The sequence below is a fragment of the Janibacter alkaliphilus genome, from assembly GCF_013408565.1.
Classification (GTDB): Bacteria; Actinomycetota; Actinomycetes; order Actinomycetales; family Dermatophilaceae; genus Janibacter; species Janibacter alkaliphilus.
Map to the genome: position 1 here is coordinate 227,260 of NZ_JACBZX010000001.1, position 55,611 is coordinate 282,870.

The 55,611-nt window shown below is 73.3% G+C and carries 54 protein-coding genes (2 of these 54 cut by a window edge); 27 read left to right on the plus strand and 27 right to left on the minus strand.

Going from position 1 to position 55,611, the window contains the following annotated elements; all coding sequences use genetic code 11:
• The 8 genes from BJY28_RS01035 to BJY28_RS01070 all read left to right on the plus strand — a co-directional run.
• On the plus strand, positions 1-447 hold the 3' end of the coding sequence (locus BJY28_RS01035) for an NAD-dependent epimerase/dehydratase family protein (RefSeq protein WP_179461363.1). The gene continues 555 nt to the left of window position 1, outside the view; only the last 447 of its 1,002 coding nucleotides appear in the window; its start codon lies beyond the left edge, outside the window; the stop codon is at positions 445-447.
• Positions 448-671: 224 nt separating this feature from the next.
• Positions 672-1,859 (plus strand): glycosyltransferase family 2 protein, encoded by a 1,188-nt coding sequence (locus tag BJY28_RS01040; RefSeq protein ID WP_218875124.1) that lies wholly within the window; start codon positions 672-674, stop codon positions 1,857-1,859.
• Positions 1,856-3,343 (plus strand): polysaccharide deacetylase family protein, encoded by a 1,488-nt coding sequence (locus BJY28_RS01045; RefSeq protein ID WP_179461365.1) that lies wholly within the window; start codon positions 1,856-1,858, stop codon positions 3,341-3,343. Before BJY28_RS01040 ends, BJY28_RS01045 begins: the two co-directional genes overlap by 4 nt.
• 208 nt (positions 3,344-3,551) lie before the next feature.
• On the plus strand, positions 3,552-4,178 hold the full coding sequence (locus BJY28_RS01050; RefSeq protein WP_179461366.1) for a hypothetical protein: 627 nt from the start codon (positions 3,552-3,554) through the stop codon (positions 4,176-4,178).
• 29 nt (positions 4,179-4,207) lie between these two features.
• Positions 4,208-5,158, plus strand: coding sequence for a non-homologous end-joining DNA ligase (gene ligD / locus BJY28_RS01055; RefSeq protein WP_179461367.1), 951 nt, complete (start codon positions 4,208-4,210; stop codon positions 5,156-5,158).
• Between the two features lie 132 nt (positions 5,159-5,290).
• Positions 5,291-6,574, plus strand: coding sequence for a DUF3500 domain-containing protein (locus tag BJY28_RS01060; RefSeq protein WP_246313318.1), 1,284 nt, complete (start codon positions 5,291-5,293; stop codon positions 6,572-6,574).
• A gap of 82 nt (positions 6,575-6,656) precedes the next feature.
• Positions 6,657-7,514, plus strand: a complete 858-nt coding sequence (locus BJY28_RS01065) for a uracil-DNA glycosylase (protein WP_343036894.1) — start codon at positions 6,657-6,659, stop codon at positions 7,512-7,514.
• Positions 7,515-7,550: 36 nt separating this feature from the next.
• Positions 7,551-8,573 carry a quinone oxidoreductase family protein gene (locus BJY28_RS01070; protein WP_179461368.1) on the plus strand — a complete coding sequence of 341 codons (1,023 nt, stop codon included), beginning with the start codon at positions 7,551-7,553 and terminating at the stop codon, positions 8,571-8,573.
• 121 nt (positions 8,574-8,694) lie between these two features.
• On the opposite strand, the gene BJY28_RS01075 is transcribed toward BJY28_RS01070, so the two are convergent.
• The 3 genes from BJY28_RS01075 to BJY28_RS01085 are packed head-to-tail and all read right to left on the minus strand — an operon-like array spanning position 8,695 to position 10,992.
• Complete coding sequence (locus tag BJY28_RS01075) at positions 8,695-9,039, minus strand: hypothetical protein (protein ID WP_179461369.1); 345 nt, start codon at positions 9,037-9,039, stop codon at positions 8,695-8,697.
• A gap of 22 nt (positions 9,040-9,061) precedes the next feature.
• On the minus strand, positions 9,062-9,796 hold the full coding sequence (locus tag BJY28_RS01080; RefSeq protein ID WP_179461370.1) for an NUDIX domain-containing protein: 735 nt from the start codon (positions 9,794-9,796) through the stop codon (positions 9,062-9,064).
• Positions 9,797-9,834: 38 nt separating this feature from the next.
• Positions 9,835-10,992, minus strand: a complete 1,158-nt coding sequence (locus BJY28_RS01085) for a glycosyltransferase family 4 protein (RefSeq protein ID WP_343036896.1) — start codon at positions 10,990-10,992, stop codon at positions 9,835-9,837.
• A 55-nt stretch (positions 10,993-11,047) separates the two neighbouring features.
• Here BJY28_RS01085 and BJY28_RS01090 point away from each other — a divergent pair, with 55 nt between their 5' ends.
• Both BJY28_RS01090 and BJY28_RS01095 read left to right on the plus strand, forming a co-directional pair.
• Positions 11,048-11,911, plus strand: a complete 864-nt coding sequence (locus BJY28_RS01090) for a PIG-L deacetylase family protein (protein ID WP_179461371.1) — start codon at positions 11,048-11,050, stop codon at positions 11,909-11,911.
• Entirely contained in the window at positions 11,908-13,008 is a 1,101-nt protein-coding gene (locus BJY28_RS01095; RefSeq protein ID WP_343036897.1) for a lysylphosphatidylglycerol synthase transmembrane domain-containing protein, read from the plus strand. The genes BJY28_RS01090 and BJY28_RS01095 overlap by 4 nt, the downstream gene beginning before the upstream one ends.
• Here the strand turns inward: BJY28_RS01095 and BJY28_RS01100 are convergent.
• Complete coding sequence (locus tag BJY28_RS01100; protein WP_343037154.1) at positions 12,984-13,763, minus strand: type 1 glutamine amidotransferase; 780 nt, start codon at positions 13,761-13,763, stop codon at positions 12,984-12,986. The two genes, BJY28_RS01095 and BJY28_RS01100, sit on opposite strands and share 25 nt — an antisense overlap.
• Positions 13,764-13,768: 5 nt before the next feature.
• Positions 13,769-15,100 carry a MurT ligase domain-containing protein gene (locus BJY28_RS01105; RefSeq protein WP_179461372.1) on the minus strand — a complete coding sequence of 444 codons (1,332 nt, stop codon included), beginning with the start codon at positions 15,098-15,100 and terminating at the stop codon, positions 13,769-13,771.
• Between the two features lie 161 nt (positions 15,101-15,261).
• Here BJY28_RS01105 and BJY28_RS01110 point away from each other — a divergent pair, with 161 nt between their 5' ends.
• The gene (locus BJY28_RS01110) at positions 15,262-15,684 is read left to right on the plus strand and encodes a hypothetical protein (RefSeq protein ID WP_179461373.1); all 423 of its coding nucleotides are present in this window, start codon (positions 15,262-15,264) and stop codon (positions 15,682-15,684) included.
• Positions 15,685-15,706: 22 nt separating this feature from the next.
• On the opposite strand, the gene BJY28_RS01115 is transcribed toward BJY28_RS01110, so the two are convergent.
• A complete protein-coding gene (locus BJY28_RS01115; protein ID WP_343036898.1) occupies positions 15,707-16,399 on the minus strand; it encodes a lysophospholipid acyltransferase family protein in 693 nt (230 codons plus the stop codon).
• Between the two features lie 99 nt (positions 16,400-16,498).
• On the opposite strand from BJY28_RS01115, the gene BJY28_RS01120 reads away from it, so the two are divergent.
• Positions 16,499-16,939 carry a hypothetical protein gene (locus BJY28_RS01120; protein WP_179461374.1) on the plus strand — a complete coding sequence of 147 codons (441 nt, stop codon included), beginning with the start codon at positions 16,499-16,501 and terminating at the stop codon, positions 16,937-16,939.
• Positions 16,940-17,256: 317 nt separating this feature from the next.
• Here the strand turns inward: BJY28_RS01120 and guaA are convergent, their stop codons facing one another.
• From guaA to BJY28_RS01140, 4 genes are read right to left on the minus strand one after another with little or no spacing between them, the layout of a single operon-like run.
• Positions 17,257-18,834 carry a glutamine-hydrolyzing GMP synthase gene (guaA, locus tag BJY28_RS01125; protein WP_179461375.1) on the minus strand — a complete coding sequence of 526 codons (1,578 nt, stop codon included), beginning with the start codon at positions 18,832-18,834 and terminating at the stop codon, positions 17,257-17,259.
• 30 nt (positions 18,835-18,864) lie between these two features.
• Positions 18,865-19,668, minus strand: coding sequence for an NAD-dependent epimerase/dehydratase family protein (locus BJY28_RS01130; protein WP_179461376.1), 804 nt, complete (start codon positions 19,666-19,668; stop codon positions 18,865-18,867).
• A 37-nt stretch (positions 19,669-19,705) separates the two neighbouring features.
• Positions 19,706-20,071: a DUF3817 domain-containing protein gene (locus BJY28_RS01135; protein WP_179461377.1), complete on the minus strand. Its 366-nt coding sequence runs from the start codon at positions 20,069-20,071 to the stop codon at positions 19,706-19,708.
• Positions 20,068-20,844 carry an SURF1 family cytochrome oxidase biogenesis protein gene (locus BJY28_RS01140; protein ID WP_179461378.1) on the minus strand — a complete coding sequence of 259 codons (777 nt, stop codon included), beginning with the start codon at positions 20,842-20,844 and terminating at the stop codon, positions 20,068-20,070. Before BJY28_RS01140 ends, BJY28_RS01135 begins: the two co-directional genes overlap by 4 nt.
• Before the next feature lie 183 nt (positions 20,845-21,027).
• Between BJY28_RS01140 and BJY28_RS01145 the strand changes: the two genes are divergently transcribed.
• On the plus strand, positions 21,028-21,426 hold the full coding sequence (locus BJY28_RS01145) for a VOC family protein (RefSeq protein WP_179461379.1): 399 nt from the start codon (positions 21,028-21,030) through the stop codon (positions 21,424-21,426).
• Positions 21,427-21,459: 33 nt separating this feature from the next.
• Here BJY28_RS01145 and BJY28_RS01150 read toward each other — a convergent pair whose 3' ends face one another.
• From BJY28_RS01150 to BJY28_RS01160, 3 genes are all read right to left on the minus strand, one after another.
• Entirely contained in the window at positions 21,460-23,352 is a 1,893-nt protein-coding gene (locus BJY28_RS01150) for an FAD-dependent oxidoreductase (RefSeq protein WP_179461380.1), read from the minus strand.
• On the minus strand, positions 23,349-24,941 hold the full coding sequence (locus tag BJY28_RS01155) for a succinic semialdehyde dehydrogenase (RefSeq protein WP_179461381.1): 1,593 nt from the start codon (positions 24,939-24,941) through the stop codon (positions 23,349-23,351). Before BJY28_RS01155 ends, BJY28_RS01150 begins: the two co-directional genes overlap by 4 nt.
• A gap of 347 nt (positions 24,942-25,288) precedes the next feature.
• Positions 25,289-26,410, minus strand: a complete 1,122-nt coding sequence (locus BJY28_RS01160; protein WP_179461382.1) for a GuaB3 family IMP dehydrogenase-related protein — start codon at positions 26,408-26,410, stop codon at positions 25,289-25,291.
• A 175-nt stretch (positions 26,411-26,585) separates the two neighbouring features.
• Between BJY28_RS01160 and BJY28_RS01165 the strand changes: the two genes are divergently transcribed.
• The gene (locus tag BJY28_RS01165; RefSeq protein ID WP_343036899.1) at positions 26,586-28,253 is read left to right on the plus strand and encodes a DHA2 family efflux MFS transporter permease subunit; all 1,668 of its coding nucleotides are present in this window, start codon (positions 26,586-26,588) and stop codon (positions 28,251-28,253) included.
• A gap of 114 nt (positions 28,254-28,367) precedes the next feature.
• The gene (locus BJY28_RS01170) at positions 28,368-28,694 is read left to right on the plus strand and encodes an antitoxin (protein ID WP_179461384.1); all 327 of its coding nucleotides are present in this window, start codon (positions 28,368-28,370) and stop codon (positions 28,692-28,694) included.
• Between the two features lie 147 nt (positions 28,695-28,841).
• Here BJY28_RS01170 and BJY28_RS01175 read toward each other — a convergent pair whose 3' ends face one another.
• Entirely contained in the window at positions 28,842-29,861 is a 1,020-nt protein-coding gene (locus BJY28_RS01175; RefSeq protein ID WP_179461385.1) for a dipeptidase, read from the minus strand.
• A gap of 26 nt (positions 29,862-29,887) precedes the next feature.
• On the opposite strand from BJY28_RS01175, the gene BJY28_RS01180 reads away from it, so the two are divergent.
• Complete coding sequence (locus BJY28_RS01180; protein WP_179461386.1) at positions 29,888-30,940, plus strand: P1 family peptidase; 1,053 nt, start codon at positions 29,888-29,890, stop codon at positions 30,938-30,940.
• A gap of 4 nt (positions 30,941-30,944) precedes the next feature.
• Here BJY28_RS01180 and BJY28_RS01185 read toward each other — a convergent pair whose 3' ends face one another.
• Both BJY28_RS01185 and guaB read right to left on the minus strand, forming a co-directional pair.
• Positions 30,945-31,964 carry a hypothetical protein gene (locus BJY28_RS01185; RefSeq protein WP_179461387.1) on the minus strand — a complete coding sequence of 340 codons (1,020 nt, stop codon included), beginning with the start codon at positions 31,962-31,964 and terminating at the stop codon, positions 30,945-30,947.
• A gap of 35 nt (positions 31,965-31,999) precedes the next feature.
• Positions 32,000-33,541 carry an IMP dehydrogenase gene (gene guaB / locus BJY28_RS01190; protein ID WP_179461388.1) on the minus strand — a complete coding sequence of 514 codons (1,542 nt, stop codon included), beginning with the start codon at positions 33,539-33,541 and terminating at the stop codon, positions 32,000-32,002.
• 238 nt (positions 33,542-33,779) lie between these two features.
• Here guaB and BJY28_RS01195 point away from each other — a divergent pair, with 238 nt between their 5' ends.
• Both BJY28_RS01195 and BJY28_RS01200 read left to right on the plus strand, forming a co-directional pair.
• Complete coding sequence (locus BJY28_RS01195; protein ID WP_179461389.1) at positions 33,780-34,082, plus strand: WhiB family transcriptional regulator; 303 nt, start codon at positions 33,780-33,782, stop codon at positions 34,080-34,082.
• A 171-nt stretch (positions 34,083-34,253) separates the two neighbouring features.
• A complete protein-coding gene (locus BJY28_RS01200; RefSeq protein ID WP_179461390.1) occupies positions 34,254-34,499 on the plus strand; it encodes an RNA-binding S4 domain-containing protein in 246 nt (81 codons plus the stop codon).
• A gap of 4 nt (positions 34,500-34,503) precedes the next feature.
• Here BJY28_RS01200 and BJY28_RS01205 read toward each other — a convergent pair whose 3' ends face one another.
• On the minus strand, positions 34,504-36,345 hold the full coding sequence (locus BJY28_RS01205) for an NAD(P)/FAD-dependent oxidoreductase (protein WP_179461391.1): 1,842 nt from the start codon (positions 36,343-36,345) through the stop codon (positions 34,504-34,506).
• Positions 36,346-36,497: 152 nt separating this feature from the next.
• Between BJY28_RS01205 and BJY28_RS01210 the strand changes: the two genes are divergently transcribed.
• On the plus strand, positions 36,498-37,691 hold the full coding sequence (locus BJY28_RS01210) for a GAF domain-containing protein (RefSeq protein WP_179461392.1): 1,194 nt from the start codon (positions 36,498-36,500) through the stop codon (positions 37,689-37,691).
• A gap of 3 nt (positions 37,692-37,694) precedes the next feature.
• Here the strand turns inward: BJY28_RS01210 and BJY28_RS01215 are convergent, their stop codons facing one another.
• Positions 37,695-38,390, minus strand: a complete 696-nt coding sequence (locus BJY28_RS01215) for an aspartate/glutamate racemase family protein (RefSeq protein WP_179461393.1) — start codon at positions 38,388-38,390, stop codon at positions 37,695-37,697.
• Between the two features lie 96 nt (positions 38,391-38,486).
• On the opposite strand from BJY28_RS01215, the gene serA reads away from it, so the two are divergent.
• Positions 38,487-39,689, plus strand: coding sequence for a phosphoglycerate dehydrogenase (serA, locus tag BJY28_RS01220; protein WP_179461394.1), 1,203 nt, complete (start codon positions 38,487-38,489; stop codon positions 39,687-39,689).
• 44 nt (positions 39,690-39,733) lie between these two features.
• Here serA and BJY28_RS01225 read toward each other — a convergent pair whose 3' ends face one another.
• On the minus strand, positions 39,734-40,639 hold the full coding sequence (locus BJY28_RS01225; RefSeq protein ID WP_179461395.1) for an EamA family transporter: 906 nt from the start codon (positions 40,637-40,639) through the stop codon (positions 39,734-39,736).
• A 73-nt stretch (positions 40,640-40,712) separates the two neighbouring features.
• Here BJY28_RS01225 and BJY28_RS01230 point away from each other — a divergent pair, with 73 nt between their 5' ends.
• Positions 40,713-41,603: a LysR family transcriptional regulator gene (locus BJY28_RS01230; protein WP_179461396.1), complete on the plus strand. Its 891-nt coding sequence runs from the start codon at positions 40,713-40,715 to the stop codon at positions 41,601-41,603.
• Between the two features lie 81 nt (positions 41,604-41,684).
• Here BJY28_RS01230 and groL read toward each other — a convergent pair whose 3' ends face one another.
• A complete protein-coding gene (gene groL / locus BJY28_RS01235) occupies positions 41,685-43,292 on the minus strand; it encodes a chaperonin GroEL (RefSeq protein WP_179461397.1) in 1,608 nt (535 codons plus the stop codon).
• 152 nt (positions 43,293-43,444) lie between these two features.
• On the minus strand, positions 43,445-43,741 hold the full coding sequence (groES, locus tag BJY28_RS01240; protein ID WP_179461398.1) for a co-chaperone GroES: 297 nt from the start codon (positions 43,739-43,741) through the stop codon (positions 43,445-43,447).
• 344 nt (positions 43,742-44,085) lie between these two features.
• Between groES and BJY28_RS01245 the strand changes: the two genes are divergently transcribed.
• The 4 genes from BJY28_RS01245 to BJY28_RS01260 are packed head-to-tail and all read left to right on the plus strand — an operon-like array spanning position 44,086 to position 47,601.
• Positions 44,086-45,117, plus strand: a complete 1,032-nt coding sequence (locus tag BJY28_RS01245) for a Bug family tripartite tricarboxylate transporter substrate binding protein (protein WP_179461399.1) — start codon at positions 44,086-44,088, stop codon at positions 45,115-45,117.
• Positions 45,118-45,172: 55 nt separating this feature from the next.
• Positions 45,173-45,550 carry a universal stress protein gene (locus BJY28_RS01250; protein ID WP_179461400.1) on the plus strand — a complete coding sequence of 126 codons (378 nt, stop codon included), beginning with the start codon at positions 45,173-45,175 and terminating at the stop codon, positions 45,548-45,550.
• Positions 45,547-46,092, plus strand: a complete 546-nt coding sequence (locus tag BJY28_RS01255; protein ID WP_343036901.1) for a tripartite tricarboxylate transporter TctB family protein — start codon at positions 45,547-45,549, stop codon at positions 46,090-46,092. Before BJY28_RS01250 ends, BJY28_RS01255 begins: the two co-directional genes overlap by 4 nt.
• Before the next feature lie 3 nt (positions 46,093-46,095).
• On the plus strand, positions 46,096-47,601 hold the full coding sequence (locus BJY28_RS01260) for a tripartite tricarboxylate transporter permease (RefSeq protein WP_179461401.1): 1,506 nt from the start codon (positions 46,096-46,098) through the stop codon (positions 47,599-47,601).
• Positions 47,602-47,615: 14 nt separating this feature from the next.
• On the opposite strand, the gene BJY28_RS01265 is transcribed toward BJY28_RS01260, so the two are convergent.
• Positions 47,616-48,116, minus strand: coding sequence for a hypothetical protein (locus BJY28_RS01265; protein WP_179461402.1), 501 nt, complete (start codon positions 48,114-48,116; stop codon positions 47,616-47,618).
• A gap of 424 nt (positions 48,117-48,540) precedes the next feature.
• Between BJY28_RS01265 and BJY28_RS01270 the strand changes: the two genes are divergently transcribed.
• Positions 48,541-49,794, plus strand: coding sequence for a THUMP-like domain-containing protein (locus BJY28_RS01270; RefSeq protein ID WP_179461403.1), 1,254 nt, complete (start codon positions 48,541-48,543; stop codon positions 49,792-49,794).
• A 57-nt stretch (positions 49,795-49,851) separates the two neighbouring features.
• Positions 49,852-51,093: a glycoside hydrolase family 3 protein gene (locus BJY28_RS01275; protein ID WP_179461404.1), complete on the plus strand. Its 1,242-nt coding sequence runs from the start codon at positions 49,852-49,854 to the stop codon at positions 51,091-51,093.
• 105 nt (positions 51,094-51,198) lie between these two features.
• Here BJY28_RS01275 and BJY28_RS01280 read toward each other — a convergent pair whose 3' ends face one another.
• The 5 genes from BJY28_RS01280 to rimI form a co-directional block, all read right to left on the minus strand.
• Positions 51,199-52,122, minus strand: coding sequence for a glycine betaine ABC transporter substrate-binding protein (locus tag BJY28_RS01280; RefSeq protein ID WP_179461405.1), 924 nt, complete (start codon positions 52,120-52,122; stop codon positions 51,199-51,201).
• Positions 52,123-52,169: 47 nt separating this feature from the next.
• Positions 52,170-53,057, minus strand: coding sequence for an ABC transporter permease (locus BJY28_RS01285; RefSeq protein ID WP_179461406.1), 888 nt, complete (start codon positions 53,055-53,057; stop codon positions 52,170-52,172).
• A complete protein-coding gene (locus tag BJY28_RS01290; protein WP_179461407.1) occupies positions 53,057-54,220 on the minus strand; it encodes a quaternary amine ABC transporter ATP-binding protein in 1,164 nt (387 codons plus the stop codon). Before BJY28_RS01290 ends, BJY28_RS01285 begins: the two co-directional genes overlap by 1 nt.
• A gap of 241 nt (positions 54,221-54,461) precedes the next feature.
• Positions 54,462-55,541 carry a tRNA (adenosine(37)-N6)-threonylcarbamoyltransferase complex transferase subunit TsaD gene (gene tsaD, locus BJY28_RS01295; RefSeq protein ID WP_179461408.1) on the minus strand — a complete coding sequence of 360 codons (1,080 nt, stop codon included), beginning with the start codon at positions 55,539-55,541 and terminating at the stop codon, positions 54,462-54,464.
• Positions 55,538-55,611, minus strand: the 3' portion of a protein-coding gene (gene rimI, locus BJY28_RS01300; protein WP_343036902.1) for a ribosomal protein S18-alanine N-acetyltransferase. 436 nt of this gene lie beyond the right edge of the window; only the last 74 of its 510 coding nucleotides appear in the window; its start codon lies off the right edge, out of view; it ends in the stop codon at positions 55,538-55,540. Before rimI ends, tsaD begins: the two co-directional genes overlap by 4 nt.

Here is a 55,611-nt window from a genome sequence, read left to right on the forward strand (position 1 = left end):
CGGCAGGCCGGCCGCTACGGGATGGTGGTGCCCCGCTTCGTCCGTCAGGCCCTCACCGGCGAGCCGCTGACGGTGTACGGCACCGGGCAGCAGACCCGCTGCTTCGGGCACGTGCACGACATGGTGCCGATGATCGCCACCCTCGCCCAGACCCCGGCCGCGCTGGGCAGCGTCTACAACATCGGCAACCCCGAGCAGATCTCCATCACCGGCCTGGCCGAGCGGGTCATCGCCCGCACCGGGTCCTCCAGCGACATCACCTACGTCGACTACCAGTCGGCCTACGGCCCCGGGTACGAGGACATGGAGCGCCGCGTCCCGGACTGCACCCGGCTGACGGAGCTCACCGGCTTCCGCCCCCGCCACGACCTCGACGACATCATCGACGACGTCGCCGCGCACATCTCCGGACGCCGGTCCGTCCCGGCCGACCGCGTCCCTGCCTGAGCGGCCCCATGATCTGGGTGGTCGTCCTCCTCGTCGTGGGGGTGAACCTGATCTTCTGGGGAAGCATCGGGCTCCTCCGCCTCGTCGACGACGTCCTCCTCCCAGGCCCGGACCGTCGCTTCCCCCAGGGAGATGGTCGGCACCGGGGGACCCCCCTCCGCTCCTCCCTCCCCCCGGCCGGCGGAGGGGGGTCCACTGTCCGCACGGACCAGCTGGCGGTGCTCATGCCCGCGCACAACGAGGAGATGGTGATCGGCGCCAGCCTGGCGGCCATCACCGAGCTCGTCCCGGCGTCCCAGGTGCACGTGGTCTCGGACTACTCGAGCGACGCCACCGTCCAGATCGCCACCGACGCGGGCGTGCACGTCTTCGAGACCCCGACGAACGTGGGCAAGGCCGGGGCCCTGTCCTACGCGCTGCGCGAAGGGGGTCTGCTGGACCGGTACGAGGCGGTGATGATCCTCGACGCCGACACCCAGCTGCACCCGCGCTACTTCGAGCGGGCGCTGCCGATGCTGGCCGACCCCGAGGTGGTCGCCGTGGCCGGCTGCGCGCACACCCGCTGGCAGCGCGCGATGGGTCCGGTCGGCGAGGTGATCGTCTCCCACCGGCAGCGGGTCTACGCGCTGACCCAGTGGCTGCTGAAGTACGGGCAGACCTGGCGCGCGATCAGCGCCACCCACATCGTCCCCGGCTTCGCCAGCATCTACCGCACCCGGGCGCTGCGGGAGATCGCCATCGACGCGCCGGGCCTGGTCATCGAGGACTTCAACATGACCTTCGAGATCTACGCCAAGGATCTCGGCCAGATCGCCTTCCACCCCGGCGCCATCGCCTACACCCAGGACCCAGACACCTACCGCGACTACGTCAAGCAGATGAAGCGCTGGTGCCTGGGGCTGTGGCAGACGATCCGGCGGCACCGCCCGCGCAAGCTCGTCTTCGGGCTCTCGCTGACCGCGATGATCACCGAGCTGGTCACCAGCAGCATCGCCTTCGTCCTGCTGCCGCTGGTCGCCCTGCTCATCGCCGCGCACACCCTCGTCCCCGAGGTGGCGGCGGTCCCGCTGCTCGGTGACGTCAGCGGGGCGCTGGCCGGTGAGCTCTCGCTGCTCACCCTGGCGATGGTCGTCTTCCTGCCCGACTACGCCCTCACCGTCGCGGTGGCCATCGCCGAGCGCCGGCCCCGGTACCTGCTCGTCGGGCTGCTCTTCATCCCGATGCGGGTCACCGACGCGGTGATCGCCCTGGGCGCGCTGCCGCGCGCGTGGCTGACCCGCTCCACCGGCACGTGGACGAGCCCGACCCGACGCGCGGTCGAGCCCTCGTCCGGCTCCGGCGCCGCCGACTCCCGCACCACCACCGACTCCCGCACCGAGACCGCCGTCAGCACGAGAGGGGCCACGACATGAGCACGAGAGGGACCGCGCGGCGAGCGCCGCGAGGCTGGCGTCTGCTGGTCACGCTCGCCACGACCGCCCTGATCTGCGGGCTGCTCGGCGCCCCGGCCACCCAGGCCGCGCCGAGCACCACCGCCGCACCCCAGGCCCGGCAGGGCACGGCCGCGGCGGCGACGCCCTCGGCGGTGAGCGTCGTCGAGGAGGCGGCCGCCCGCCCGGTGCCGCGTCCGTCGCGACGGACCGTCGTCTCGCTGTCCTTCGACGACGGCATCGCCGACCAGCAGGTGGGCGCCGACATCCTCGAGGCGGCCGGGATCGCCGGCACCTTCTACGTCACCACCGCCTGGATCGACAAGCCCGGCTTCCTCTCCCGGACCCAGCTGCAGGAGCTCTCGGCCGCGGGACACGAGATCGGCGGGCACACCGTCACCCACCGCGACCTGGCCCAGATCCCGCGCTCGGAGGTCAAGCGCCAGGTCTGCAACGGGCGCAAGGCCCTGCAGGACTGGGGCTTCTCGCCGACGAGCCTGGCCTACCCCTTCGCCTCCAGCACCGCGGTGGCCGAGGAGGTCGCCCTGGAGTGCGGCTACGACACCGCCCGCGGCCTCGGCGACCTGCGCGGCCCGGCGTCCTGCATCGGGTGCCCCTGGGGCGAGACCCTGCCCCCCGGCGACGCCGCCTACCTGGCCGCGCCCGAGCAGGTGAACAGCTCGTGGACGCTCTCCCAGCTCAAGCGGCAGGTGACCCAGGCGCGCAAGACCGGCGGCGGCTGGGTGATCCTCACCTTCCACAACGTCTGCTCGGACCCGGGGTCGGCCGGCTGCCCGGCGAGCCAGTCGATCACCCCGCAGACGCTGACCGCCTTCGCCACCTGGCTGCGCAGCTACACCGCGAACCCGACCAACCAGACCACCACGGCACCGGTCGGGGACACCTACGAGGCCAGCGTCGGGGTGCGCTACCCCGGCTACCAGGACGCCGTGGCCGAGCCGGCTCCGCCACCGGCTCCGGTCGGGCAGAACGCGCTGAGCAACGCCTCGCTGGAGCAGCTCGAGGGCCAGGTCCCGGACTGCTTCGAGCGGGCCGGGTACGGCGACAACACCGCCAGCTGGAGCCTGGCCCCGGGTCGGACCGGTGAGGTGGCGCAGCAGCTGACGGTCAGCGGCTACCAGTCCGGCGACGCCAAGCTCATGCCCGAGATGGACCTGGGCACCTGCTCACCGTCGGTCGTGCCGGGCCGGACCTACGACCTGAGCACCTGGTACACCTCCACCGGGATCACCCAGTACGCGCTCTACTACCGCACCACCACCGACGAGTGGCGCTACTGGACCTCCAGCCCGTGGTTCGCCACCGCGACGGACTGGACCGAGGCGACGTGGACGACGCCGCCGGTGCCCCAGGACGCGACCGCCGTCTCCTTCGGTCTCGCGCTCATCGCCGACGGGACGCTGGTGACCGACGACTACGGGATGACTGATCCGGGAGGGGAGTAGGACGGGCGCAGGGCGGCCACCGGCACCGCTGGTGGCCGCCCTGCTGGCCATGCTGCTCGCCGCTGCCTGCTCCGCCGGGTCGGACCCGGGCCCCGCCCCGGCGCAGCCGAGCACGGATCGGGCCGGGACGGCGCGATCGGGCCCGGACCAGCCGGGTAGGGACCCATCGGGTCCGGCGCGGCCGGGCCCGTGGCACACCCAGATCCCGGTGACCACCTTCTGGGTGGGCGAGCTCTTCGACCCCGGCGCCTCCGACGGCAGCCAGCGGATCTCGACCTACGACAACGACTGGGTGAGCAGCTACGGCGGGTGCGACGGCGTGGTCACCGAGGCCGGGATCTGCGAGACCGAGCGCCGGTACGCCGACGAAGGGTGGTTCCCCCGGCGGATGGAGCCGCGGCAGAACCCCTTCTACCTCGACGTGCCCTACGACGACGTGCACGACGAGACCGGCTTCGCCCGGCGCTGCGCGGTGATCCCGTGGGCCGACCCCGGCCGCGGTGGCCGCTGCGACGACCGGGACCACTCGTACCTGAAGAACGTCTGGCTGGAGCTCGTCGGCCCCTCGGGCCGGGAGTGCTACGGGCAGGTCCAGGACGCCGGGCCCGGGGAGTACGACGACGCCCGCTACGTCTTCGGGGACGACGACGCCCGCCCGGCCAACCAGCGCTACGGCGGCGCCGGCATGGACGTCTCCCCCGCGCTCAACGGCTGCCTGGGACTGTCTTCCCTCGACGGCACCGGCGACCTCGTCCGCTGGCGGTTCGTGCCGGCCGACGACGTGCCCGACGGGCCGTGGCGGGTGATCGTCACGACCTCGCCGGTGGCGCGCTGACCGGGGCCGGTGACCCTAGGCTGGGGGGCATGGCCGAGCACGGGGAGCCGATCGAGCTCGAGGTGGCCGGACGGACGGTGCGCCTGTCCAGCCCGGAGCGGGTGTACTTCCCGCAGACCGGCGCGACCAAGGCCGACCTGGCCCGCTACTACCTGTCCGTGGGCGACGGGATCGTCCGGGCGCTGCGGGAGCGACCGACGATGCTGCACCGCTTCCCCAAGGGGCTGGACGGACCGAAGGTGCACCAGAAGCGGCTGCCGAAGGGGGCACCGGACTGGGTGCAGACCGTGCGCCTGGACTTCCCTCGGTACGGGTTGCACGCCGACGAGCTGTGCGTCACCGAGCTGGGGTCGGTGATCTGGGCCGTGCAGATGTCCACGGTCGAGCTGCACCCCTGGAACGTGCGCCGCGACGACGTCGACCGCCCCGACGAGTGGCGGATCGACCTCGATCCCGGGGACACCTGCGAGCTGGCGACCGTCCGCCGGGTCGCCGGGGTGGTCCACGAGGTGCTCGACGAGCTCGGCGTCGTCGGCTACCCCAAGACCTCCGGCGGCTCGGGGCTGCACGTCTACGTGCGGATCGAGCCGCGCTGGGAGTTCGCCGACGTCCGCCGGGCGGCGCTGGCCTTCGCCCGCGAGGTCGAGCGACGGGCCCCGTCCCTGGCGACCACCACGTGGTGGCGCAAGGACCGCGACCCGGCGGCCGTCTTCGTCGACTACAACCAGAACGCCCGGGACCACACCCTGGCGGCCGCCTACTCGGTGCGCGGCGACCCGCGCGGCACGGTCTCCACGCCGATCACCTGGGCCGAGGTGGCCGACGTCGAGCCCGGGAAGCTGACCATGTCCACCGTGCCGGCCCGCTTCGCGGCCCTCGGCGACCTGCACGCCGACATCGACACGGTGGCCCACGACCTCACCCCCCTCCTCACCTGGGCAGACCGCGACGACCACGACGGGGACACCCCAACCCCCTAGGCAGCTGCAGACGCTGCGCATGCAAGCGCAGGAGGCGTGTCTACGGTGAGCGTCTGAGGCGACGATCGGTTCACAGACGGCGCACAGCAGGGCCCGCCGGGCGGCACAGCGGCCCGCCCCAGGATCGTCCGCATGATGACTCCCCGAGCCGCCCGCCGCACCCTCGCCCACCACGCCGCGCCCCGCCCCGGCGCTGCTCGACGCGCCGGAGCCGGGCTGGCCGCGGCCGCCGTGCTGGCCGTCGCCGCCTGCGGCGCCGACACCTCGACCGCGACCACCGGGGCTAGCACCACCGGGTCGAGCACCACCAGCAGCGCGACCGCGAGCGCCGCGGCGAGCAGCGCCGCGACGGACGGCTCATCCTCGACGAGCGACTCCGGGTCGACCAGCGAGACCATCTCGGCCACCTCCGAGGCTGCCCAGGCCTTCCTCGAGACGCTCACCGACGAGCAGCGCGAGGCCGTGCTCTACGACTACGACGACGAGACGAAGACGACCTCGTGGTCCAACTTCCCGGTGACCTTCGTCGAGCGCGCCGGTCTCAACCTCAGCGACCTGACGGAGGAGCAGCAGGCCGCCGCGCTGGAGGTCCTCGAGGGGCTGCTCAGCGAGGAGGCCTACGAGACCGTCTCGAACATCATGGCCGGCGACGCGTACCTCCTCGAGGAGAGCAGCACCACCGAGGACTCGCTCGGCCAGTACTACATCGCCTTCTTCGGCGAGCCGTCCGACACCGACGCCTGGGAGGTGCAGTTCGGCGGGCACCACCTGGGGATCAACGCGACCCTGCAGGGTGACGAGGAGGCGATCACCTTCGCCCCCACCCACCTGGGCGCCCAGCCGGTCACCTGGACCGCCGAGGACGGCACCGAGATGGAGTCGCTCACCGGGATGTACGAGGACGCCTTCGCCTTCTACGACAGCCTCACCGAGGAGCAGCGCACCGCCCTCTACCAGGGCTCCGAGGTGTCCGCGATGGAGTGCGAGCCGGGCGGCACCTGCGACTACCCGACCGGCACCGGCCTGTCCGGTGCGGACCTCGACGACGAGCAGAAGCAGCTGCTGCTGGACTCCCTGGCCAACTGGGTGGGGATGTCCGACGCCGAGACCACCGAGGCCGCCCTGGCCGAGATCGAGGCCACCCTCGACGAGACCTACGTCAGCTGGTCCGGGGCCACCGAGTACGACACGAGCACCGGCGACGGCATCTACGTCCAGGTCTCCGGCCCGGACGTCTACGTCGAGATGGCCAGCCAGAACGGATCGGCCGGCGCCGACGTCGACGGCGTCACCACCGCGGGCTGGGGCCACCTGCACACCATCTACCGCGACCCGGGCAACGACTACGCCGGCAGCGTCGAGCAGCAGGAGAGCGCCGGGATGGGCGGGGGCATGGGCGGCGGCCCCAACGGCTGACCCCGCGGACGATGCTGGCCGGTGGCGGCGGTCGCACGCCGCCACCGGCCACCGGTTGCGCCGAAGGGGGCAAGATGGCGCCGTGCCCACCGACCCCCTGCCCACCGGCCCGCCGGACCCCGGCGACGCGCTGCCGCACCCGGTGACCGGGGCCCCCTTCGCCTCCCCGGTCCCGCCGGGCACGGGCTGGCCGGACGACCCCGCCGGACCGGGCACCCCGGTCGCCCACGACGCCGACGAGGTGGCGCGGCTGGCCTCCGGCGCCGACCCGGACGAGCTGGCCGCCCGGATCTCGGTGTGCCGGGCCTGCGAGCGCCTCGTGGCCTGGCGCGAGCAGGTGGCCACGCAGAAGCGGGCGGCCTTCGCCGACCAGCCCTACTGGGGCCGACCGGTGCCGGCGCTCGGCCCGGCGGACGCCCCGGTGCTCGTCGTCGGGCTCGCCCCGGCGGCGCACGGTGCGAACCGGACCGGGCGCAACTTCACCGGCGACCGCTCCGGCGACTGGCTGTACGCCGCGCTGCACCGCGGCGGCTTCGCCACCCAGGCCGGCTCGACGCACGCCGGTGACGGCCTGGAGCTGGTGGGCGCCCGCATCGTCGCCCCGGTGCGCTGCGCTCCCCCGCAGAACAAGCCCACCACCGCCGAGAAGGCGACCTGCGCACCGTGGCTGGACCGGGACCTGGCGATCAGCGAGCCGCACCTGCGCTCGATCATGTGCCTCGGCTCGATCGGCTGGGACGCCACCGTCGCGGCGGTCCGGCACGCCGGCTGGCAGGTGCCCCGACCCAAGCCACGCTTCGGCCACGGAGCCCGCGCGACCCTGGTGACGCCGACCGGCCGACAGGTCGACCTCGTCGGCTGCTACCACGTCAGCCAGCAGAACACCTTCACCGGCCGGCTCACCGAGGCGATGCTGGACGAGGTCGTCGCCTCGCTGTGACCCCGCTCCCGGCGCCCCGCTCCTAGGGTGGCGGTCATGAGCGAGACCGAGACCCCGGAAGCCCTCACCAGCACGCAGCCGGCCCTCGTGGTCACCCGACCGGGTGGGCGCGAGGTGCTGCAGGTCCAGGACCGGCCGGTGCCGGAACCCGGCCCGGGCGAGGTGCTCGTCGAGGTGGCCGCCGCCGGGGTGAACTTCATCGACGTCTACCAGCGCGAAGGGGTCTACCCGATGGAGACCCCCTTCGTCCTCGGCAAGGAGGGGGCCGGCACGGTGCGGGTGCTCGGTGACGGCGTCGAAGGGGTCTCCCCCGGTGACCGGGTCGCCTGGGCGATGACCCAGGGCACCACCGCCGGGTGGGCGACGCTGCCTGCGGGCAGCCTGGTGCCGGTGCCGGACGAGGTCGAGCTGGAGACCGCCGCGGCCGCGATGCTGCAGGGGATGACCGCGCACTTCCTGGTCACAGACTGCGCCCCGATCGGCGAGGGATCGGTGGCGCTGGTGCACGCCGCCGCCGGCGGTGTCGGGCAGCTGCTCGTGCAGATGGTCGTCGCCCGTGGCGGGCACGTCGTGGCCACCGCCGGCAGCGAGGAGAAGTGCGCGATCGCCCGCTCCCGCGGGGCGGCCGAGACCATCGACTACACCGCGGAGGACGACCTCGAGGGGGCGATCGCCGAGGCGGCCGCACGGCTCGGGGCGCCCGACGGCGTGGACGTCGCCTACGACGGGGTGGGGGCGGCCACCTTCGACGCCTCGCTGGCGGCCCTGCGTCCGCGCGGGGTCCTCGTGCTCTTCGGCGGAGCCAGCGGTCAGGTGCCGCCCTTCGACATCCAGCGCCTCAACGCCGGCGGCTCGCTCTACCTCACCCGACCGACCCTGGCGCACTACATCGCGCGCCGCGAGGAGCTGCTGCGCCGCGGGCAGGAGGTGCTCGCCGCGGTGGCCTCCGGTGAGCTCGACGTGGCCGTCGACGGGCGCTACCCGATGACAGAGGCGGCCGAGGCCTACGCCGCGCTGGAGGGTCGCACCAGCACCGGGAAGCTGCTGCTCGTGCCGTGACCCCGCAGACGCCTAGCTTCGTGCCAGACGCTGCGCATGCATGCGCAGCGTCTGCAGTCGCCTAGGGAGTTGCGGGTCTCGGGGCGGGCGTGTCCGGGGGTGGGGTCAGCGCCAGGGGCGGTCAGTGCCAGGTGAAGGCGACCACGGCGTTGACGACGGTGAGGAAGGCACAGACCAGGGCCAGCGTCCGCCCGTCGGCACCACGCCGGTCGCGGCCGTTGCCGATCTCGGCGGTGGCGACGACGGCGAGGGCGAGCAGCAGCTTCACGCCGACCTTGAGATGGTTCAGCTCGCCGAGATCGCCCATCTCGATGACCGCCACCAGCGCCAGACCCACGAGCAGCTGGACGCGGGCTCCCCACACCTGCACCAGGTGGCCGGTGCGGGCCGGCACGAAGGCGCCGGCGACGATGGCGAGCATCGCCAGCATGTGCAGGATGTAGAGGGCCAGACGCAGAGTATCCATGACCACGCAGCCTACGGATCTCCTACGGGCGCACCGCAGTCGGGCCGGTGGCCCGGTCCCAGCCGATCCGGGTCAGCGCCCGCTGCACGGTCGGCACGATCGGGTAGTCCGGGATCTCCTCACGGCTGACCCACCGCGCCCGGGCGGTCGACCCGCCGACGTCGTGCACCACGGGCTCGCGCACCTGCGCGACCTGGGCGCGGTAGATCAGTCGCACCGCGTGGAAGTCCTCCAGCCGCCCGCCCGGGGAGCGCCCCACCCAGTGCCGGGTCTCGACGTCCGCCAGCCGCGCCCGCACCACGTCGTGACCGGTCTCCTCCCAGATCTCCCGCACCAGGCCGTCGTGCGGCTGCTCGCCCGGGTCGAGCCCACCGCCGGGCAGGTTCCACGAGCCGGCCGCACCGGAGACACGCTCGGACAGCTCGGTCAGCAGCAGCCGACGATCACCGATGACGACCCCGTAGCAGGCAACCCGCTGGTAGGGCACCGGGCGCTCGCCGTCCGCACCCGCACCGGACGACGGCTGCTCCGCAGGCTCCGGCAGCGCGGCCACCGCCTGCCCACGCTCGGCCTGCACGCGGATCTGCACCACCTCGTCGGTTCGCACCGCGTCCAGCAGCGCGACGAGGTACCAGCCGGCGGCCGCGAGACGAGCCTCCGGGTCCGCACCGTGCGGCAGCGTCAGCACCTCGAGGGTGGCGCCGTCCGGAGCGACCACGACCAGCTCGACACCGCTCGTCACATCGCCGCTCGTCACATCACCGCTCCTCGCGTCACCGCCCACGGCATCGCCGTTCATCGCATCACCACCGCCTCGGCGTAGGCGGCCTCGACGTCGCGCACGACCGACGGCCAGGCCTGCGGCGGCGGGGTCGAGGCGTTGTGCGCGGCCAGCCGGGAGCGCAGCAGCGGGTCGGTCACCAGCCGCTCGAGCGCCTCGATCAGCCCGGCGTCGTCGTCGGCGAGCAGACCGGAGACGCCGTCGTCGATGACGTCCCGGGTGCCGGAGTCCCGGCGTGCCACGACCGGAAGACCGGCCGTGCGCGCCTCCAGCGCCGCGATCCCGAAGGCCTCCAGCCTGGTCGGCGCCAGGTAGACGTCGGCCGAGCGGTAGCGCTCCGGCAGGCTGGCCCGCGGCACCCGCCCGAGCAGCCGGTCCCCCGGCTGGGCCCGTCGCTGCAGCTGAGCACGCAGCGGACCGTCACCGAGGACGTCCAGGCTGATCTCCGCCCCGGTGCGCCGCCGCACCTCGGCGACGACGTCCAGCAGCACCCCCGGCCGCTTGCGCGGGGCCAGCCGCAGCGCGCTGACCACCCGGACCGGCCCGTCGCCACCCCGCCCGGCACCACCGTGCCCGCTGCCACCATGCCCGGCAGCCCCGGCTCCAGAACCGGTAGCCGCCGACGGCGCCCAGGCGGCGACGTCGATACCGTTCGGCAGCACCGCGACCTCGTGGCCCGGCGCGGCCTGCCGCACCCCGTCGGCCGCCAGCCGGGAGACCGCCGAGAGCCGGGCGCCGCGCTCCACCCAGCGCTGGGGCGCCCCGCTGAGCCGCCACGGGGTCGCGGCCCGGTCCAGCAGGCAGTGCCAGGTGACCACGGTCGGCACCCCCAGCCCGGTGGCCACCCGGGTGGCGTCCCAGGCGAAGGGGCTGACCACCCCCATGTGCACGTGCGCCACGTCCACCGCCGCGGCCTGCAGCCGACGGCGCAGGGTGGGCGCGGCCAGCGGGTTCACCGGCACCCCGAAGGTGGCCGGGTGGCTGTGCCGGTGCACCAGCACCTCGCCCTCACGCTCGACCTCACCGCGCGACGCGCCGGTGACGCCGGCGGTCGCGGTGTGCACCTGCACCTCGTGCCCGGCCGCCGCCAGCTGGTGGGCGAGGTCGCTGACCTGCGACTCGATCCCGCCGACGCGCGGCGGGTAGCAGTCCGAGAGCAGGGCGACCTTCACGGCTCCCAGAGTGCCAGAGCGGCCAGGACCGCCCGGTATGGCACAGTGATCGGCGATGAATGACGTGGGTGGGCCGGCAGCGGGCACCCTCGTCGCCTTCCACGCCCATCCTGATGACGAGGCCCTGCTCACGGCCGGGACGATGGCGCGGGCCGCGGCGCAGGGGCACCGGGTGGTGCTCGTGGTGGCCACCGACGGCGCGGCCGGGCTGGCCGACGAGAGCACCTACGGCGCCCGCGGCGAGCAGCTGGCCGGGACGCGCAGCCGGGAACTGGCGGCCAGCGCCCGCGCGCTGGGGGTGGCCCGGGTGGTCGAGCTGGGCTACGCCGACTCCGGCAGCGGCGAGGAGCTCTGGCCGGACCCGCCGGGGCAGACCCGCTTCGTCCGGGTCCCGCTGGAGCAGGCCGCGGCACGGCTGGCCGACGTGCTGGCCGAGGAGTCGCCGCAGGTGCTGCTGACCTACGACGCCAACGGCGGCTACGGCCACCGGGATCATGTGCGCGTCCACGAGGTCGGCGCGGCCGCCGCCGCCGGCTACCGCGAGAGCACCGGGGCCCCGCTACGGGTGCTCGAGGCGACCGTCCCCCGGGACACGATCTGCCGGGCGCTGGACCTCGTCGCCAAGGTCTACCGCTTCCCGCCCGAGTTCGACCGCTCCTCCTTCGACCGGGCCTTCTCCGCCCGGGCCGAGATCACCCACCGGGTCTCCGTGCGGCGGCAGGTCCGCGCCAAGCGCGCCGCGATGCGGGCGCACGCCAGCCAGGCCAGCGACGGGGACGGCGGTGCCCGCACCCTGGGGATGCTGCTGCGCATCCCCCGCCCGCTCTACGACCTGGTCTTCGGCCGGGAGTGGTTCCGCGACCCCGACCTGCCCGCCGGCTCGCCGGTGCGCGACGACCCCTTCGCGGACGTGCCGTGAGCACCGGGACGGCCACGCCGGTCGAGGACGACGGCCGACCGCGACGGCTCTGGGTCCGAGCGCTGCAGGTGACCGTCGGGCTGGGCCTGGCGGTGGCCATGCTCGGCTGGGGGCTGCCCTACTTCGCCCAGACCAGCTGGAGCGAGGTCTTCGACATCCTCGGCACGGTCCCGCTGTGGAAGGCGCTGCTCTTCCTCGGGCTCGTCGTCGCCGGGCTGTACTGCTACACCTTCGTCATGACCGGTGCCATGCCCGGCCTGAGCCACCCCCGGGCGCTGATCCTCAACGTCTGCGGCTCCTCGGTCTCCAACCTGCTGCCCGGCGGCGGCGCGGTCGGGCTGGCGGCGACGTACACGATCGCCAAGTCCTGGGGCTTCTCGGTGGCCAGCGTGACGACGATGGCCGTCGTCACCGGGGTGTGGAACGTGCTCGCCCGGGTGATGCTGCCGATCATCGCGGTCCTCGGCCTGGCCTGGGCGGCCACCGACCTGCCGGCGACGATGCGCGAGGCGGCCTGGGCGGCGGTGGTCTCCGGGCTGGCGATCGTCGCCGGCTTCGTGCTGGCGGTGGCTACCGACCGCGGGGCCCGGGTGGTGGGCCGGCTGGCCGACCGGGTCGTCCGGCTGGTGCGCCGCGGCCACGGCAGCCAGATCGAGCGAGGGCTGACCGGGCTGCGCTCCCGGGTGGCCGAGACGGTTCGCACCGGCTGGCTGTCGATGACCCTGGGGATGGTCGGCTTCTTCGGCCTCTACTACGTCCTCTTCGTGCTGTGCATGCAGACCACCGGCATCGAGCTCCCCTTCGGCCAGCTCTTCGCGGCCTACGCCATCGGGCGGCTGCTCACCGCCGTCGGGGTGACCCCCGGCGGTCTCGGGGTCACCGAGACCGGGACGGCCGCGGCGCTGGTCGCCTGGGGCGCCGACCCGGCCGCGTCGATGGCCGGGGTGGTCATCTTCTCGATCTTCACCCACCTCATGGAGGTGCCGCTGGGGGCGCTGGGCTGGCTGGCGTGGAGCCTCATGCCGAAGGCGACCGCCGCGGAGGTCAGCGAGGCCCACCTCGCCGGCCGGGCTCAGGCGAGCAGCCGCCGCACCTGAGCGTCGTGCGCCTGCCGGGCCACCTCGTCGTCGAGGGTCTCCGGCGCGAAGGGTCGGCCGGTGGCCCGCTCCGCCGCCCAGCCGATGAGCGCGTCGGCCAGGGCGGGGTTGGCCGGCAGGATCGGGCCGTGCAGGTAGGAGCCGATGACGTGCCCGCGGCGGGCGCCCTCGGTGCCGTCGCTGCCGTTGTTGCCCATCCCGTGCCGGACCCGGCCGAAGGGGGCCTGCCCCTCGCCGAGCGTCGTGGAGCCGGAGTGGTTCTCGTAGCCGACGACGTCGCCGTGCTCGGTGGCCAGCACCACCGGGCCGATCATCCGGGTGTCGTTGCCCTGGGTGGTGACGTCGAGGATGCCCAGCCCGGGCAGCCGGGTGCCCTCGACGGTGACGAAGGCGTTGCCGAAGAGCTGGTACATCCCGCAGACCATGAGCATGGCGGCGCCGTCGTCGGCGAGCGCGCGCAGCCGGTCGCCGATGACGTCGAGGTCCTCCTCGACCCGGACCTGGCCGGAGTCCTGGCCGCCGCCGCCGACGACGAGGTCGGCCTGCTCCGGGAAGGGCGCCCCCGGGTGGTGCTGGTGGACCACCGGGACGTAGCCGTGGCGGCGGATCCGCTGGGCCAGGCAGCGGGTGTTGCCCAGGTCCCCGTAGATGCTCATCTCCCGCGGGTAGAGGTGCACGAGGTGGATCTCGCCCTTGCCCTCCTGCCCGGGGTCGGCCGGCAGCGCCGAGGCCGCTGGCTCGCCGAGGATGGTCACGTCGCTCACTGGGCGTCCTCCTCGGCGTCCACGCCCATCTCGGGCACGTCGTAGCGCTCGGCGAGCAGGCGCCGCAGCGCGAGCATCGCGGTGTAGGTGCAGAAGATCCGCATCGGCTCGTCCGGGTGCTCGGCCAGGAAGCGGGTCAGCGCCGGCTCGAGGTCGGTGACGGTGCCGCCGACCGGCACGTCGTCGTACTGCAGGCGCAGCGCCATGTCCCAGCCGCGGACGCCGGTGGTGAGGGCGACGCCCTTCGTCTGCAGGCCGGAGAAGTCGACGTCGTAGAGCCAGGAGACGTCCCGGCCGTCGGCGTAGTCGTCGTTGATGGCGATCATCGAGGCGACCGGGGTGGCGCCGTAGGTGCCCAGGGCGACGGTGAAGCCGGCCGGGTTCTTCACCAGCACCAGCTCCAGCGGGCGGCCGTCGACGTCGATGACCTCGCCGCGGCCGAAGGGGGGCCGCACGGTGCGCAGCGCCTGCTCGGCGGTGGTGGTCGAGAAGGCGTCGCCGAGCAGCGCCCGGGCGGTGGTGGTCGCGGCGGTGGCGTTGATCATCGCCGCCAGGCCGCGCTGGCGCAGGGCGACCGGGCCGACCTGCGTGGCGTCCTGGCCCGGGCCGAGCCGGACCGTCATCTCGGTGTCGGTGACCGGGCCGAGCAGCCCGTCGCCGTCGCCGACCGGCGGCGGCTGCCAGCCGTCGTGCTCTCGGGCGTCGGCCTCCTGCAGCTCGCCGAGGCGGTCGGCGAGGGAGTCGTCGAGGCCGAACCAGCGGACCTGGACGTCCTGGCCGAGAGTGGGGGCGATCCGGTTGACGTAGGAGTCGTCGCGGTTGATGACGACCCCCTGTGTGGTCATCGCCGCGAGCTGGGTGAGCAGCCGGGCGGTGTGGTCGATCTCGGCGAAACGATCCAGCTGGTCGCGGGCGACGTTGAGCAGCAGCGCGTGGCTGGGCGCGACCGCCCGTCCGAAGTGCAGCGCGTGGGCCTCGTCCAGCTCGAGCACGGCCAGGTCGGCCTGCAGCCGGCCGCGCAGCGGCAGCTCGGCGAGCATGGCGGAGATGACCCCGCGGGTGAAGTTGGAGCCGGTGGGGTTGGTGAAGACGGTGCGGCCGTGGGCGCGCAGCAGCGCGACGAGCATCTTCGTCGTCGTCGTCTTGCCGTTGGTCCCGGAGACCACGACGACCTGCGGCACGTCGGCGAGCGCGTGCGCGAGGAAGCCGGGGTCGACCTTCTCGGCGACCAGACCGGGCAGGGCGGACCCCCCGGTCCCGCCGCCGCGCAGCCGGGCGGCGCGTCGGGCGGCCTTGCCGGCGAGGACGGCGGCGGTGGTTCTCAGCACCGCCCCAGCCTAGGCGCGCCCGGCCCCCGAGCCTTTATCGGGTTACCCGATAAAGGCTCCGATGCGGGGGAAGGCTTCTCGGGTCTTCGAGAGGTTCTCGGGTGATCGCTGGCCGTGACGACGGGCGAAGGGTGCGGCCCGCACCTGGCTAGGGTGCGGCTATGACGACCCCTCCCCCGCCCTCGGGTCCCCCTTCGTCCGCTCCGGGGCCCGCGCCGACCGGCCTGCTGCGCCTGACCGTCCAGGGCAACCTGCTGGTCAGCCTGCCCCCACGACTGCTGCTCAACGGGCACCAGGTCGCCTGCCGGAACGGGGTCAACGAGTACCACCTGCCGCCCGGTCCGTGGGCGCTCGACCTCTCGGTGCAGTGGATGCGTCGCTACGGCCAGGCGCAGGGACAGGTCGTGCTCGAGCCGGGTGGCACGGTCGACCTCTTCTACGCCGCGCCGTGGCACCAGTTCACCACCGGCAACCTCGGGCCGACGCGGCAGAAGCACAAGGGCGTCGGGGTGCTGGTCTCGCTCGTCGTCCTCATCGTCGCGATGGTGTGCTGCGTCGTCGGTGTGACCGCGCTGCTGGCCTGACTCGGGGGTGGGTCTCGCGGCCTCAGCCCGCCGCCCGGTCCGCGTACTCGGCGGACACCGGCTGCGGCGAGCGCTGCGCGACGGCCGCCATCACCTCGTCGGTGATCGCCCGGTAGAGGCGGGTCTTGACGTGCTGCTGCTGCAGGGCCGCGACATCGACCGGCGGCGAGAAGCGCACCGTCACCCGGTGCGGGCGCAGCCCACGGGCGCCCACCGGCTGGACCTTGTCGGTGCCGATAAGCGTGCACGGCACCACGGTCGCCCCGCTGGCGTCGGCCAACCGCCCGACCCCGGTGCGGCCCTTGTGCAGCATCCCGTCGCGGCTACGAGTGCCTTCGGGATAGATGCCGAAGGCGCCACCTCCGGCCAGGTGCTCCTCGGCCAGCTCCAGGCTGCGAGCGGCCGCCCGCGGGTCCTCGCGGTCCACCGGGATCATCCCGGCGAACTCACCGAACCACAGCCGCTTGCCCCACCCCTTCACGCCGGTCCCTTCGACGTACTCCGCCTTGCCGAGGAACCCCACCTTCCGCCGGGCCGCCAGCGGGATGAGCATCGAGTCGACGAAGGAGAGATGGTTGCTGGCGATGATGACCGGGCCGGTCCGCGGCACGTGCTCCAGCCCCTCGACCGTCATCCGCACATAGGCGCGCAGCGGAGGCCCGACGAGGACGTTGCGCAGCACCTTCTCGGCGGCGGTGGTGGCGGGTCCGGTCACGCCACCAGGTTAGTGCGGACGCGAGTCGCTCACCACGGGGGACGATGCCGGGATCCCGGCTAGCCTGCCGACCATGTCGTCTGCCGCCGGCTCGGTCCTGTGAGCCAACCACCGCCCCCGCCGCACCCTGACGACGGCTGGCTGGTCCTGCACGTCGTGTGCTGGCCGTCCAGCCACCGGGCGGAGATCGACGGTCATGAGATCCCCGTGCGCGAGCACGCCATCCCGGTGCGCGTGCCGCACGGGACGCGCCGTGTGACGGTCTGGTACGTGGTCCGGTTCGGCGCTTACGGCAAGCAGACGATGGACGTGCAGGTGCCGCCACGGGGGACGGTGCCGGTGTACTACGCGATGCCCCGGCACATCCTCGGCCAGAGCTACCTGGCGCTGCACCCGGTGCCGCGCTCGTGGGCGATCAGCGCCACCGAGGTGAAGGACCAGGTCGTCGGGGGGCTCGGCTGCCTGGCGGTCCTCATGGTGCTCGCCCTGTGCGGCCTTGGCGGGAGCGCTGCCTGGGATTGGCTCCAGGGCGCCTGGTAGCCCACGGCGTCCTCGCCCCTTCCCCAGCCCTTAATGCGCAACTGCCCGGGCAGTTGCGCATCCAGGCCGTAATTCGCCCGGGCAGTTGCGCACCCAAGGCGTAATTTGCCCGGGCAGTTGCGCACCCAGGCCGAAATTGCCCGGGCAGTTGCGCACCCAGGCCGAAATTGCCCGGGCAGTTGCGCACCCAGGCCGTAATTTGCCCGGGCAGTTGCGCACCCAGGCCGAAATTGCCCGGGCAGTTGCGCACCCAGGCCGTAATTTGCCCGGGCAGTTGCGGAGTCTGGCCACGGTTCAGCCTGGGTGGACGCGGACGGTCACTCCCACTCGATGGTGCCCGGGGGCTTGCTGGTGACGTCGAGGACGACCCGGTTGACCTCCTCGACCTCGTTGGTGATCCGCGTGGAGATCTGGGCCAGCACCTCGTAGGGCACCCGCGTCCAGTCCGCGGTCATCGCGTCCTCGGAGGAGACCGGGCGCAGCACCACCGGGTGGCCGTAGGTGCGGCCGTCGCCCTGCACGCCGACCGAGCGGACGTCGGCGAGCAGCACCACCGGGCACTGCCAGATCTCCCGGTCCAGGCCGGCCTCGCTCAGCTCGGCCCGGGCGATCGCGTCGGCGCGGCGCAGCACGTCGAGGTTGCTCTCGGTGACCTCGCCGATGATCCGGATGCCCAGCCCCGGCCCGGGGAAGGGTTGACGCCAGACGATGCTCTCCGGCACCCCGAGCTCCAGCCCGACCTGACGCACCTCGTCCTTGAAGAGAGCACGCAGCGGCTCGACCAGCTGGAACTGCAGGTCGTCCGGCAGCCCGCCGACGTTGTGGTGGCTCTTGATGTTCGCCGCGCCGCTGCCGCCGCCGGACTCCACGACGTCCGGGTAGAGGGTCCCCTGGACCAGCCACTTGACCGGGTGCCCGTCCTCGGCGCCCTCGCCGACGACGTCCCGGGCGGCCTGCTCGAAGGTGCGGATGAACTCCCGGCCGATGATCTTGCGCTTGGTCTCCGGGTCGCTGACCCCGGCCAGGGCGTCGAGGAACTGCGCCTTGGCGTCGACGACGACGAGGTTGACGCCGGTGGCGGCGACGAAGTCCTCCTCGACCTGCTCCACCTCGCCCTCGCGCAGCAGCCCGTGGTCGACGAAGACGCAGGTCAGCTGGTCGCCGACAGCCCGCTGCACCAGCGCCGCCGCCACCGAGGAGTCCACACCGCCGGAGAGCCCGCAGAGCACCCGGTCGTCACCGACGACCTCGCGGATCGCCGCGACCTGCTCGTCGACGACGTTGCTGGCGGTCCAGTCCCCGGCGATCCCCGCCCCCCGGTGCAGGAAGTTCTCCAGCACCCGCTGGCCGAAGGTGGAGTGCATCACCTCGGGGTGCCACTGCACCCCGTAGAGCCGGCGCTCGTCGTCCTCGATCGCCGCCACCGGCGAGCCAGGGGTGGTGGCGGTGACCTGCGTGCCGTCGGGGGCGGCCACGGCGGCGTCGCCGTGGCTCATCCACACCGACTGCTCCTCGGGCTGACCGTTGAAGAGCGTCGAGGTCCGGTCGGTGACCTGGGCGCGGGTCGAGCCGTACTCGCGCATCCCGGTCCGCTCGACGCTGCCGCCGAGGCACTGGACCATCGCCTGGAAGCCATAGCACATGCCGAAGACGGGCACCCCGGCCTCGAGGATCGCGGCGTCCAGACCGGGCGCGCCGTCGGCGTAGACCGAGCTGGGCCCGCCGGACAGCACGATCGCCGCGGGCTCCTTGGCGAGCATCTCGGGCGCCGTCATGGTGTGCGGCACGACCTCGCTGTAGACGTTGGCCTCGCGCACCCGGCGGGCGATGAGCTGGGCGTACTGGGCGCCGAAGTCGACGACGAGCACCGGGGACTGCTTGAGCGGATCCGTCACGCGCTCAGGCTACCGGCGGCCCGGCACGGCTCAGCGCCGGTGCATCCGCTCCAGCGAGTACCCGGGCGTGGCGAACTCACCTCCCTGCGGGGTGCCCGGCGGGATCGGGGTGAGCGGGACGAGGTCGCCGGCGTCGTCGACGGGCTCGAAGCCCAGCGCGCGGCCGTCGGCGAGGTCCCACCACAGCTCCCGGTTCGCCGAGACGGCGTAGCAGACCGCGAAGCGCACGTCCGCGGTCATCGCCGCGCGGAAGGCTCGGGCCGCGTCGTCCCGGCTGAGCCAGGTGCGCGCGTGCCGCGCCGAGACCGGGCGCTCCTCGTAGCTGCCGATGCGCAGCGCGACCGTGCGCAGGCCGAACTTGTCGACGTACAGCCGGCACAGCGCCTCCCCCGCCACCTTCGAGACCCCGTAGAAGCCGTCCGGCCGCGGCGGCACCCCGGGATCCACCGTCGTCGCCACGTCGTAGCACCCGGTCACCCGGTTGCTGCTGGCCAGGACCAGCCGGGGCACCTCGGCCCGCCGGGCCGCCTCGAGGGCGTGGTAGGTGCCGACGATGTTGATCTCGGCGAGGTCGTGGAAGTCCGCCTCGTCCGGGATGCCGGCCAGGTGCACCACCCCGTCGCACCCGGTCAGCGCCCGGGCCAGCCCGTCGAGGTCGGCGACGTCCGCGACGTCGAGCCGGTGCACCTGCTCGCCGTCGTGCACCGGCTGCACCGGCGCCACGTCCACGCTGACCAGGCGTACCCCGTCGCCGGCCAGCGCCTGGCGCAGGTCGCTCCCGATCCGACCGGCCGCGCCGGTGATCGCCCATGTCTGTCCGCTGAGACCGTCCATGCCGAGGACGCTAGGCCCGGGCACCGACAGCGCCGGGTCAGCGGGTCAGCGGCTCGACCTCGCGCACCACCCGGCGCTCCTCGATGAAGGCCACGAACGGCAGGCAGGCCAGCAGCATCGTGGCGATCATCCGACCCAGCGACCAGCCGACCTTGAAGCCGAGGTTGGCGGTGGCGACGACGAAGGCCATGAAGATGACGCCGTGCACCGGGCTCCACCAGGTGAGGGCGTCATTGCCGAAGCCGTACTTCATGATCATCTCGGCGATGAGCACGAAGAGGGCCACCCCGGCGATCAGCGCGGTGACCCGGAAGAGGGTCAGCGCGGTGGCGATCGCGCGCGGGTCGGCGGTCACCTGCTGTGCGGCGCCGGGCGTGTCCCGTGCGGCGGGCTTGTCGGTCATGACGGTTGCAGCTCCTCGTGGTCGTGGGTGTCGTCGGTGCCCTGGCCGGGCGGCGGTCCGCGTCGCTGGTCCGCGGCCTGGCGCACCATCCGCCACCACATCCACAGCGCGAAGAGCCCGAAGAGCCACCACTGCACCGCGTAGGTGGCGTTGCGCCAGACGAAGGAGGTGTCCGGCAGCGGCGGCGGCACCACCTCGACCCCGTCACCGGGGGCGTCGCCGTCCTCGGTGACGGCGAAGGCGAAGGCGTTGTAGAGGTCGCCGGGCCAGTCGTTGACCAGCCGGCCCAGGTCGATCGAGGTCATCCGCCCCTCGCCCTGCGCGCCGGTGTCCGGGGCCTCGCCGGGGGCCAGGGAGCCGACCAGCTCGACCTGCCCCGGCGGCGGGGCGGGCGCGGACGCGCCCTCGGGGACCCAGCCGCGCACCACCGGCAGGCCGGCGCCGGTGGCGTCGACGACGAACCGGTCGACGACCCAGGCGCCGTCGCGGCCGTCGAGCAGCCGGTCGACGACGAGCAGCTGGTCCTCGGCGCTGTACCGGCCGGTGGCCCGTACCCGCTGCCCGGACCCGTCGTCGGGGAAGGCCTCGTGCGGGGCGACCACGTCGGTCAGCGGCTGCACCGGGCGCTGCTGCACCTCGCGGACGGCCTCCTCGCGGGCCACGTCGTGGGCGACGTCCCACTGCCACCGTCCCAGCTGGACGGCGAGCGCGGCGAGCACCAGGGCGAGCGCGAGGAGGGCCAGCCAGCGCGGTTGCACGGCGGTCCTGAGCACCCGACCAGGCTACGTGAGGCGCCGGGCGCCCCCTTCGCCCGCTCCCGGCCGGACGTGGTGGCCGGCTCTGCGGGACGGGTGACGCCCAGAGCCGTCCGATCGGGCAGTTGCCGGTGCCCACCGCGCGCAGCAGCATGGCCAGGGACGGCCCGGGAGAGGCCCGGGCCGATGCAGGAGGCAGCCATGACCTTCCCCGCCCTGGCGCACGTCGCGGTCACCGTCACCGACCCCGAGGCGAGCACCGCCTGGTACTCCGCGCTCTTCGACGCCGGGCCGGTGCTCGACGAGGACGAGACCACCGGCGGCTTCCACCACACCGTCTACGCCATCGGCGACGGTCACCTCTTCGGGCTGCACACCCATCCGGACGGTGCCGGCGGGGGCTTCAGCGAGCGGGCCACCGGTCTGGACCACGTCGCCTTCGCCTGCGCGGACCGGGCCGAGCTGGAGCGCTGGCAGGCCCGGCTGGACGAGCTCGGCATCGCCCACGGCGGGATCGTCGACGCCCACTACGGCTCGGGTCTGTCCTTCCGTGACCCGGACGGCATCGCCCTGGAGCTCTTCGCGCCACCGGCCGGCTGAGACGTCCACCGTCGGCTGGCGCCAGGCAGACGCTCAGGCGTGCATGGTCCGCCACTCGTGCTCGTCGCCGACCACCTCGGCCTCCTCGCCCCCGCCGGGCAGCCCGGGCATGCCGAGGTCGACCACGGCCGAGGAGTGGGTGAAGCGGGTGACCGCCGGGGTGCGCGCCGCCACCGGCTCGATCCGCCGGTAGGCCTCGCCCGGCGCCGGCCGCGGGTCGGCCTCGCCGCGGTTGGGCCACAGCGAGAAGGCGCGCTCGGCCTGCGCGGTGATCGTCAGCGACGGGTTGACGCCGAGGTTGGCCGAGACGGCGGAGCCGTCGACGACCGAGATCTCGGGGTGCCCCCACAGCCGGTGGTAGGGGTCGACGACGCCGGTCTCCGGGGAGTCGCCGATCGGCGCGCCGCCGAGGAAGTGCGCGGTCAGCGGGATGTCGAAGGCCTCGCTCCACGTCCCACCGGGGTGGAAGGGGATGCCGATCCGCTCGGCCAGCCGGCCGGCCAGCGCGCGGATGCTCTGGTGTCCGGCGGCGATGTAGGTCGGGTTCGGCTCGCCGTGCCCCTGCCGCGAGGTGAGCCGGCGCCGCCCGAGCCGGCGGGTCAGCGAGGTGCTCAGCGAGTTGTCCAGCGACTGCATGACCAGCCCGATGACGGTGCTGTCGGCGAAGTGGGTGCCCGGCGGGAACCACGCCCGCAGCGCCGGCAGGTTGCGCGGCAGCTCCCCGAGCAGCTTGACCACCCGCGGGGTGCGGCCGGTGCGCGGCGGCGCCAGCAGCGTGGTCAGCAGGCCCATCGCGTCCGAGCCCTGGCCGTAGCGGACGTTCTCGACGTGGGTGTCCTTGTCGGGGTGGAAGGAGGCGGTGATGGCCACCCCCTTCGTCAGGGCGTCGTCCCCGCCCGGCGGGGTCTCGGCCAGCGCCCCGACGAGCGCCTCGGAGTTGGTCCGGGTCAGCTCGCCCATCCGGTCGCTGATCCGCGGCAGCTCGCCCTCCTCGCGCATCTCGTGCAGCAGGTGCTGGGTGCCCCAGGTGCCGGCGGCGAGCACGACGTGCCGTGCGGTGAGCACCCGCGCGCCGGCGTCACCACGGTCGTCGGTGGCCTCGTGGCGCACCCGGTAGACCGGCTGCCCCGCAGCCTCGCCCCCGGCTGCGGGGGCGACGCCCAGCCGGGTGACGGTGCGCAGCGGCCGCACCTCGACACCGAGGCCCTCGGCGAGGGCCAGGTAGTTCTTGACCAGGGTGTTCTTGGCGCCGACCCGGCAGCCGACCATGCAGTTGCCGCACTCGGTGCAGCTGGACCGCTCCGGCCCGGCCCCGCCGAAGTAGGGGTCGGCGACGGTCTCGCCAGCCCGCTGGGGATCGTCGGCGAAGAACACCCCGACCGGCGTCTTGCGGTAGGTGTCGGCGACGCCCATGTCCGCGGCCGCGTCCCGCATGGCCTCCTCGACCGGTCCCTCGCAGGGGTTGGTGACCACGCCGAGCATGCTCTGACCGATCGCGTAGTGCGGCGCGAGCTCGTCCTGCCAGTCGGTGATGTGCCCCCACTGCCGGTCGCGGAAGAACGGCTCCGGCGGCACGTAGAGGGTGTTGGCGTAGTTCAGCGAGCCGCCGCCGACGCCGGCCCCGGCGAGGATCATGACGTCCTTGAGCATGTGGATGCGCTGCACCCCGTAGCAGCCCAGCCGCGGCGCCCAGAGGAAGTTCTTCAGGTCCCAGCTGGTGGCGGCGAAGTCGCTGTCGGCGAAGCGGCGGCCCGCCTCGAGGACGACGACCCGGTAGCCCTTCTCGGCCAGCCGCAGCGCGGCCACCGACCCGCCGAAGCCGGAGCCGATGACGACGACGTCGGTGTCGGTGTCGCGGGTATCGGTCTCGCGTGCGTCGGCGTCGTGGGCGTCGGCGTCGTGAGCGTCGGCGGCGGCCGTGCTCATGAGCGCCCGACCGCCTTGAGCGCCCGCAGCCCGAGGGACATGACCTTGGCGTAGCCGCGGTCGGAGAGGCCGAAGGCGGGAGCGATCGGCATGACGTGCTGGGCGGTGACGTTCTGGCTCTCGGTGTACTTCAGGATGCCCTCGGCGCCGTGCCGCCGGCCCATCCCGGAGGCCTTCATCCCGCCCATCGGGGCGGCCATGCTGCCCCAGGCCGCGGCGTAGGCCTCGTTGATGTTGACCGTGCCGGTCTGGATCCGTGCGGCCAGCGCCCGGCCGCGGCGCACGTCCCGGGTCCACACCGAGGCGTTCAGCCCGTACTCGGTGTCGTTGGCCAGGGCCACCGCGGCGTCGTCGTCGGCCACCCGGTAGAGCGAGACGACCGGGCCGAAGGTCTCCTCGTCGCGGCAGGTCATCGCGGCGGTGACCCCCTCGAGGACGGTCGGGGCGTAGGCGTAGGGCCCGACCTCCGGCAGCGCCCGGCCGCCGACCCGGACGGTGGCCCCCTTCGCCACGGCGTCGGCGACGTGCTCCTCCACGGTGGCCAGCTGCTCGGGCGAGACCAGGCTGCCCATGTCCGGGCCGTACTCCAGCGCGCTGCTGACCTGCATGTCGCTGACCGCGGCGACGAAGCGCGGGACGAAGCGGTCGTAGACCGACTCGTGCACGAGCACGCGCTCGGTGGAGATGCACAGCTGCCCGGCAGAGGAGAAGCAGGCCCGCACCGCACCGTCGACGGCGGCGTCGAGGTCGGCGTCGTCGGCGATGTAGACGGAGTTCTTGCCGCCCAGCTCGAGGCTGAAGGAGGTCAGCCGCTCCGCCGCGGACATGGCGACCCGCCGTCCGGTGGCCGTGGATCCGGTGAAGCAGACGTAGTCGGCCTGGTCGACGATCGCCTGGCCTGCCTCGCTGCCGCTGCCGAGGACGACCTGGAGCACGTCGTGGGGCAGGCCGGCCTGGTGCAGCAGGTCGATGGCGGCGAGGGCGGTGACCGAGCCCTGCATGTCTGGGCGCAGCACGACGGCGTTGCCGGCCATGAGCGCCGGGACGGCGTCGGTGATCGCCAGGCTCAGCGGGTAGTTCCACGGGGAGACGATGCCGACGGCGCCCTTCGGGTGGTGCAGCAGGCGGGCCTGGCTGAGCACCGGGAGGGCCCCGGCGAGGCGCTCCGGGCGCAGGTACCGCTCGGCCGCGCGGGCGTAGTGCCGGGTGGCGATGGCCACGTCGGCGACCTCCTCGAAGGCGTGCCGGCGCGCCTTGCCCGACTCCAGCTGGACGAGGTCGAGCAGCTCGACCTGGTGGGCGAGGACCAGGTCGTGGAAGCGCAGCATGATCCGCTCGCGCTCGGCGACCGGGGTGCGCGCCCAGCGGCGCTGGCCGGCGCGGGCCGCGGCCATCGCGCGGGTGACGTCCTCGGTGGTGGACATCGGCAGCGTGGCGATCGGACCGCCGGTCATCGGCGAGGTGCGGGTGAAGGTCTCGGCGCGACCTCCGGCGACCACGCGCGCAGCCAGGCGACGGACCCGGGCGGGGTCGACGGCGAAGGTGGCGCTCGGGTCGAGCTCGGGATCGGCGATGATCTCAGAGGTCATTACCGAAGAGTAGGTCGAGCACCCGGGGGATGCCAGTGGTGCCCGTCACGTGAGCGCCTGCGTCGGCCCGGATACCTCCACCGACGAGACGAGCAGCGGGTGGAGGTGATGGCACGCGCCCCACCGCGTCCAGATACCTCCACCGAGAACCCCCTTCGTCCGGGTGGAGGTGACGGCACGCGCAACTGCCCGGGCAGTTGCACCCAAGGGCGGTCAAATGCCCGGGCAGTTGCGCAACAGGGCGGTCAGTTGCCCGGGCAGTTGCGGATGGCAGTCGTCAAATGCCCGGGCAGTTGCGGATGGCAGCCGTGATTTGCCCGGGCAGCTGCGGATGAGGTGGGGGGAGGTCAGCTGGGCTGGTGCGGGGCGACGACCACGTCGATCCGCTGCAGCTCCTTGACGTCGGTGTAGCCGGTGGTGGCCATCGCCCGGCGCAGCGCGCCCATGAGGTTGGTCGTCCCGTCCGAGCCACGGCTGGGGCCGAAGAGCACCTCCTGCAGCGGCGCCGCCGAGCCGACCTCGACCCGGGCCCCGCGCGGCAGCTCGCCGTGGTGCGCCTCCGGCCCCCAGTGGAAGCCGCGCCCCGGGGCGTCGGTGGCCCGCGCCAGCGCCGCCCCGAGCATGACCGCGTCGGCGCCGCAGGCGATCGCCTTGACGATGTCGCCGCTGGTGCCCAGCCCGCCGTCGGCGATGACGTGCACGTAGCGGCCGCCGGACTCGTCGAGGTAGTCGCGCCGCGCGGCGGCGACGTCGGCCACCGCGCTGGCCATCGGGGCGTGGATGCCCAGCGTGGTGCGGGTGGTGTGCGCCGCTCCCCCGCCGAAGCCGACGAGCACCCCCGCCGCACCTGTGCGCATGAGGTGCAGCGCCGCGGTGTACCCCGCCGCGCCGCCGACGATGACCGGCACGTCGAGCTCGTAGATGAAGCGCTTGAGGTTCAGCGGCTCGTGCCGGCTGCTGACGTGCTCGGCCGAGACGGTGGTGCCGCGGATGACGAAGAGGTCGACGCCCGCCTCGACGACGGTGCGCCAGTGCTGCTGGGTTCGCTGCGGGCTGAGCGCCCCGGCGACGGTCACCCCGGACTCGCGGATCTCCCGCAGCCGCTCGGTGATGAGCTCCGGCTGGATCTCGGCGGCGTAGATCTCCTGCATCCGGGCGGTGGCCACGGCCGGGTCGAGGGTGGCGATCTCGGCGAGCAGCGGCTCCGGGTCCTCGTAGCGGCTCCACAGCCCCTCGAGGTCGAGCACGCCGAGACCGCCGGCGCGGCCCACGGCGATGGCGGTGGCCGGGGACATCACCGAGTCCATCGGGGCGGCGATGACCGGCATGTCGAAGTGGTAGGCGTCGATCTGCCAGTCGAGCGAGACCTCCTGCGGGTCACGGGTACGCCGGCTGGGCAGCACCGCGATGTCGTCGAAGGAGTAGGCGCGCAGCCCGCGCTTGCCTCGGCCGATCTCGATCTCGTTCACCGGGCCAGCCTAGAGGTGACGCCGCCGCACCCCGCCGACCGGGCGCCACCCTGCCCCTGGCGCACCAGCCCCGCGCTTTCGTCGGTCGGGGAATAGGAACCGCCGACGCAGCCTTGACGGTGACGCGGCACTGCGGCCGCCACCCCTCATGACCCCTTCGCCCAAGGAGACCTCTGTGTCTGCACCCGCGACCGGCGCTGCCGCCGGCGGTGGCGCCCCCGAGAAGATCGACGCCGCCGTGCTCAAGGTGGCCGGGGTCGTCGTCCTCGGCGCGATCATGTCGATCCTCGACATCACCGTCGTCAACGTCGCCCTCCCGCACTTCCAGACGGACCTGGCCGACGGCCCGCAGCCGCTGGCCTACTCCACCGTCGCCTGGACCGTGACCGCCTACACCCTGGCGCTGGCCACGGTCATCCCGCTGACCGGCTGGGCCGCCGACCGCTTCGGCACCAAGCGGCTCTACCTCACCGCGGTCACCCTCTTCACCGTCGGCTCGGTGGCCTGCGGCTTCGCCAGCAGCATCGAGATGCTCATCGCCTTCCGGGTGCTGCAGGGCCTCGGCGGCGGCATGCTCATGCCGCTCGGGATGACGATCATGACCCGCGCCGCCGGCCCCGACCGGATCGGCCGGCTCATGGCCATCCTCGGCATCCCCATGCTGCTCGGCCCGATCGGCGGCCCGATCCTCGGCGGCTGGCTCATCGACAACGCCCACTGGCTGGACCGGCCGAGCTGGAGCTGGATCTTCCTCATCAACCTGCCGCTGGGCATCGCCGCCTTCGCCTACGCCTCGGTCGTCCTGCCCAAGGACAGCGCCAAGCCCACCGAGTCGCTCGACATCGTCGGCCTGCTGCTGATGTCCCCCGGCCTGGCGGCCGTGCTCTACGGGGTCTCGACGATCCCGGACGAGGGCACCATCACCTCGAGCTCGGTGCTGATCCCGATCGCCGTCGGGGTGGCCCTGCTGGCCGCCTTCGGCTGGTGGTCCTTCCGGCCGGAGCACCCGCTGATCGACCTGCGGCTCTTCTCCGACCGCAGCTACAGCATCGCCGCGCTGACGATGTTCCTCTTCGCCACCGCCTTCTTCGGCGGGCTGCTGCTCATGCCGACGTACTTCCAGGAGGTCCGCGGCGAGGACACCTTCAGCGCCGGGCTGCTCATCGCCCCGCAGGGCATCGGCGCGATGCTGACCATGCCGATCGCCGGCGCCCTGGTCGACCGCTACCCCGTCGGGCGCATCGCCCCGGTCGGGATCGCGCTGATCACCCTGGGCATGCTCGGGCTGACCCAGATCGACGCCGAGACGAGCTACTGGGGCTACCTCATCCCGGTGCTCTTCGTCATGGGTCTGGGCATGGGCGCGACGATGATGCCGCTGATGACCTCGGCGCTGAAGACGCTGACAGCCTCCCGGGTGGCCCGCGGCTCGACGACGCTGAACATCATCCAGCAGATCGCCAGCTCGGTCGGCGTGGCCATCGCCTCGGTGCTGCTGACCAACGGCTTCCGCGACCGGCCGCTGATCGCCCAGGCGCAGCAGTACGGCGAGGCCGCCGACGGGGTCAGCGACCCCAGCCGGATGCAGGAGATCCTGGCCCGCTTCCCCGAGGTGGCCCAGGTGGTCGCCCAGTACGCCACCGACCCGCAGGCGGCCGCCGCCGCCCTGACCTCTGCGGTGCGCAGCGACATGGCCGAGGCCTTCGCGCACACCTACTGGGTCTCGGCCGGGCTGTGCGTGCTCACCCTGCTGGTCTCGCTGCTGCTGCCGCGGCGGCGCCAGCCGAGCCGGATGCTCGACGAGGGCGAGGGCGAGGCCCAGGAGCCGGTGCTCGTGCACTGAGCCTGATCCGCTCCCGCCGCTCGCGGCGTTCGCGGCCCCGCGAGCGGCGGGAGCAACCGGGGCCTGTCGTACGTTGGACCCGGAGACACCTGCCTCAGAGAAGGAGATCAGGACATGAGGTTCAAGAAGGCCGCGGCGCTCTTCGGTGCCGCCGAGATGGCTCGCTCCTGGGTCCGCAAGAACCCGGACGCGGCGCGTCGCTACATCGACAAGGCCAGCAGCACGGTGGACAAGCGCACCGGCGGCAAGTACTCGAGCAAGATCACCGGCGCCTCGGACGCGGCCAAGAAGGCCGTGGCGAAGGAGAGCGGCACCAGCCAGGCCTCCTCCGCGACCGTCCCGGGCAGCACCACCGGCGGTCAGGGCACGGGTGGTCAGGGCACGGGCGGTCAGGGCACCGGCACCACGCCCCCGCCGCCCGGCCAGAGCTCGACCAGCTGAGGCTCGACCGGCCGATATCGCCGCACGGCGCCGTCACCCCTTCCCGGGTGGCGGCGCCGTCGTCGTGCCCGGGGTCGTCATGCCCGAGGTCGTCGTGCCCGGGTGCGTGCCGGACGACCAGGTCAGCTCGCGCGCCGCAGCGCCTGCTCAGACCTCGGTGTCGGCGAGCACCCGCAGCGCGTTGCCGTGGGTCAGGGCGGCCAGGTCCGCCTCCGACCAGCCCCGCTCGGCGAGCGCCGCGACCAGCCGCGGATAGGTGGAGACGTCCTCGAGCCCGACCGGGGTCTCGTCGACCCCGTCGTAGTCCGCGCCGATCCCGACGTGCGCGACCCCGACGACCTCGCGCAGGTGCTCCAGGTGGGCCACCACGTCCGCGAGGGTGGCCACCGGGTCCGGGACGACATCGGTGCGCCCGAGCGTCTCGTCGGCCCGCGCCTGGTTGACGAACTTCGGCACGACGTTGGCCATGACCACCCCGCCGTTGCCGGGGATGCGCGCCAGCACGTCGTCCGGGACGTTGCGCGGGTGGTCGGTGACCGCCCGCGCCCCGGAGTGGCTGAAGACGACCGGCCGCGAGGTGGTGTCGAGGGCGTCGTGCATCGTCTCGGCGCTGACATGGGAGAGGTCGACCATGACGCCCAGGGCGTTCATCCGGGTGACCACCTCCCGGCCGAAGGGGGTGAGCCCGCCGTGCACCCGCTCGTCGGTGGCCGAGTCGGCCCAGCCGGTGTTCTCGTTGTGCGTCAGGGTCATGTACCGCACCCCGCGCCCGGCGAAGGCGGCCAGGTGGTCCAGGGAGTCGGCGATGCAGTGCCCGCCCTCCATCCCGGTCAGCGCGGCGTGGTGCCCGCGCGACCAGATCGCCGTGACGTCGGCCGCGGTGCGGGCCAGCTCGATCTCCGGGTAGCGCCGGCTCATGGCCTCGACGAAGTCGATCTGCTCGTGGGTCGCGGCCACCGCCGCCTCCCCCTGCAGCTCGCACGGCACCCACACCGACCACAGCTGGGCCGCCAGCCCGCCGGCGCGCATCCGCGGCAGGTCGGTGTGCAGCGCCGGCTGCGGCTCGGCCAGGTCGCACCGGTCGAGGTCGTAGCCGGCCAGCTCGCGGTGGTGCCAGGGCAGGTCGTTGTGGCCGTCGAGGACGCGGAGACCGGAACCGAACGCCATGCGCCGGAGTCTTGCATGCTGGGGTCATGCAGGCTGCACGCACCGGGACCCACGACGCCCTCACCGACGTGCCGGGGATCCGGGTCGGTCACGCCACCCGGGACGAGCCGGGCTGGCTGACCGGGACCACGGTCGTGCTGCCGCCGCCCGGGACCGTCGGGGGCATCGATGTGCGCGGGGGCGGGCCCGGCACCCGGGAGAGCGACCTGCTCGACCCGCGGCACCTCGTCGACGCGGTGGACGCCGTCGTCCTCACCGGGGGCAGCGCCTTCGGCCTGGGCACCGCGGACGGGGTGATGGCCGAGCTCTTCGCCCAGGGACGTGGGTGGCCGGCCGGCCAGACCCCGGAGCAGGTGGTGCCGATCGTCCCGGCGATGGTCCTCTTCGACCTCGGCCGGGGCGGCACCTGGGAGCACCACCCCGGCCCGGACGACGGCCGCGCCGCCGTCCTGGCCGCCACCGACGGGCCGGTGCCGGTGGGGTCGGTCGGGGCGGGCTGCGGCGCCGCCGCCGGCGGGCTGCGCGGCGGGATCGGCACGGCCAGCGCGGTGCTCGAGGACGGCACCACGGTGGCCGCGCTGGTGGCCTGCAACGCCCTGGGATCACCGCTCGCGGCGGACGGTCGGCTGCTCGCCCACCCGTCGCTGAGCCCGGCCGAGCAGGCGGCGCTGGGCGAGCCCGACCCGGACCGGGTGGCCGAGCACCGGCGCCGCCGGGCGCAGGCCGCGGCCGCGCTGCGGGCCGGGACGGCGACGACGATCGGGGTGGTGGCCACCGACGCCGACCTCGACAAGGCCGGCTGCAGCATGCTCGCCCGGGTGGCCCACGACGGGCTGGCCCGGGCGGTCTCCCCGGTGCACACCGCCTTCGACGGGGACACCTTCGTCGGCCTGTCCACCCGGGCCCGCGGGCGTCCCGACCCGCTCACCGTGGTCGAGCTGCAGACCGAGGCGGCGCACTGCGTCACCCGTGCCGTGGCCCGGGCCCTGCTCGCGGTCACGACGCTGGACCGCAGCGAGGCCGCCGGTGAGGTGCTGACCGCCTACCGCGACCTGCTGCGACCGGCCGACCCGCAGTGAGGGCTCAGAGGTCGGAGAGGTCCGCCATGCTGGGCCCGGGATCGCGGGGCCCGTCGGTGCGCACGTACCGCAGCTCGCGCCGCCCGAGCCACCAGCAGCCGAGCAGCAGGGCGGCGCTGATCGGTCCGACGACGGCCATCGTCGCGCCGCGCTCGGCCACCGCGACGAAGAGGCACAGCGCGGAGACGAGACCGACCGCCAGGCAGATGATGGCGAGGTAGAGGGCCAGCGAGGCGCGGGTGGCCGCGGACCGCATCCGCCGGTGCGCGACCAGCTCGGACATCAGGCCGAGGATCCACGCGAGCGGCAGCAGCAGGAAGGCGAGCAGACCCCACTCACGGGCACCGCCGAGCTGCTCGCTGAGCAGGGCCAGGCCCAGCGACACCGGCAGCCAGAGCACGACGCACCACCACGCCGCGCGCCGCAGCCGGTGCACCCGCTCGCGCGCGGGCCCGACCGGCAGCACCGTCATCGGTGCGCCGAGGTGCGACATGTCCCGGCGCTCGGCGGCCTCCCGCCGACCGCCGTCGTCGACCGACCGGCGGGCCTCCTCGGCCGCAGCACCCACGGCGGCACCCGCACCGTCGTCGGCGGCACCCGCACCGTCACGCGGGGTCCTGGTCCCGGCCAGCTCGGCGCGCCGTCTGGCCACCTCCCGCTCCCGCGCGACTCGTCGCTCCTCGGCGTCGGCGAGGTAGCGGAAGCGCTGCACCTCGTGCTCCGGCGAGCCGCGGTGGATGCTCAGGGTGCGCCCGGTGGTGGGGTCGGTGATGCTCTCCCGCTGTCGCCACTGGTCCCAGATCGAGCGGCCGCCCATGAGCAGGACGGCGGCCGCGAAGATCCCGAAGAGGACGAGCGTGACGACCGGGTGCGGCTCCGCCTCGACGTCGCCCTCGACGAGCATCCGGCCCAGCACCCCGAGGGCCTGGGCCAGCGGGTACATCAGGAGGGTGACGACGAGCAGCCCGGCGAGGTTGAGGGCCAGCCAGCCGCCCGTGCGCTCCTGGCGCTCCCCGGTCTGCACGTCAGCGCGCTTCCGGGGCGGGCCGGTCCACGGGGTCAGCCGCCGACGGAGTAGTTCGGGGCCTCGACGATGCCCTGGATGTCGTGCGGGTGCGACTCGCGCAGCGAGGCCGACGTGATCCGGACGAACTGCCCCTTCTGCTGCAGCTCGGGCACCGTCCCGGCCCCGACGTAGAACATCGACTGGCGCAGCCCACCGACCATCTGGTGAGCCACCTGGGCCAGCGTGCCGCGGTAGGCCACCCGCCCCTCGATGCCCTCGGGGACGATCTGGTCGTCGGAGGTGATCTCGGCCTGGAAGTAGCGGTCCTTGGAGTAGGACTTCTTGCCGCGGCTGCTCATCGCGCCGAGGCTGCCCATCCCCCGGTAGGCCTTGTACTGCTTGCCGGCGACGAAGATCAGCTCGCCGGGGCTCTCCTCGCAGCCGGCCAGCAGCGAGCCGATCATCACCGACTCGGCGCCGGCGACGATCGCCTTGGCGATGTCGCCGGAGTGCTGCAGGCCGCCGTCGGCGATCACCGGCACCCCGGCGGGGCGGCAGGCCAGCGCGGCGTCGTGCACCGCGGTGATCTGCGGGGCACCGACCCCGGTGACCACCCGGGTGGTGCAGATGGAGCCGGGCCCCACGCCCACCTTCACCGCGTCCACCCCGGCGTCGACGAAGGCCTGGGCCCCCTCGCGGGTGGCGATGTTGCCGCCGATGACCTGGACGTGGCGGGTGGCCGGGTCCTGCTTGAGCCGGCGGATCATGTCGATGAGCAGCCGGACGTGACCGTGGGCGGTGTCGGCGACGAGCACGTCCACCCCGGCGTCGATGAGCCGGGTGGCCCGCTCCCAGGAGTCGCCGAAGTAGCCGATCGCCGCGCCGACGAGCAGCCGGCCCTGGTCGTCCTTGCTGGCGTTCGGGAACTGCTCGCTCTTGACGAAGTCCTTGACCGTGATCAGCCCGGCCAGCCGGCCGGCGTCGTCGACGATCGGCAGCCGCTCGCGCTTGTGCTGGCGCAGCAGCGTGGTCGCGTCCTCGCGGCTGATCCCCACCGGGGCGGTGATCAGCGGCATCGGGGTCATCACGTCGCGCACCAGGGTGGAGGACCACTCGGCGACCGGGGTGAAGCGCAGGTCGCGGTTGGTGATGATCCCGATGAGCGTCTCGTCGTCCTCGACGACCGGCAGCCCGGAGACCCGGTACTCGCCGCAGCGGCGGTCCAGCTCCTCCAGCGTCGCGCCGGGGCCGATGGTGACCGGGTTGGAGATCATCCCGGTCTGGGTCCGCTTGACGAGGTCCACCTGGTAGGCCTGGTCCTCGATCGAGAGGTTGCGGTGCAGCACCCCGATCCCGCCCTGGCGAGCCATGGCGATGGCCATCCGGGACTCGGTGACGGTGTCCATCGCCGCCGAGATCAGCGGGGCGCGCAGGGTCAGCTCGCGGGTGAGCCGGGTGGAGGTGTCCAGGTCGCCGGGAGCGAGCTCGCTGTAGCCGGGCAGCAGCAGGACGTCGTCGTAGGTGAGGCCGACCTTGGCGAAGGGGGCGGGGACCCCGGTCGTCTCGTCACGGTCGCCGGACGGAGCAAGATCCATCGTCCGATGATATCCGGGCCACGCGCGTGCTCCCGACCCCGTCCGGGCCTGCGGAGGGCGACGTGAGGCAGGTCACCGGCCTTGACCGTTCCTTGACCCTCCCATGGGGAGATCCGGGGATCCTTGGGGGAATCCTTACTCCTCACGGGGTGCTCCGGCCCGCACCGCTTCTTAGCGTTGAGCCGACCAGGGGCGCCCCGCCAGGGGCGGCCCCGTCGAGCCCGAGGGGGACTGACGAATGGGTGAGCCGACGCAGCTGCCGGGCCCGGTGGCCGACAGGTGGGAGTGGCAGTACGAGGGTGCCTGCCGGGCCACGGGCAGCGAGCTCTTCTACCACCCGGAGGGTGAGCGGGGGGCCAAGCGCCGGATGCGCGACGCCAGCGCCAAGGAGATCTGCGCCGGCTGCCCGGTGCTGCAGCAGTGCCGCGACCACAGCATCGCCATCCGCGAGCCCTTCGGCGTCTGGGGTGGCCTGACCGAGGACGAGCGCGCCCGGGCGATCGCCGCTGCCGAGCGGACGGCCACCCGCCTGGCCGGCTGAACCAGGCACCACGAGGGCCCACTGACCGCGCCGGAGCACCGGCGCCCACGACCGGCGCGGCCGCCCCTGCCAGGGTGGGGCGGCCGCGCCTCCTCGTGCCACGAGCCTGCCGGGGCACGCACGGTCGGCTCGTGACGAGGGTGCCCGGCCTACCCGGCCTACCCTGGAGCGGTGAGCGCACCGCAGGAGATCTCCATCCGTGACGACCGGATCCGGCTGGGTCAGCTGCTCAAGCTGGCCGGGCTCGTCGAGGACGGCGTCATGGCCCGCGAGCTGATCCAGCAGGGCGAGGTGCTCCTGGACGGCGAGGTCGAGACCCGCCGCGGGGCGCAGGTGCGCCCCGGCCAGGTGGTCTCGCTCGGCGGCGAGGAGGTGCTCGTGCGCCAGGGCGAGCCGGAGGTCGACGTCCCCTGGTGAACCCTCACCCGGTGTGGTGCACCTCCTGCAGGCCGTAGACCGGGGTGTCGATCCCCTCGAGCCGGGCCTTGAGCTGCAGCGCCAGGTACAGCGAGTAGTGCCGTGACTGGTGCAGGTTGCCGCCGTGCATCCACAGGTTCTCGACCTGGGTGGGCTTCCACATGTTGCGCTGCTCGCCCTCCCACGGCCCGGGGTCCTTCGTGGTGTCGGACCCGATCCCCCAGCACTTGCCGAGGCGGTCGGCGGTCTCCGGGTCGACCAGGTCGGCCACCCAGCCGTTCATCGAGCTGTAGCCGGTCGCCAGCACCACCACGTCGGCCGGCAGCCGGGTCCCGTCCTCCAGGACGACCGCGTCCTCGGTGAGGTGGTCGATCTGCCCGTGCACCAGCGCCACCTCGCCGTCGGCGACGAGCTCGGCGGCGCCCACGTCGATGTAGTAGCCGGAGCCGCGGCGCAGGTACTTCATGAAGAGCCCGGAGCCGTCGTCGCCCCAGTCGTGCCAGAAGCCGGCCGCCTCCAGCCGCGCGTAGAAGTCCTTGTCCTGCTCGGCCATGGTCTCGTAGGCGGGGATCTGGAAGGCGGGCATGATCCGGTACGGGATCGACGCGAAGATGAGGTCGGCCTTCTCGGTGGTGATCCCGGCGGCCAGGGCCCGCTCGGAGTACAGGTCTCCCAGCCCGTGCTCCATGAGGCTGTGGCTCTTGACGATGTGCGTCGACGAGCGCTGCACCATGGTCACCTCGGCGTCGTGCTCCCACAGCGCCCCGCAGATGTCGAAGGCCGAGTTGTTGCTGCCGATGACCACCACCTTCTTGCCGGCGTACGCGTCCGGTCCCGGGTGTGCGGACGAGTGGTGCAGGTCGCCGGCGAAGTCCTCCGCCCCGTCGATCTCGGGGAGCCGCGGCTTGCCGGACATCCCGGTGGCGAAGACGACGTGCTCGGGCGTCAGGGTGAGCCGCTCGCCGTCACGATCCACCTCCACCCGCCAGCGCTGGTCCTGCTCGGACCACGTGGCCCGCTGCACGGTGGTGCTCGACCAGTAGGGCACCTCCATGATCGAGACGTAGGACTCCAGCCAGTCGCCGATCTTGTCCTTGGGGGCGAAGACCGGCCAGGTGTCCGGGAACTTCAGGTACGGCAGGTGGTCGTACCAGACCGGGTCGTGCAGGCACAGGGACTTGTACCGCTGGCGCCACTGGTCCCCCGGCCGGGAGTGCCGGTCGACGACCAGCGCGGGCACGTCCAGCTGTCGCAGCCGGGCGCCGAGCGCGATCAAGCCCTGCCCGCCGCCGATGACCAGCACGTAGGGCTGCTCGGTGACGCCGAGCGCGTCGGTCTCCTGCTGACGCCGTTCCTTCCAGGTGATCCGCTCCTTGTCGGCGCCGTGCGCAGCGCCCATGGGGCGGTGGGTGCCCCGCGGCTCCTCGTGCCCGGTGAGCTCGTAGAGCGCGGTGAGCAGCGTCCAGCCACGGTCCTGCCCGTCCTCCTGCACCAGACGCAGCAGCCCGTAGCCGCGGCCGACCGACGTCTCGAAGGCGATCCAGGCCGTCACCACCCCGTCGGCGAGCTCGGGTGCCTCGGTCACCGTGAAGCCGTGCGGGGAGACCCGGTCGGCGACGGCCGCGACCAGGTCGGCGACGCCGCTGCGGCCCTCCACGGTCTTGAGGTTCCAGGTGAAGGCGACCAGGTCTCGCCAGTAGCTGTCGGTGGCGAAGAGGCCGGCCGCCGCCTCCGGGTCGGCCGCGGAGAGCGCGCGCTCGAAGCGGTCCAGCCACTGCTGGGTCCGCGTCAGCGGGTCTCCCGGAGCCTCGTCCGTGCGGGCGGTGGCGTCGACGGTCTGGGTCATGGCTACCTCCTGATCAGCCCGGCGCGGCGCTGCGCCGGGTGCTGAGCCGACCACGCCCGGCACCGGGGGCGACAGGGTTGCAGGAGGTTGCACGGGCCGCTCCCTGTCCTGCGGCGCCGCACCGCCCTATCCTCGGAGGCAGGAAGGACCCCATGTCGATCACCGCCAGCGACCACGGCGCGGTGGCGCCGGGCACCGACCTGCGGCTGCGGGCGCACGAGCTCCGCAGCATGCACGACGCCGTGCTCTCCGGCAGCCGACCGGCGCAGCACCCGCGCGCCCTGGTGTCCCGGTCGTGGCAGCGGGTGCTGGCCGCTGGACTGCCCGCCGACCGTTCCGGCGAGCGGGAGCCGACCCCCTTCGCCGAGGTCGAGCGGCGCCGGCACGACTCCCCGCTGCACCTGGTCATCGACGAGCTGCGCAGGGTGCTCACCTCGGTGGCCGATGCCTCCCACTTCCTCATGGTCGTCACCGATCCAGACGGCGTCGTGCTCTGGCGGGAGGGCTCGGCCGCGGTCCGGCACCAGGCCGACCGGCTGGGCTTCCTAGAGGGCGCGGTGTGGACCGAGACCCAGGTCGGCACGAACGCCATCGGGACCGCCCTGGCGGAGGGGTGCCCGGTCGAGCTCTTCTCCGCGGAGCACTTCCAGCAGGCCCAGCACCCCTGGTACTGCAGCGCCTGGCCGATGCACGACCCGCGGACCGGGCAGCTGCTGGGTGTGGTCGACGTCTCCGGGCCGGCGCTGACCCTGCACCCGGCGATCCGCGCTCTCGTCGAGAGCGCGGTCCGCCTGGCCCGCGCCCGGCTGGTCGAGCTGCACCGCGAGCAGCTGTCCCGGCTGCGTCGACGCACCGAGCCGCTGCTCGCCGGGGGGCACGGTCCGGTGCTGGTCGTCGACGACGAGGGATGGGTCGCGCACCATCGCGGGATGGCCGCGCCCGAGCGGGTGGAGGCTCCGGCCGGGGACCGCTGCCTGCTCGTCCCCGGCCTGGGCCGGTGCCGCCCGGAGCGGCTCGACGTGGGGTGGGTGCTGCGGCCGGAGGCCAGCGGTCAGAGGGTGGTCGCGCACCTGCACCGCGGCACCGGCCGGCTGCAGGTCGTCTCCGGGGAGGGCGACTGGCAGGTGGTCCTCAGCCGCCGCCGCACCGACCTGCTTAGCTGCCTGGCCGGCGCCGGGGAGGACGGGCTGTCGGCCGCACAGCTGAGCCTCGCGGTCTACGGCGACACCACCCACGTGGTGACGGTGCGCGCCGAGGTCTCCCGGCTGCGCCGGCAGGTGGGCGGGCTGGTGGCCTCCTCGCCCTACCGGGTGGCCGCGGGGGTCACCCTCAGCACGACGGGCTGAGACTCACCCGTCGGCGAGCATCCAGTCGAGAGCCTCCTCGACGTGGATCGCCGTCGTGTCGTGCAGCGGCACCCCGACGTCGTCCGGCTCCAGCAGCAGGCTCAGCTCGGTGCCGGCGAGCACGACCGCCTCGGCGCCGCGGTCGACCAGACCCTGGGCGACCCGGCGGAAGACCTTGCGCGAGGAGTCGTGGATGACCCCGTGGACGAGCTCGTCGTAGATGATCCGGTCGACCTCGTCGATCTCCGGCTCGTCCGGGCGCAGCACCTCCAGCCCGTGCTGCTGCAGCGGGCCGACGTAGAAGTCGGCGCGGGTGGTGGTGGCGGTGGCCAGCAGCCCGATCTTGTGCTGGCGGCTGGCCTGCACCCGGCGGGCGGCGGCCTCGGCGATGTGGATGAAGGGGATGTCCACGCTGCCGGCCACCTGGTCGGCGACGGCGTGCATGGTGTTCGCCGCGAGCAGCATGCCCTCGGCCCCGGCGCGCTCCAGGCCCTGCGCGGCGTCGCTGAGGATCTGCGCCATCGCGTCCCAGTCGCCCTCGCGCTCGGCGGCGTCCACCGGGGCGAAGTCGACGCTGCTGACCAGCACCCGGGCACCGTGCAGCCCGCCGAGGCGGTGCTCCACCCCTTCGTTGAGCAGGCGGTAGTACTCCGCCGTCGCCGACCAGCCCAGGCCTCCGATGACACCGAGGAGCTTCATGCCCCCCACCCTACGGAACGGCGCGGACCGGGGAGGGCGCGACCGGAGGGTGAACACCCGGCGGGCGCCGGGACCCCGCTGCCTACAGTGGTGCCCGTGAAGGTGCTGCTGCTGGAGAACATCCACGAGGTCGCTCACGAGGCGCTGGTCGACGCCGGCTACACGGTCGACACCCGCTCCGGGGCGCTCGACGAGACCGAGCTCATCGAGGCGCTCGAGGGCGTCGACATGCTCGGCATCCGGTCCAAGACCCAGATCACCGCCGAGGTGCTGCGCGCCCGGCCCGAGCTGCAGGCGATCGGTGCCTTCTGCATCGGCACCAACCAGATCGACCTGGAGGAGGCGGCCCAGGCCGGGACCGTCGTCTTCAACGCCCCCTTCTCCAACACCCGCAGCGTCGTCGAGCTGGCGATGGCCGAGATCATCTCGATGGCCCGCCACCTCACCGACAAGAACGCCGCGCTGCACGCCGGCGTCTGGGACAAGTCGGCGAAGGGGGCCCACGAGGTCCGCGGCCGCAGCCTGGGCATCGTCGGCTACGGCAACATCGGCAGCCAGCTCTCGGTGATCGCCGAGGCCTTCGGCATGCACGTCAGCTACTACGACCTCGACGACAAGCTGCCGCTGGGCAACGCGCGCCGCTGCGACAGCCTCGAGGAGCTGCTGCAGTCCTGCGAGACGGTCACCCTGCACGTCGACGGGCGCAACGGCAACGCCGGCAACTTCGGCGCCGAGCAGTTCGCGCTGATGCGTCCGCGCAGCCTCTTCCTCAACCTCTCCCGCGGATTCGTCGTCGACCTCGAGGCGCTGCGGGACAGTCTCGTCAGCGGGCACGTCGCCGGCGCCGCGGTGGACGTCTTCCCGAGCGAGCCGAAGTCGGCCGGGGACCCCTTCACCTCGTGCCTGCAGGGCCTGCCGAACGTCATCCTCACCCCGCACGTCGGCGGCTCCACCGAGGAGGCGCAGTACGACATCGGGCGCTACGTCTCGGCCAAGCTGCGTGACTACCAGAGCACCGGGGCGACGACCATGTCGGTCAACGTGCCCGGGGTGACCGCCCCCCAGGCGGTCGGCGACACCCGGATCCTGCACCTGCACCGCAACGTGCCGGGGGTGCTGGCCCGGGTCAACACGATCCTCTCCGAGGGCGGCGCCAACATCGACGGCCAGCAGCTGTCGACGAAGGGCGAGTACGGCTACGCCGTCACCGACCTCGCCGGGTCGGTGGACCAGGCGGTCGTCGACCGGCTGCGCGCGCTGGAGGAGACCGTCGAGGTCCGCCTCATCAGCACGCTCTGAACGACAGCACGCTCTGAGGGACGCGCTCGGAGGCGGCTCGTCGCTCAGCTCGCGGCGACCTCGGGCTCGGCCCGACGCTCCCCCAGCAGCGCAGCCACCCGCCGCGGCGGGCGCTGGGCCAGCACCAGCCCGGCCAGCACGACCCCTGCGCCGGCGAGCTCGAGCAGGCTGGGCTGCTCGCCGCGCACCGCCCAGCCGAGCAGCAGCGCCACCGGCGGCACCGCCAGCACCCAGGAGACGACCCGCGAGCTCGGGTAGCGGTGCATCAGCGAGTAGAAGATGCCGTAGCCGACCAGGGTGGAGACCACCGCGGTCCACAGCGCCGAGACCAGCGGCCGCCAGCCGAGATCGGTGACGGTGGCCACGACGACCGCCGGCCCGTCGACCACCAGCGACAGCGCGATCATCGGCAGCGGCACGACGAGCGAGGACCAGACGACGAGGCCGAGACCGCCGGAGACGCCGCGGGCCCGGACGAGCACGTTGCCGGCGGCCCAGCTGAGCCCGGCGAGCAGGCACAGCGCGAAGGGGACGAGGCTCGCCGAGGCCTGCCCGGCCGCGACGGGCACCATCCCGACGAGAGCGAGGGCGATGCCGGCGGCGACGGTGCGGCTCACCCGCTCCCCCAGGACCAGCGCGGCGCCGAGGATGGTCAGCGGCACCTGGACCTGCAGCACGAGCGCGGCCATGCCGCTGGGCATACCCAGGTGCAGCGCGAGGTAGAGGAAGCCGAACTGGCCCACCGAGATGCCCGCGCCGACCCCGGCCAGCACCCACCAGGACACCGCCGGGCGGGGCACGAGCAGGATCGCCGGCAGCAGCACGAGGAGGAAGCGCAGCGCGGCGAAGAGGAAGGGCGGGACCCCTTCGAGGCCCCAGTCCATGACGATGAAGTTGCTGCCCCAGATGAGGGCCATCAGGGCAGCGAGGGCGGTGTCACGGCGGGTCATGAGAGCCATCCTCACGCGCCGATCCATGCAGCACCAGCGAATGATCGCACCTAGATCCATGTACGGTGAGTACATGATGGATCTGGCGGCGGTGAGCACCCTGCGCGCGGTGGCCGAGCACGGCACGGTGATCGCCGCGGCCGAGGCGATCGGGTACACCCCCAGCGCCGTCTCCCAGCAGGTCAAACGCCTGGAGCGCCAGCTCGGGCTGCCGCTGCTGGAGCGGGTCGGCCGCGGGGTGATGCTCACCGACCACGGGCGCCAGCTGTGCGAGGCCGGCGGCGAGGTGCTCGCCCACGTCGAGGCCGTGCAGGCACGCATCCACGCCGAGGTGGGGCAGGTCAGCGGCCACCTGCGGGTGGCCGCCTTCTCCACGGCGATCCGCGGCATGCTGGCGCCGGTGGCCAGCCGGCTGCTGCGCGAGCACCCCGGGCTCGAGCTGACCCTGACCGACACCGAGCCCTGGGCCGCGGTCGACGTCGTCGCCTCCGGCCGGGCGGAGATCGGCGTCGCCCACTCCTGGGGCGAGATGGCCCTGGTCATCCCCGAGCACGTCGTGGCCACCCCGGTGCACCACGACATCGCCGACGTCGTCGTGCCGGCGGAGCACCCGCTCGCCGAGCAGACCGAGGTGGCCGCGGCCGCACTCGTGGAGGAACGCTGGGTGGCCACCCCGGAGGGCACGATCTGCCGGCAGTGGCTGGACCACATGCACGGCCTGGCCGGGCGCCGCCCGCGGGTGACGCACGTCTCGCCCGAGTACGACGTGCACCTGGCGATGGTTGCGGCCGGCCTGGGCGTGGCGCTGGTGCCGCGGATGGGGCGCTCGCCGCTGCCCGAGGCCACCCGGGCGCTGCGGGTGCGCGACCCGGAGCCCACCCGTGAGGTGGTCGCCCTGCACCGCCGCTCGATGACCAGCTCCCCCGCCGTGCAGGCCGTCGTCGAGGCCCTGGCTGCGGGCTGAGAACGACGACGGGGGCGGCCCACCGGTGAGGTGGTGCCGCCCCCGTCGGGGTCGTCGGCGATGGTGCGCCGACCGGGTCGGTCAGTGGCTGTGGCCGTGACCGCCCTCGTCCTCGTCGGCCTCCGGCTTCTCCACGACGAGCGTGTCGGTGGTCAGCACCATGGAGGCGATCGACGCGGCGTTGACCAGCGCGGAGCGGGTCACCTTCACCGGGTCGATGACACCGGCGGCGACCAGGTCGCCGTACTCGCCGGTGGCGGCGTTCAGGCCCTGGCCCGGGGAGAGCTCCTGGACCTTGGAGACCGCGACGTAGCCCTGCAGGCCGGCGTTGTCGGCGATCCAGCGCAGCGGCTCGACCGCGGCCTTGCGCACGATCGCGGCACCGGTGGCCTCGTCGTCGGCGAGGTCGAGGTCGTCGATCGCGGAGACCGCGTGCACCAGCGAGGAGCCGCCGCCGGCGACGATGCCCTCGTCGATGGCCGCGCGGGTCGCCGAGATGGCGTCCTCGATGCGGTGCTTCTTCTCCTTGAGCTCGACCTCGGTGTGCGCGCCGACCTTGATGACGCAGACGCCGCCGGCGAGCTTGGCCAGCCGCTCCTGCAGCTTCTCCCGGTCCCAGTCGGAGTCGGTCCGCTCGATCTCCGCCTTCAGCTCGGCCACCCGGCCCTCGACGGCGGCGCTGTCGCCCTGGCCGTCGATGATCGTCGTGGTGTCCTTGGTGATGGCGATGCGCCGGGCCTGGCCGAGCACCTCGAGCCCGACCTGGTCGAGCTTGAGGCCGACCTCCTCGGCGACGACCTGGCCGCCGGTGAGGATGGCCATGTCCTGCAGCATCGCCTTGCGGCGGTCGCCGAAGCCGGGGGCCTTGACCGCGGCGACGTTGAAGGTGCCGCGGATCTTGTTGACCACGAGGGTGCTCAGGGCCTCGCCCTCGACGTCCTCGGAGATGATCAGCAGCGGCTTGCCGGCCTGGACGACCTTCTCCAGCAGCGGCAGCAGGTCCTGCACGGTGGAGACCTTGCCCTGCACGAGCAGCACGTAGGCGTCCTCGAGGACGGCCTCCATGCGCTCGGTGTCGGTGACGAAGTAGCCCGAGATGTAGCCCTTGTCGAACTGCATGCCCTCGGTGAAGTCGAGGACGGTCTCGGCGGTCGAGGACTCCTCGACGGTGATGACACCGTCCTTGCCGACCTTGTCGAAGGCCTCGGCGATGGTGCCGCCGATCTGCTCGTCCTGCGCGGAGAGGGAGGCGACCTGGGCGATCTCCTCCTTGCCCTCGACCTCGCGGGCGGTCTGCAGCAGCCGGTCGGAGACCGCGGCGACGGCCTGGTCGATGCCGCGCTTGAGGCCGGACGGGGCGGCGCCGGCGGCGACGTTGCGCAGGCCCTCCTTGACCATGGCCTGGGCGAGCACGGTGGCGGTGGTGGTGCCGTCACCGGCGACGTCGTTGGTCTTGGTGGCGACCTCCTTCGCCAGCTGGGCGCCGAGGTTCTCGTAGGGGTCCTCGAGCTCCACCTCGCGGGCGATGGTCACGCCGTCGTTGGTGATCGTCGGGGCGCCCCACTGCTTGTCGATGACGACGTTGCGGCCCTTGGGGCCGAGGGTCACCTTGACGGCGTTGGCGAGCTGGTCGACGCCGCGCTGGAGGGCGTCACGGGCGGAGTCGTTGAACTCCAGTTCCTTGGCCATGTCAGTCCTTTGGTTCGGTGATGGTCTGCGGGTGCGGGCACGCTCGGAGGGCGCACGCGCAGCGCCCCGGGGAGCCCGGGTGGGCCCGCCCGGGGCGCTGGTGGTCGTCGGCCGCGGCCTCCCGTCGGGGAGGGCGGCTCACGACAGGGTCGTCAGCCGACGATCGCGAGCACGTCGCGGGCGCTGAGGATGAGGTAGTCGGCGCCGCCGTGCTTGACCTCGGTGCCGCCGTACTTGCTGTAGATGACGCGGTCGCCGACGGAGATGTCCATCGGGACGCGCTCGTCACCGTCGTCGTTGAAGCGGCCGGGGCCGACGGCGACGACCTCGCCCTCCTGCGGCTTCTCCTTGGCGGTGTCCGGGATGACGAGACCGGAGGCCGTGGTCTGCTCGGCGTCGACCGCCTGCACGACGATGCGGTCCTCGAGCGGCTTGAGCGAAACCGACACGATGGCTCCTTCTGTTGGTTCACGAGTGCTGATGAGGTTGGCGGGTGCTCGTGCCGGACGCCGTCGCGGGGGTCGCCCAGCCGGTCGCACTCTGGCACTCACCAACGGCGAGTGCCAGGTCTCAATCTATGCACCTGGTTGGCACTCGGTCAACCTGAGTGCCAGCGGCGTGGGCGGCGGCTCGACCGGCCCGCCCGGGACCCGTACCCGGACCGTGACCGCAGCACGGCCCCGGCGCTGTCGCACGAGCCCCACGAAGGGTCTATCGTGACGGCCGTCACACCTGGTGGCGGGCCTGTCGACCGTGCACCGGACCACCGACGCGGACAGACGACGAGGTCACCATGCCGGACCAGCCGGAGCAGCCGCCCCCGACGGCCACCGAGGCCACCAGCCGCCGCACCGTGCTGCGGGCCGGCGCCGGGGTGCTGGGGCTGGCGGTCATCGGCGCGGCCGCCTACGACGCCGCCTCCTCAGGCGGCGGATCCGGCGCCCGCACCAACCTCACCCTGGTCGCCCCGGCCAGCGCCGGGGGCGGCTGGGACAGCGCCGCCCGGGAGGCGCAGCAGGCGCTGCGCGCCAACGCCATCGTCACCAACAGCACGGTGCTCAACATCCCGGGCGCCGGGGGGACCATCGGCCTCAGCGAGGTCGTCAACTCGCTGCGCGGCGACGCCACCAACCTCATGGTCATGGGGATGGTCATGCTCGGAGCCATCGAGGTCAACGGCTCCGGGGTGACCATGGAGGAGGTCACCCCGATCGCCCGGCTCACCGACGACTACGACGTCGTCGTCGTCCCCGCCGACTCGCCGCTGCAGTCGATGGACGACCTCGTCGCCGAGTGGACCCAGGACCCCAGCGGCTTCACCTGGGGCGGCGGCTCGCTCGGCTCGGTCGACCAGATGATCATCGCCCAGCTCGCCCTCGGCGAGGAGATCGACCCGCCCGACGTCAGCTACCTCGCCTACTCCGGCGGCGGCGAGCTGGCCACCTCGCTGCTCTCGGGGACGATCCGCGCCTCGGTCAGCGGCTACCAGGACTTCAAGGACCAGGTGGACGCCGGCCGGCTGCGCGCGCTGGCGGTGTGCGCCCCGGAGCCGGTGGACATCATCGACCTGCCCACGCTGCGCGACGAGGGCTACGACGTGAGCATCACCAACTGGCGCGGCGTCGTCGCCCCACCGGGCATCACCGACGAGGAGCGCGCCGAGCTCGAGGCCATCGTCACCGAGTGGGTGCAGACCCCGGAGTGGCAGGACGCGATCACCCGCAACCAGTGGACCAACACCTTCCTCGTCGGCGCCGAGTTCGAGACCTACCTGCAGGAGCAGACCGAGTACGTCGCCGGCATCTGGGAAGAGTTCGGCTACTGATGAGCCGCCGCGACGACCCCACCCCGAAGACCGCCACCCGGCAGAAGGAGCACCCATGACCGTCCTCGTCGCCTACGCGCACACCCCCGAGGGTGAGGCCGCGCTGCGGCACGGCCGCCGCCTGGCCAGCAAGGACGGCAGCGACCTGGCCGTCTTCGACCTCGACGAGTCCTCCAGCGCCGACGACCACGGCATCGACCCCACCGTCGCCGACGGCGAGGGCGAGAGCAGCCGCTGGTACGCCCGGGCCAGCGAGAGCCGCAGCGCTGCCGGCGACCTCCTCGACCTGGCCGCCGAGCTCGACGTCGAGCTGATCGTCGTCGGGGTCCGCCGCCGCTCCCCCATCGGCAAGCTCGTGCTCGGCTCGAACGCCCAGCAGATCATCATCGACGCCCATGTCCCGGTGCTCGCGGTGAAGTCGGAGGCGTCGTGAGCTCCACGGCCGACGCCGTGACCCGGGCGCCCTCGCCCCGGCACGGCGCCTGGACCGGACGCGGCGGACTCGTGCTCGCCGGACTGATGCTCGCCCTCGGGATCTACCTCACCCTCGGCATCGTGACGATGGAGGTGCCCGAAGGGGCGGAGAGCCCGGGTCCCACCTTCGTCCCCACCATCGTCGCCGTCGGCTGCTACCTGCTGGCCGCGCTCATCGCCTGGCAGACCTGGCGGCACCCGGAGGACCCGACGCACGAGGAGCCGCTGGACGCCTACGGCGGTGAGCACGCCACCTTCAGCGACTGGCGCGCGGTGGGCATCTGCGTGCTCGGCTTCCTCGCCTTCGCGCTGCTGCTGCAGCCGCTGGGCTGGATCCTCGCGGCGGCCCTGCTCTTCTGGTCGGTGGCGGTGGCGATGGGCTCGCGCAAGGGGCTGACCGACGTGGCCGTGGCGCTGGTGATGTCCAGCGTCGTCCAGCTGGCCTTCTCGGCCGGGCTCGGCCTCAACCTGCCGGCCGGCATCCTCGAGGGGGTCGTGTAGCCGATGGAGACCCTCGACCTGCTGCTCGGCGGCCTGGGTGACGCGATCACCCCGATGAACCTGCTGTGGGTGACCATCGGCTGCCTGCTCGGCACCTCCGTCGGGGTCCTGCCCGGGCTGGGCTCGGCGATGGCGGTCGCGCTGCTGCTGCCGGTGACCTTCTCGCTGGACCCGACAGCCGCCTTCATCATGTTCGCCGGGGTCTACTTCGGCGGGCTCTTCGGCGACTCGACGATGGCCATCCTCATGAACACCCCCGGCGGCGGGACAGCCATCGCCAGCACCTTCGAGGGGCACCGGATGGCCCAGCTGGGGCGTGCCCCGCAGGCCCTGGCGACCTCGGCGATCGGCGCCTTCACCGGCGGCATCATCGCCACCGTCATCGTCGTCTTCTTCGCCCCGCGGCTGGCCGAGCTGGCGCTGCTCTTCGGCCCGGCCGAGTACTTCGCGCTGTCCGTCTTCGCCTTCCTGGCGATCGCCTCGGTGGTCTCGGACTCGGTGATCAAGGGAATGGCCTCGCTCGTCATCGGCCTCGCCCTGGCGCTCGTCGGCATCGACGGGATCAGCGGCGCGCAGCGGATGACCTTCGGCAGCGCCGAGCTCTTCGACGGCATCTCGATCATCGTCATCACCGTCGGCACGCTGGCCCTTGGCGAGGTCTTCCACGTGGCCTCGCGGATCCACCGGCGGCTGCCGCCGGAGGCCCAGGCGATGCAGGGGCGCCCCTTCCTGTCCCGCGCGGAGTTCAAGGAGGCGATGCCGGCCTGGCTGCGCGGCACCGCCTTCGGCGTCCCCTTCGGTGTCATCCCGGTCGGCGGCGGCGAGGTGCCCACCTTCCTCGCCTACGGCACCGAGCGGCGGCTGGACCGCCGCCGCAAGAACCCGCAGTTCGGCAAGGGCGCCATCCGCGGGCTGGCCGCACCGGAGGCCGCGAGCAACGCGACCTCCGGCACGGCGATGGGCGCTCTGCTGGCCATGGGGCTGCCCACCTCGGCGACCGCGGCGATCATGCTGGCCGCCTTCCGGCAGTACGGGCTGCAGCCGGGTCCGCTGCTCTTCGAGCGCAGCGCCGATCTCGTCTGGGCGCTGCTGGCGAGCTTCTTCGTCGGGCTGGTCGTGCTGCTCATCATCAACCTGCCCTTCGCCCCGCTGTGGGCGAAGCTGCTGCTCATCCCCCGGCCGTACCTCTACGCCGGGATCGCCGTCTTCTGCGGGCTCGGCGTCTACGCCACCGCGTCCTCGGTCGCCGACCTGCTGCTCGTGCTGGCCATCGCGCTGGTCGGGCTGCTGCTGCGCCGCTTCGGCTACCCGCTGGCGCCGCTGATGATCGGTGTCGTGCTCGGGCCGATCGCCGAGACCAGCCTGCGCAACGCGCTCATCGCCAGCGACGGCGACTACGGCACGCTCGTCGGCAGCAGCATCACGATCACCCTCTACGTCGCGCTGCTGCTCGTCGTGCTGGTCACCGCGGGGGCGAAGGTGCGCGGGCGGCTCTCCCGGGACACCTGAGGTCCCGGGCCCGCTCAGACGGGCGTGCCGGGGAGCAGGACGACGAAGCGCTCGGCCGTGCAGGTGAGCTCCGTGCCCTCCTCGAGGGAGCGCTCCACCTCGGCGCGGTCGACCTCGACCTCGGAGACCTCGACGCGCGAGCCGTCCTGCAGGGTGCGTCCGTCGATGCGGACGCCGGTGCCGCCGACGAGCGCGGTCCCCTCGGGCCAGACGACGCCGAGCGGGTCGGCGTCACCGTAGGCGTCGGCCACCCGCAGGCAGGGGTCGTCCTGCACCGCCGCGACCTCCATCGCCCGGACGGTCACGGCCCGGTACTCCTCGGGGTCGGCCCAGGTCCACCGGTTCGTCGCCAGCGCCGCCCCGTCGCCCTGGGCCACGGTCGTGACGAAGGTGTAGGGCTCGGTCTCGGCCGCGTCGGCGTCGCCGCCGGTGCAGGCGCCCAGCAGGGATACCGCGGCAAGGGGCAGCACAGCAGCCAGCGCCCTCGGCGCGCGTGCCGGGCCGGACTCTCTCATTCGCCCCCTGTAGCTCCCCACCTCGTCATCACCCATCTCGCTCACCCTTCGTCGTCCTCCCACCGTTCACGGTAGACCGGCGTCCTGCCGGGTGGAGGTATCTCGACGCGCCCCAGCGCGACCCATCACCTCCACCCAGGCGGATCACCTCCACCCGACGCACGGCAACCCCTTCGGTGGAGGTATCTCGGCGGGTGGAGGTATCCCGACGCGCCCTGGCGCGACCCATCACCTCCACCCGGCAGCTCGTCCCCTTCGGTGGAGGTATCCCGACGCGCTCAGGCGCGACCCATCACCTCCACCCAGGCGGATCACCTCCACCCACCGCACGCCCACCCCCTTCGGTGGAGGCATCTCGACGAGCACAGGTCTCCCGACCGCGCACCCGACACGGGACCCGGTCGGGCATGGACAATGGCTGCTCGTGGACCCGAGCACCGTGCGCTGGCTGGCCTCCCCCGAGGGGCAGGCCATGCTGCGGGCGCTGCCGGAGTACCGCGAGACCGACGCCGTCGCCGTGGCCAGCGACCTGCGCGCCCGCGGGCTGACCCCCGAACGGGCCTCGGCGCTGCTGACCCAGCAGCGGCTGCGCGCCCGGGCAACCGACAAGTTCGGTGAGTTCGCCGCCGGGATGCTCTTCACCGCCGACGGGCTGGAGCAGGCCAGCCGGGTCGAGGTCGCCGCCGGGCACGCGGGCCGCTTCGCCGCCGCGAGCCTGGCCACCGTGCACGACCTCGGCTGCGGCATCGGGGCCGACGCGATCGCGATGAGCGCCCTCGGGGTCACCGTGCACGCGGTCGACGCCGACGCCGTCACCGCCGCCGTGGCCGACGTCAACCTGCGCCCCTGGCCGGACAGCCGGGCCCGGCACGGCACCGCTGAAGGGGTGAGCCTGCCGGCCGACCCGCTGCGGGCCCGTGCCGGCGCCTGGCTCGACCCGGCCCGGCGCACCCCGGGCGTCGCCGACGCCCACGGCCGCACCCGCCGTGTCTTCCGGCTCGAGGACCTCCGCCCGACCTGGGAGCACGTGCTCTCCGTCGCCCGCGATGTCCCGGCCACCGGGGTCAAGCTCGCCCCGTCGCTGCCGCACGACGTGCCCCCGCTGGGCACCGAGGCGCAGTGGACCTCCTTCGGCGGCACCGCCCTGGAGTGCGCGGTGTGGTGGGGGCCGCTGGCCACCCACCACGGGCGCAGCGCCCGGGTGCTGCGCCGCGGCGCTCCCCCGGTCGAGGTGGACCAGCGCGCCGCCGACGACGACCCGCCGACCGTCGCTGCCCTGGCCGCGCTGGGGCCGTGGCTCTACGAGGCGGACCGGGCGGTCGTCCAGGCCGGCCTCGTCGGCGCGGTCACCGCCGCCACCTCCGGCGCCGAGCTCGAGCCGGGCCTGGGCTACGTCACCAGCGGCGAGCGGGTCGAGCTCGGCTACGCCCGCCGCTACCGGGTGCTGGAGGCCATGCCCTTCTCCGTGAAGCGGCTGCGCGGCTGGCTGCGCGAGCACCAGCTCACCGGCCTGACCATCAAGAAGCGCGGCATCCGCCTCGACGAGCACCAGCTGCGCCGCCAGCTGAAGATCGGCCGGGCCGACGGCGACCAGGCCACCGTGCTGCTCACCCGGGTCGCCGGCGAGCAGACCGTGCTCGTGCTCACCGCCGACCCCGACGAACCCCCGACCTCCTGACCGCGCCTGTTGTCGAGGAGCCCGTGGGGCGAAGGGGGCTCGCGTAGCCTTCGCCCCGTGCCCTCACCTCGCCTCGCCCTGATCGCCTGCACCAGCGCCCTGGTGGTCACCGCCTGCGCCGGCAGCGACGGCTCCGGCCGCGCCTCCGGCGGCGGCTCCTCGACGAGCGGCAGCGACGGCGCCTCCTCCGTCTCCAGGTCGCCGTCGAGCACCGCCAGCCCGTCGAGCACGGCCAGCCCGAGCGTGAGCAGCTGCGTGCAGCAGACCGCCGACGCGCTCTCCCCCACCGAGCAGGCCGGCCAGCTGATCATGGCCGCGCTGGAGCCAGGTGCCGGCAGCACCGGCCTCGACCCCTACATCCGCGACCAGGGCCTGGGCTCGATGCTCTACCTCGGCGGCTGGCAGGACGCGGGCACCGTCGCCGCGGCGAGCACCCACCTGCAGCAGGTCGCGCCCGAGGCCGACGGCACCACCATCGGCATGCTCGTCGCCGCCGACCAGGAGGGCGGCGAGGTGCAGCAGCTGACCGGCTCCGGCTTCTCCACCATCCCCAGCGGGCTGGAGCAGGCGCAGATGTCCCCCGACGAGCTGCGTACCGCCGCCGAGGGCTGGGGCGACGAGCTGCGTGCCGCCGGCGTCAACGTCAACCTCTCCCCCGTCGCCGACACCGTCCCCGAGGAGATCGGCACCGGCAACGCCCCGATCGGCCGCTTCGGCCGGCAGTACGGCTCCACCCCGGAGGCGGCGGCCCAGGGCGCCAGCGACTTCGCCTACGGGATGCTGCGCGCCCAGGTCCAGCCGACGGTCAAGCACTTCCCCGGGCTGGGCCGGGTCACCGGCAACACCGACATGACCGCCGAGGGGATCACCGACGACGTCGCCGACACCGACGACCCCTACCTCGAGCCCTTCGCCGAGACCATCGACACCGGCACCCGCATCGTCATGGTCAGCTCGGCCCGCTACCCGCAGCTCGACCCCGAGGAGCCGGCGCTCTTCTCCGAGCCGATCGTCACCGACCTGCTGCGCGAGCAGATGGGCTTCGAAGGGGTGGTCATCACCGACGACGTGGGCGCCGCCGAGGCGGTGGCCGCCTACCCGGTGGCCGAGCGGGCCACCGGCTTCATCGACGCCGGCGGCGACATCGTACTCACCGCCAGCCCGGCGCAGGTGCCGACGATGGTCGAGGCGATCACCGCCGAGGCCGAGGCGGACGAGGACTTCGCGGCGAAGGTCGACGACGCCCTCCTGCGCGTGCTCACCCTCAAGGAAGGCATGGGCCTGCTGCGCTGCGGCTGAGGCCCGACGACGAGCAGCCCCCGCGACCGGCCGGTCGCGGGGGCTGCTGCGGTCAGCGGTGAGGCGGGCCTCCCAGCACGCGCACGTGCCGGGAGACGCCGGGCCTCACTCGGACTCGGTGAGCTGGGTCTCGAAGGCCTCGGGGTTCTCCTCGAGCCACGCGTCGATGGCCTCGGCCTCCTTGCCCTCGCCGTACTCGTTGACGACCATGTCCTCGAGCGAGCCGTACTGCTCGTCGTCGAGCTGGATGCCCTCGATGAGCTCGGCCGCCTCCGGGAACTCCTCGGCGAAGCCGGCGGTGCCGAGGAAGTGCAGGCCCTCGGACTCGCCCAGCGCCCCCTTCGGGTCCTCGAGGTCACGCATCCCGAACTCGCTGTTCGCCCAGAAGGGACGCCACAGGGTGACGACGATCTCCTCCTCGGCGTCGGTGGCCTTCTCCAGCTCGGCGAGCATGCCGGCGGTGGAGGAGGTCACGAGCTCGAAGTCGCTGTCCAGGCCGTACTCCGGGATGACGCTGTCCTGGGTGGCCTCGGTGAGACCGGCGCCGGGCTCGATGCCGATGATCTTGCCGTCGAGCTCGGAGGCCATGTCCGGCAGATCCTCGATCGACTGGATCTCGCTGTACTCCGGGACCGCGAAGGTGAGCTTCGCGTTGTCGTAGTACGTGCCGATGTCCTCGATGTCGTCGCCGTACTCGTCCATGTAGGACGCGTGGGTGACCTCCGGCCAGGCCGAGGGGTACATGTCCACGTCGCCCTGGGAGAGGGCGGTGTAGAGCGGGGCCGCCTCGGTGAGCTCCTCCATCTCGACGGTGTAGCCCTGCTTCTCCAGCTGGTCCTCGAGGAGGTAGGCGGTGCTCAGCCCGTCGGTCCAGGACGGGATGAAGCCCATCGTGATGGTGCCCTTGTCACCGCCCTCGCCGGAGCCCCCGGAGTCGCCGGAGTCGTCGCTGCCGCAGGCGGCCAGGACCAGGCCGAGCGCGCTGACGCCGGCCACGGTCGCCGCTCGTCGGGTGTGTCGAGCAGTCATGATGCTCTCCTTCCTGCCCGGCGCCCTTCGACGCCGGATGGTGGTCGTCAGGCGCGGCCCAGCCGGCCGCGCACGAGTCGGTAGAGGGAGTGGGGGTGCTTCTCGGGCTCGCCGAGGGCCGAGGTCACCCGGTCGAGGAAGATCGCCAGGATGACGACGCCGAGCCCGGCCTCGACGCCCTGCGGCACGTTCAGGCTGGCGATCGAGGCGGCGACCTCCTTGCCCAGGCCGTCGGCGCCGGCCAGGCCGGCGATGACCGCCATCGACAGGGCCAGCATGATCACCTGGTTGATCCCGGCCATGATCGTCGGCACGGCCAGCGGGAGCTGGATGCCGCGCAGGATCTGGCGCGGGGTGGCGCCGAAGGCCTGCCCGGCCTCGACCGTCTCGCCGTCGACCTGCCGGATGCCCAGCTCGGTGAAGCGCACCCCGGGCGGGAAGGCGAAGATCACCGTGGCGAAGAGGCCCGGGACGACCCCGATGCTGAAGAAGATGATCGCCGGGATGAGGTAGACGAAGGCGGGCATCGTCTGCATGAAGTCCAGCAGCGGCCGGACCAGGGTGCTGACCAGGTCGCTGCGGGCGGCGGCGATGCCGATCGGCACGGCGAGCACGACGGCGATGAGCGCCGCGGCCAGGACCAGCGCCAGGGTCAGCATGGCGTTCTCCCACTGCTCCATCGAGACGACCAGCGCGAAGGTGAGCGCGGTCCCGACGGCCAGCTGCCAGGAGCGCACCAGCCAGGCGATGAGCGAGAGGATGATGATCGCGACGAGCGGCGGCGGGGCGAGCAGGATGTCGGTGAGCAGCTGGATGATCCAGCTCATGCCCTCGCTGAGGGCGTCGAAGAGCCATCCGGCGTTGTCGGTGAGCCAGTCGATGCCACGGTCGGCCCACTCGCCGATCTCGATCCGGGGGAAGTCCTCGGTGTCCATCACTCACCACCTCCCGCGTCCGCGCCGCCGGGTGGTGGTCCGCCCACCGCCGGCGCCGAGGGGCCGGGCGTCGCCGCGTGGCTCCCGGACTGGGCGCCCGGGGCCTCCTCGGCGACCTGACCCGTCACCCGCTCGCCGTCCGGGGTGCCGCCGGCGGCCAGCAGGGTGGCCAGCGGCACGGAGCCGACGAGCCGCCCGTCGTCGAGGACCGAGATCGGCCCGCCGTGCCGGGCGGCGACGGTGTAGAGGTCGGCCAGCAGGTCGGTCGGGCCGGCGACCGCGCCGCCCGGGTCGGGGGTGCTGCCGGCGGCCTGCTCCGGGGCGCGCATGACGTCGGCGGCGGTGAGCACCCGGCTGCGGTCGACGTCCTGGACGAACTGGGAGACGTAGCTGTTCACCGGCTCGTTGAGGATCTCCTGCGAGGTGCCGATCTGCTCGATCTCGCCGCCGCGCATCATCGCGATCCGGTCGCCGAGGCGCATCGCCTCGTTGAGGTCGTGGGTGATGAAGAGGATGGTCTTGCCGAGCCGGTCCTGCAGCTCGACGAGCTGGTCCTGCATGCCGCGGCGGATCAGCGGGTCGAGCGCGCTGAAGGCCTCGTCCATGAGCAGCACGTCGGTGCCGGCGGCGAGGGCCCGGGCCAGCCCGACCCGCTGCCGCATCCCGCCGGAGAGCTCCGAGGGCATCGAGCCGCCCCAGCCGCCGAGGTCGACCATGCCGAGCGCCTCCTCGGCCTTCTTCTCCCGCTCCGAGCGGTTCACGCCCTGGATCTCCAGCGCGTAGGCGGCGTTCTCCCCGACGGTGCGGTGCGGCAGCAGCGCGAAGTGCTGGAAGACCATGCTGATCTTCTCCCGACGCACCCGGCGCAGCTCGTCCCCCTTCGCCCGGGTCACGTCGAGGTCGTCGATCGTCACCTCGCCGCTGGTCGGCTCCAGCAGCCCGTTGACCATCCGGATCAGCGTCGACTTGCCCGAGCCGGAGAGGCCCATGACGACGAAGATCTCGCCCGGTGACACGTCGAAGGTGGCGTTCACGACCGCAGCGGTCAGGCCCATCTCGTCCTTGATCTCGTCCCGGCTGCGGCCCTCCTTCAGGGCAGCGATGCCTCGCTCCGGGCGGCGACCGAAGACCTTGTAGAGGTGTCTGACGCTGATCGAGCTCATGGGTCTCCGTGGTCGACGACAGGTGGCGACCGTCGTCCGCACACGCTCCCCACCAGGCGTCGCCCGGCCGAGCGGCTCCGCTCGACAGGCGTCAGCCCGGACGCGGTGCGTCGGCAGGACGGCCTCTCGCCGTCCATATGAACAGGTCAGCCGCCCCCGCGCCGAGACCGGCGGCGGATCGTAACCCGAACGCAACGCCCTCGCATCTCGAGCGAAGCACCGATCGGCGGGTCCGTCGCGGTCAGTGCGGGTGGTCGTGGTCGACGTCGACCGGCAGCCCGGACTGGACGTCGGTGACCGGCATCGAGGAGTCCGCCGGCAGGTCGAGCGCGCTGGCCGGGCGACCCTTGAGCAGCATCTGCGCGCCCAGGCTGGCGACCATCGCACCGTTGTCGGTGCACAGCCCCGGCCGGGGCACCCGCAGCAGCAGCCCGGCGTCGTCGCAGCGGGCCTGGGCCATCGCCCGCAGCCGGGAGTTGGCCGCCACGCCGCCGCCGATCTGCAGCGCGTCGACGCCCTGCTCCCGGCAGGCCAGCACCGCCTTGCGGGTGAGCACGTCGACGACCGCCTCCTGGAAGGAGGCGGCCACGTCGGCCACCGGCACGTCCTCGCCGTCGACGCGGCGGGTCTCCACCCAGCGCGCCACCGCGGTCTTGAGCCCGGAGAAGGAGAAGTCGAAGCGGTGCCGCTCCATGTCCCGGCCGCTGGTCAGTCCGCGGGGGAAGTCGATGGTGATCTGGCCGTCGGCGGCGGCCCGGTCGATGTGCGGTCCCCCGGGGAAGGGCAGGCCGAGCACCCGGGCGACCTTGTCGAAGGCCTCCCCGGCGGCGTCGTCGATGGTCGCGCCGAGGCTGCGGATGTCGTGGGTGACGTCCGGGACGAGCAGCAGCGAGGAGTGGCCGCCGCTGACGAGCATCGCCATCGTCGGCTCCGGCAGCGGGCCGTGCTCGACGATGTCCACGGCGACGTGGCTGGCCAGGTGGTTCACCCCGTAGAGCGGGATGCCGAGCGAGAGGGCCAGCGCCTTGGCCGAGGCGACCCCGACCATGAGCGCCCCGGCGAGCCCCGGGCCGGAGGTCACCGAGATGGCGTCCAGGTCGCGCAGGCTCACCCCGGCGTCGGCGCAGGCACGCTCGATGGTCGGGACCATCGCCTCGAGGTGGGCGCGGCTGGCGACCTCGGGCACGACGCCGCCGAAGCGGGCGTGCTCGTCGACGCTGCTGGCGACCGCGTCGACGAGCAGGCGCTCGCCGTGGACGATGCCGACGCCGGTCTCGTCGCACGAGGTCTCGATGCCGAGGACGAGGGGCTGGTCGCTCATGCCGGACCTCCGGCGGGCTGGTCGGCCGCGGTCTGGTCCGCGCTCGGGCGGGTGAGCTCGTGGGCGAGCA

Bases quoted from the DNA above. Each gene is read 5' to 3' on its own strand.
- BJY28_RS01040 (WP_218875124.1), top strand. From the start codon at position 672: ATGCCCGCGCACAACGAGGAGATGGTGATCGGCGCCAGCCTGGCGGCC.
- BJY28_RS01045 (WP_179461365.1), top strand. From the start codon at position 1,856: ATGAGCACGAGAGGGACCGCGCGGCGAGCGCCGCGAGGCTGGCGTCTG.
- ligD (WP_179461367.1), top strand. From the start codon at position 4,208: ATGGCCGAGCACGGGGAGCCGATCGAGCTCGAGGTGGCCGGACGGACG.
- BJY28_RS01060 (WP_246313318.1), top strand. From the start codon at position 5,291: ATGATGACTCCCCGAGCCGCCCGCCGCACCCTCGCCCACCACGCCGCG.
- BJY28_RS01070 (WP_179461368.1), top strand. From the start codon at position 7,551: ATGAGCGAGACCGAGACCCCGGAAGCCCTCACCAGCACGCAGCCGGCC.
- BJY28_RS01075 (WP_179461369.1), bottom strand. From the start codon at position 9,039: ATGGATACTCTGCGTCTGGCCCTCTACATCCTGCACATGCTGGCGATG.
- BJY28_RS01090 (WP_179461371.1), top strand. From the start codon at position 11,048: ATGAATGACGTGGGTGGGCCGGCAGCGGGCACCCTCGTCGCCTTCCAC.
- BJY28_RS01110 (WP_179461373.1), top strand. From the start codon at position 15,262: ATGACGACCCCTCCCCCGCCCTCGGGTCCCCCTTCGTCCGCTCCGGGG.
- BJY28_RS01130 (WP_179461376.1), bottom strand. From the start codon at position 19,668: ATGGACGGTCTCAGCGGACAGACATGGGCGATCACCGGCGCGGCCGGT.
- BJY28_RS01135 (WP_179461377.1), bottom strand. From the start codon at position 20,071: ATGACCGACAAGCCCGCCGCACGGGACACGCCCGGCGCCGCACAGCAG.
- BJY28_RS01145 (WP_179461379.1), top strand. From the start codon at position 21,028: ATGACCTTCCCCGCCCTGGCGCACGTCGCGGTCACCGTCACCGACCCC.
- BJY28_RS01150 (WP_179461380.1), bottom strand. From the start codon at position 23,352: ATGAGCACGGCCGCCGCCGACGCTCACGACGCCGACGCCCACGACGCC.
- BJY28_RS01155 (WP_179461381.1), bottom strand. From the start codon at position 24,941: ATGACCTCTGAGATCATCGCCGATCCCGAGCTCGACCCGAGCGCCACC.
- BJY28_RS01170 (WP_179461384.1), top strand. From the start codon at position 28,368: ATGAGGTTCAAGAAGGCCGCGGCGCTCTTCGGTGCCGCCGAGATGGCT.
- BJY28_RS01175 (WP_179461385.1), bottom strand. From the start codon at position 29,861: ATGGCGTTCGGTTCCGGTCTCCGCGTCCTCGACGGCCACAACGACCTG.
- BJY28_RS01180 (WP_179461386.1), top strand. From the start codon at position 29,888: ATGCAGGCTGCACGCACCGGGACCCACGACGCCCTCACCGACGTGCCG.
- guaB (WP_179461388.1), bottom strand. From the start codon at position 33,541: ATGGATCTTGCTCCGTCCGGCGACCGTGACGAGACGACCGGGGTCCCC.
- BJY28_RS01195 (WP_179461389.1), top strand. From the start codon at position 33,780: ATGGGTGAGCCGACGCAGCTGCCGGGCCCGGTGGCCGACAGGTGGGAG.
- BJY28_RS01205 (WP_179461391.1), bottom strand. From the start codon at position 36,345: ATGACCCAGACCGTCGACGCCACCGCCCGCACGGACGAGGCTCCGGGA.
- BJY28_RS01210 (WP_179461392.1), top strand. From the start codon at position 36,498: ATGTCGATCACCGCCAGCGACCACGGCGCGGTGGCGCCGGGCACCGAC.
- BJY28_RS01215 (WP_179461393.1), bottom strand. From the start codon at position 38,390: ATGAAGCTCCTCGGTGTCATCGGAGGCCTGGGCTGGTCGGCGACGGCG.
- BJY28_RS01225 (WP_179461395.1), bottom strand. From the start codon at position 40,639: ATGACCCGCCGTGACACCGCCCTCGCTGCCCTGATGGCCCTCATCTGG.
- BJY28_RS01230 (WP_179461396.1), top strand. From the start codon at position 40,713: ATGATGGATCTGGCGGCGGTGAGCACCCTGCGCGCGGTGGCCGAGCAC.
- groL (WP_179461397.1), bottom strand. From the start codon at position 43,292: ATGGCCAAGGAACTGGAGTTCAACGACTCCGCCCGTGACGCCCTCCAG.
- BJY28_RS01245 (WP_179461399.1), top strand. From the start codon at position 44,086: ATGCCGGACCAGCCGGAGCAGCCGCCCCCGACGGCCACCGAGGCCACC.
- BJY28_RS01250 (WP_179461400.1), top strand. From the start codon at position 45,173: ATGACCGTCCTCGTCGCCTACGCGCACACCCCCGAGGGTGAGGCCGCG.
- BJY28_RS01260 (WP_179461401.1), top strand. From the start codon at position 46,096: ATGGAGACCCTCGACCTGCTGCTCGGCGGCCTGGGTGACGCGATCACC.
- BJY28_RS01265 (WP_179461402.1), bottom strand. From the start codon at position 48,116: ATGAGAGAGTCCGGCCCGGCACGCGCGCCGAGGGCGCTGGCTGCTGTG.
- BJY28_RS01280 (WP_179461405.1), bottom strand. From the start codon at position 52,122: ATGACTGCTCGACACACCCGACGAGCGGCGACCGTGGCCGGCGTCAGC.
- BJY28_RS01285 (WP_179461406.1), bottom strand. From the start codon at position 53,057: ATGGACACCGAGGACTTCCCCCGGATCGAGATCGGCGAGTGGGCCGAC.
- BJY28_RS01290 (WP_179461407.1), bottom strand. From the start codon at position 54,220: ATGAGCTCGATCAGCGTCAGACACCTCTACAAGGTCTTCGGTCGCCGC.
- tsaD (WP_179461408.1), bottom strand. From the start codon at position 55,541: ATGAGCGACCAGCCCCTCGTCCTCGGCATCGAGACCTCGTGCGACGAG.